Source organism: Persicobacter diffluens (assembly GCF_036244895.1).
Lineage (GTDB): Bacteria > Bacteroidota > Bacteroidia > Cytophagales > Cyclobacteriaceae > Persicobacter > Persicobacter diffluens.
The window spans coordinates 1-42,118 of the sequence record NZ_BQKE01000010.1 but is presented as its reverse complement, the minus strand read 5'-3'; the positions used below and the strand labels follow the sequence as shown (position 1 = coordinate 42,118).

Annotated in this window: 39 protein-coding genes and 1 pseudogene; 24 read left to right on the top strand and 16 right to left on the bottom strand. The window is 41.0% G+C overall.

Annotated elements, in window-relative coordinates; all coding sequences use genetic code 11:
- Nucleotides 1-249 precede the first annotated feature (249 nt).
- Together AAA970_RS27160 and AAA970_RS27155 are read right to left on the bottom strand one after the other, a co-directional pair.
- Nucleotides 250-795, bottom strand: a complete 546-nt coding sequence (locus tag AAA970_RS27160; protein WP_338240097.1) for a hypothetical protein — start codon at nt 793-795, stop codon at nt 250-252.
- Nucleotides 796-1,588: 793 nt separating this feature from the next.
- Complete coding sequence (locus tag AAA970_RS27155; protein WP_338240096.1) at nt 1,589-1,858, bottom strand: hypothetical protein; 270 nt, start codon at nt 1,856-1,858, stop codon at nt 1,589-1,591.
- 287 nt (nt 1,859-2,145) lie between these two features.
- Between AAA970_RS27155 and AAA970_RS27150 the strand changes: the two genes are divergently transcribed.
- Entirely contained in the window at nt 2,146-3,315 is a 1,170-nt protein-coding gene (locus AAA970_RS27150) for an ATP-binding protein (protein WP_338240095.1), read from the top strand.
- A 142-nt stretch (nt 3,316-3,457) separates the two neighbouring features.
- Here the strand turns inward: AAA970_RS27150 and AAA970_RS27145 are convergent, their stop codons facing one another.
- A complete protein-coding gene (locus AAA970_RS27145) occupies nt 3,458-4,639 on the bottom strand; it encodes an ATP-binding protein (protein WP_338240094.1) in 1,182 nt (393 codons plus the stop codon).
- A 324-nt stretch (nt 4,640-4,963) separates the two neighbouring features.
- Here AAA970_RS27145 and AAA970_RS27140 point away from each other — a divergent pair, with 324 nt between their 5' ends.
- The 11 genes and pseudogenes from AAA970_RS27140 (at nt 4,964) to AAA970_RS27095 (ending at nt 22,191) form a co-directional block, all read left to right on the top strand.
- Nucleotides 4,964-5,440, top strand: coding sequence for a recombinase family protein (locus tag AAA970_RS27140; protein ID WP_338240100.1), 477 nt, complete (start codon nt 4,964-4,966; stop codon nt 5,438-5,440).
- Between the two features lie 94 nt (nt 5,441-5,534).
- Nucleotides 5,535-6,050: an outer membrane beta-barrel protein gene (locus tag AAA970_RS27135; RefSeq protein ID WP_060690491.1), complete on the top strand. Its 516-nt coding sequence runs from the start codon at nt 5,535-5,537 to the stop codon at nt 6,048-6,050.
- Nucleotides 6,051-6,710: 660 nt separating this feature from the next.
- Complete coding sequence (locus AAA970_RS27130) at nt 6,711-8,642, top strand: DUF8202 domain-containing protein (RefSeq protein ID WP_338240093.1); 1,932 nt, start codon at nt 6,711-6,713, stop codon at nt 8,640-8,642.
- A 60-nt stretch (nt 8,643-8,702) separates the two neighbouring features.
- Nucleotides 8,703-18,221 (top strand): SpvB/TcaC N-terminal domain-containing protein, encoded by a 9,519-nt coding sequence (locus tag AAA970_RS27125; RefSeq protein ID WP_338240092.1) that lies wholly within the window; start codon nt 8,703-8,705, stop codon nt 18,219-18,221.
- Between the two features lie 3 nt (nt 18,222-18,224).
- Nucleotides 18,225-18,668 carry a hypothetical protein gene (locus AAA970_RS27120; protein WP_338240091.1) on the top strand — a complete coding sequence of 148 codons (444 nt, stop codon included), beginning with the start codon at nt 18,225-18,227 and terminating at the stop codon, nt 18,666-18,668.
- Nucleotides 18,669-18,891: 223 nt separating this feature from the next.
- Complete coding sequence (locus AAA970_RS27115; RefSeq protein ID WP_338240090.1) at nt 18,892-20,316, top strand: outer membrane protein assembly factor BamB family protein; 1,425 nt, start codon at nt 18,892-18,894, stop codon at nt 20,314-20,316.
- Nucleotides 20,317-20,563: 247 nt separating this feature from the next.
- Nucleotides 20,564-20,929 carry a hypothetical protein gene (locus AAA970_RS27110; protein WP_338240089.1) on the top strand — a complete coding sequence of 122 codons (366 nt, stop codon included), beginning with the start codon at nt 20,564-20,566 and terminating at the stop codon, nt 20,927-20,929.
- The gene (locus AAA970_RS27105; RefSeq protein WP_338240099.1) at nt 20,848-21,516 is read left to right on the top strand and encodes an RHS repeat-associated core domain-containing protein; all 669 of its coding nucleotides are present in this window, start codon (nt 20,848-20,850) and stop codon (nt 21,514-21,516) included. Before AAA970_RS27110 ends, AAA970_RS27105 begins: the two co-directional genes overlap by 82 nt.
- A 25-nt stretch (nt 21,517-21,541) precedes the next feature.
- Nucleotides 21,542-21,664, top strand: a complete 123-nt coding sequence (locus AAA970_RS27100) for a hypothetical protein (RefSeq protein WP_338240088.1) — start codon at nt 21,542-21,544, stop codon at nt 21,662-21,664.
- A 14-nt stretch (nt 21,665-21,678) separates the two neighbouring features.
- Nucleotides 21,679-21,798 (top strand): annotated as a pseudogene (locus tag AAA970_RS27920) (hypothetical protein); the annotation flags it as partial.
- A gap of 6 nt (nt 21,799-21,804) precedes the next feature.
- A complete protein-coding gene (locus AAA970_RS27095) occupies nt 21,805-22,191 on the top strand; it encodes a DUF2750 domain-containing protein (RefSeq protein ID WP_338240087.1) in 387 nt (128 codons plus the stop codon).
- A 74-nt stretch (nt 22,192-22,265) separates the two neighbouring features.
- Here the strand turns inward: AAA970_RS27095 and AAA970_RS27090 are convergent, their stop codons facing one another.
- Nucleotides 22,266-22,637, bottom strand: a complete 372-nt coding sequence (locus AAA970_RS27090; protein ID WP_338240086.1) for a hypothetical protein — start codon at nt 22,635-22,637, stop codon at nt 22,266-22,268.
- Here AAA970_RS27090 and AAA970_RS27085 point away from each other — a divergent pair.
- From AAA970_RS27085 to AAA970_RS27055, 7 genes are all read left to right on the top strand, one after another.
- Nucleotides 22,623-23,534: an RHS repeat domain-containing protein gene (locus AAA970_RS27085; RefSeq protein ID WP_338240085.1), complete on the top strand. Its 912-nt coding sequence runs from the start codon at nt 22,623-22,625 to the stop codon at nt 23,532-23,534. The two genes, AAA970_RS27090 and AAA970_RS27085, sit on opposite strands and share 15 nt — an antisense overlap.
- Nucleotides 23,535-23,538: 4 nt before the next feature.
- On the top strand, nt 23,539-23,967 hold the full coding sequence (locus AAA970_RS27080; protein WP_338240084.1) for a hypothetical protein: 429 nt from the start codon (nt 23,539-23,541) through the stop codon (nt 23,965-23,967).
- Nucleotides 23,968-23,990: 23 nt separating this feature from the next.
- Nucleotides 23,991-24,920, top strand: a complete 930-nt coding sequence (locus AAA970_RS27075) for an RHS repeat domain-containing protein (RefSeq protein WP_338240098.1) — start codon at nt 23,991-23,993, stop codon at nt 24,918-24,920.
- Nucleotides 24,917-25,282, top strand: coding sequence for a hypothetical protein (locus AAA970_RS27070; protein ID WP_338240083.1), 366 nt, complete (start codon nt 24,917-24,919; stop codon nt 25,280-25,282). The genes AAA970_RS27075 and AAA970_RS27070 overlap by 4 nt, the downstream gene beginning before the upstream one ends.
- A 109-nt stretch (nt 25,283-25,391) precedes the next feature.
- Entirely contained in the window at nt 25,392-26,687 is a 1,296-nt protein-coding gene (locus tag AAA970_RS27065; RefSeq protein WP_338240082.1) for an RHS repeat domain-containing protein, read from the top strand.
- Nucleotides 26,633-27,529, top strand: a complete 897-nt coding sequence (locus tag AAA970_RS27060) for an RHS repeat-associated core domain-containing protein (protein ID WP_479531376.1) — start codon at nt 26,633-26,635, stop codon at nt 27,527-27,529. Before AAA970_RS27065 ends, AAA970_RS27060 begins: the two co-directional genes overlap by 55 nt.
- Before the next feature lie 612 nt (nt 27,530-28,141).
- Nucleotides 28,142-28,546: a hypothetical protein gene (locus AAA970_RS27055; protein WP_338240080.1), complete on the top strand. Its 405-nt coding sequence runs from the start codon at nt 28,142-28,144 to the stop codon at nt 28,544-28,546.
- Nucleotides 28,547-29,167: 621 nt separating this feature from the next.
- Here the strand turns inward: AAA970_RS27055 and AAA970_RS27050 are convergent.
- The 4 genes from AAA970_RS27050 to AAA970_RS27915 form a co-directional block, all read right to left on the bottom strand.
- The gene (locus tag AAA970_RS27050; RefSeq protein ID WP_338240079.1) at nt 29,168-30,376 is read right to left on the bottom strand and encodes a type II toxin-antitoxin system HipA family toxin; all 1,209 of its coding nucleotides are present in this window, start codon (nt 30,374-30,376) and stop codon (nt 29,168-29,170) included.
- Between the two features lie 26 nt (nt 30,377-30,402).
- Nucleotides 30,403-30,687: a helix-turn-helix domain-containing protein gene (locus AAA970_RS27045; protein ID WP_338240078.1), complete on the bottom strand. Its 285-nt coding sequence runs from the start codon at nt 30,685-30,687 to the stop codon at nt 30,403-30,405.
- A 116-nt stretch (nt 30,688-30,803) separates the two neighbouring features.
- On the bottom strand, nt 30,804-30,983 hold the full coding sequence (locus AAA970_RS27040; RefSeq protein WP_338240077.1) for a hypothetical protein: 180 nt from the start codon (nt 30,981-30,983) through the stop codon (nt 30,804-30,806).
- A gap of 149 nt (nt 30,984-31,132) precedes the next feature.
- Entirely contained in the window at nt 31,133-31,297 is a 165-nt protein-coding gene (locus AAA970_RS27915; RefSeq protein ID WP_420916762.1) for an ATP-binding protein, read from the bottom strand.
- A 230-nt stretch (nt 31,298-31,527) separates the two neighbouring features.
- On the opposite strand from AAA970_RS27915, the gene AAA970_RS27035 reads away from it, so the two are divergent.
- The 3 genes from AAA970_RS27035 to AAA970_RS27025 all read left to right on the top strand — a co-directional run bounded on the left by AAA970_RS27035 (nt 31,528) and on the right by AAA970_RS27025 (nt 33,407).
- On the top strand, nt 31,528-31,926 hold the full coding sequence (locus AAA970_RS27035; RefSeq protein WP_338240076.1) for a hypothetical protein: 399 nt from the start codon (nt 31,528-31,530) through the stop codon (nt 31,924-31,926).
- Nucleotides 31,926-32,126, top strand: a complete 201-nt coding sequence (locus tag AAA970_RS27030) for a helix-turn-helix transcriptional regulator (RefSeq protein ID WP_338240075.1) — start codon at nt 31,926-31,928, stop codon at nt 32,124-32,126. Before AAA970_RS27035 ends, AAA970_RS27030 begins: the two co-directional genes overlap by 1 nt.
- Before the next feature lie 501 nt (nt 32,127-32,627).
- Nucleotides 32,628-33,407 carry a ParB N-terminal domain-containing protein gene (locus AAA970_RS27025; RefSeq protein WP_338240074.1) on the top strand — a complete coding sequence of 260 codons (780 nt, stop codon included), beginning with the start codon at nt 32,628-32,630 and terminating at the stop codon, nt 33,405-33,407.
- A gap of 9 nt (nt 33,408-33,416) precedes the next feature.
- Here AAA970_RS27025 and AAA970_RS27020 read toward each other — a convergent pair whose 3' ends face one another.
- The 8 genes from AAA970_RS27020 to AAA970_RS26985 form a co-directional block, all read right to left on the bottom strand.
- Nucleotides 33,417-33,743 (bottom strand): nucleotidyltransferase domain-containing protein, encoded by a 327-nt coding sequence (locus tag AAA970_RS27020; RefSeq protein ID WP_338240073.1) that lies wholly within the window; start codon nt 33,741-33,743, stop codon nt 33,417-33,419.
- On the bottom strand, nt 33,731-34,192 hold the full coding sequence (locus AAA970_RS27015; protein WP_338240072.1) for a nucleotidyltransferase substrate binding protein: 462 nt from the start codon (nt 34,190-34,192) through the stop codon (nt 33,731-33,733). The genes AAA970_RS27020 and AAA970_RS27015 overlap by 13 nt, the downstream gene beginning before the upstream one ends.
- Nucleotides 34,193-34,220: 28 nt before the next feature.
- The gene (locus AAA970_RS27010) at nt 34,221-35,093 is read right to left on the bottom strand and encodes a ParB/RepB/Spo0J family partition protein (protein ID WP_338240071.1); all 873 of its coding nucleotides are present in this window, start codon (nt 35,091-35,093) and stop codon (nt 34,221-34,223) included.
- Nucleotides 35,094-35,097: 4 nt separating this feature from the next.
- Nucleotides 35,098-36,168: an AAA family ATPase gene (locus AAA970_RS27005; RefSeq protein ID WP_060688780.1), complete on the bottom strand. Its 1,071-nt coding sequence runs from the start codon at nt 36,166-36,168 to the stop codon at nt 35,098-35,100.
- Nucleotides 36,169-36,850: 682 nt separating this feature from the next.
- On the bottom strand, nt 36,851-37,204 hold the full coding sequence (locus tag AAA970_RS27000; RefSeq protein WP_338240070.1) for a hypothetical protein: 354 nt from the start codon (nt 37,202-37,204) through the stop codon (nt 36,851-36,853).
- A gap of 21 nt (nt 37,205-37,225) precedes the next feature.
- Entirely contained in the window at nt 37,226-38,680 is a 1,455-nt protein-coding gene (locus tag AAA970_RS26995; protein ID WP_338240069.1) for a replication initiation protein, read from the bottom strand.
- Between the two features lie 894 nt (nt 38,681-39,574).
- Nucleotides 39,575-40,852, bottom strand: coding sequence for a replication initiation protein (locus AAA970_RS26990; RefSeq protein ID WP_338240068.1), 1,278 nt, complete (start codon nt 40,850-40,852; stop codon nt 39,575-39,577).
- A 149-nt stretch (nt 40,853-41,001) separates the two neighbouring features.
- Nucleotides 41,002-41,175 (bottom strand): hypothetical protein, encoded by a 174-nt coding sequence (locus AAA970_RS26985; protein WP_338240067.1) that lies wholly within the window; start codon nt 41,173-41,175, stop codon nt 41,002-41,004.
- A 487-nt stretch (nt 41,176-41,662) separates the two neighbouring features.
- Between AAA970_RS26985 and tnpA the strand changes: the two genes are divergently transcribed.
- Together tnpA and AAA970_RS26980 are read left to right on the top strand one after the other, a co-directional pair.
- The gene (tnpA, locus tag AAA970_RS27910; RefSeq protein WP_420916760.1) at nt 41,663-41,833 is read left to right on the top strand and encodes an IS66 family insertion sequence element accessory protein TnpA; all 171 of its coding nucleotides are present in this window, start codon (nt 41,663-41,665) and stop codon (nt 41,831-41,833) included.
- Nucleotides 41,776-42,118: hypothetical protein (locus tag AAA970_RS26980; protein ID WP_420916763.1), on the top strand; the 343-nt coding region annotated here is incomplete at its 3' end. The genes tnpA and AAA970_RS26980, both read left to right, overlap by 58 nt.

Genomic DNA, 42,118 nt, shown 5'->3' with positions numbered 1-42,118 from the left:
TGCCGCTAGATGAAAATTTGGCTGCTAACCCTCAATGGCTTTGATTTTTTTGAAAGTGTGGTTGGCTGAAGGTTTACGACGATACTGCAATACTAAATTCTGCGATCAGAATGATGAATGGCATTCACAACTCCTCATTTCTCAGCACCACACACCAGGATATTTCCATGCCCGATATTAAAATTTTAGTACTGCGTAAAGTAAGCTATTCCACCGAAATCGTAGTTATTGACTCTAATCTTACAATATCTATATTCTTCCTTCCTTATACACTTTGTGGGAAAGTTCCTGATCGTTTAGGCGTTCCAGTTCCTCTACCAATCCCGCCTTTACTAAATCTATTTCAGGAGGTAATGAACTCGATTGCTCAACTAAATCCTTTGAGGAGTACCATTGCTCACTATCGGCAAAAATCCATTCATGTCGATTTATACTCTCCTGAACCTCTTTAGATAGCGCATGATCAAAGCTAAAAATCTGTTTGTCGAATCTATTTGGCTTTATTATACAGCACTTCGATAAAATTTTATTCACATCACCCTCTGAAATATGGAGTCTATAAGAACCATTTTGGTCAGGAATAGGCCGTGAATGCTGGAATAAATGTCTAATTTTCTCCTTATCAAAAAGAATGGTCCCTGTCTTGACAAAATTCGTTTCGCATCTTTTTATGGACGTTTCAGGGTCAATCGACCATTGGCTTTCTTTGCGCTCCGCTTGAAACTTGACTTGGATATAATTCCAACCAAAAATAATGAGACACAAAATCGACAAATACAGAACAGCTATCATCATTTGATCAAATTTTTGAATTATTAGAATAAACTACTAATATCCTTCATCAACAACAAATTATTTCGCCGACAGTTCGTCATATTTATTCAAATTGAGTATTTACCCCTACACCTCCTTAATCTACACTTCTTCAGTCTCTTACAATGATTCATCCTTTAAAATCTTAGTCGCGGTGTAAGTCCCCCTGTTTCCCACAAAAGGAGGTGGCTTGGTTTTAATAATTGTACATTTTCCCAAAAAGAATAAACCATTCTATACAAATGGCTATATGTTTCCCGCATGAAAACGTGAGATGATCGCTCTTAATTTTCCCACATCAAAAGGTTTTACTAATGCATGACTGAACCCCTTTTCTATAGACTCCTCTTAAGCCGTTTTTAATTCCCCCATCAAAAAATGGCACAAAGCAAAACGAAATAGCCATCCCTTAATTTATGCCCAAACTTGAAAGGGGTGAATATCGACTGTAATCCGATGGATCATTAATTCACCAAGAGAATTTAATTTTGAAAGCGAAACCCCTCAACCATTTTTGGAGAGGGCTTTTCTACTTTACTTAATTTATTAGAATAATGCAATTCTTAGCAAGGATATAGTTACCTATATGTTAAATAGAGGGTGAAAGTGCCACTATAATCGAATTTCCAAAGGGTCTTTTTCGATTGTAATATTGGTAACCATTTGGTCAGAGATTACAAGCAACTCCATTATACAAAATTGCCAAGGCCATGAAATGGAAAGTACGATCTCCTTGCGTCCAGCTGGTGCCATCGACCATCAAAAAATCTCCACCTCAGCGCATATTCATCGCGGATAATTGCAATAGATCACTCCATAAATGGGTATCAGAATACTCCGTAAATATGCGGGTTAAGCGTTTGTAATGACCAAAGGCGGAAGTACTCTGATTTTCTAAAATGCTTCCGATCGAATCTTTCACTTTATTAAGACACACGGTTTCTTTTTGGATGATACCGAAACTTAAAGCGAGTACATTCTTCCAGCAAGCTTTACCCCATTTTGGAAATTCTTGTGTAAGTTTGTCGTGAAGCGAATCGAACATAGATCTTTGTTGGTGTAGGAACCCAAAGTTACTATAGTTGATTCGCTTTTTGCGTTTTTAGACAAAAATATCTAGCTGTATGACCAATGCTTTTAATCACTTCTCCCAAAGCATACAGATACTCCTCATCAGAGGCTACCACATTTAAATATAAATCAACTACAATTCGCACTAATGATTGATCACTTTTATCTAAATTTCGCACTGATAATTGTGCAACAATGTGTATTTATGCACAATTATCAGTGCATTTGGTTATATTTGTAGTGAAATTATAATTCAGTCTCATGAGAACCCTTTATCAGAAGTTTGAAATCCTATTACAAAATACTACTGTAGGCTTTAAAAGATACCTGTACGATACAGTAGCGTGGAATAGCAGGATGGTCGGGATAATTGGTCCGCGGGGTGTTGGAAAAACGACCATGATCCTCCAGTATATAAAGGAAAATCTGGATAATAAGCGTGCTTTATACGTAACGGCTGATGACCTGTATTTTGCAGACCATAAATTGGTAGACCTCGCAGATGATTTCTACAAAAATGCAGGAGAATACCTGTTTATTGACGAAATTCATAAATATGCGAACTGGTCCAGAGAGCTCAAAAATATCTATGATTCCTTTCCGGATTTGAAAGTCATTTTTACTGGATCCTCAGTGCTTGATATCCTTAAAGGCTCCTCAGATTTAAGTCGGAGAGCGATTATATATCATATGCAGGGCCTATCATTCCGGGAATATCTCCACCATTTCCATCAATATAAGATAGCACCTTATTCTTTGGATCAAATAATTGCCGGAGAGGTAAGTCTGAAGGATGTAAAACACCCCTTACCACTGTTTAATGATTACCTACAACGCGGATATTACCCTTTTGGTATTGAGAATGAAGTAAGCCTGCGACTTGGTCAAATCATGATCCAAACACTGGAAACAGATATTCCGCAATATGCCAATATGAGTGTATCTACAAGTCGGAAGCTAAAGCGGCTACTCGCTATTATCGCAGAAAGTGTCCCCTTCAAACCCAATTTCTCCAAGATTTCGGAATTATTGGGGGTAAGTCGAAATTCCCTGGATGATTATTTTTTATATATGGAAAAGGCAGGGCTTATTGGACAATTAAGAAATGAGACAAGTGGTATCCGTGAGTTAGGAAAAGTGGAAAAAGTTTACCTGGATAACAGTAATTTAGCCTATAGCCTATCCAAGGAAAATTACAATATTGGCAATATTAGAGAAACATTTTTCCTCAATCAAATGCGGGTTCATAATGAGGTGTTCGCTGCAAAAAAAGCAGATTTTATGATCAATGGCTACACCTTTGAAATTGGTGGTAAAGGAAAGCAACAAAAACAAATTGAAAAAGACGGAAAATCATTCGTCGTTAAAGATAATATTGAATTCGGCTATTTAAATGTAATTCCTCTTTGGGCTTTTGGTTTAAACTATTAAACCATAGGCTACCCCTATCCAAAATCAGAATACCATAACTTGCTGGTATTCTGATTTTTTTTGATCTTTACCGAGAATCACTACCCTACCCGTTCAAATTTTTTCAAAATGAAGGGAATTTCCATGCTTACTTACACCTTCATTAATACAACATTCCAAATGCCCAAAGGGGAATGACTCGGCCTTCCCCATATTCAATATCATCCTTGACCACGAATGCATGCTCTAGCCCTTGAATTTGCTTCTGTGTTTTATTTTTTCCACCAATCTCAAAAGTATATTGCCCATCTATCCAAAAGTCCGCATTGGAGGAGGCTTCTACCTGATGCTTGACCTGAAGCTGATTCATGAAGAAAGTTTCTCTGATGTTTCCAATATCTGGAGCATTCGATGCAATCACTGACATCAGACTGGCATTTTGCAAATAAAGCTTTTCTACCTTTCGAAGCGACTTGATCCCTTCTGCCGGATTCCGCAAACTCATGGTTAAGCCAGCTTTTTCTAAAAATACCATCAAATCAGCAAAAACAGGTCGGCTCACTCTGATCAACTCAGCCAACTTCGAAGCATTGGGTTTGAAAGGAACATTTTTGGAGAGCAGGTATAACAGGGTCTTCAATTTGATAATGGTACCCGCCTGTAGTCCTGCAAACTGTGGGATATCCACTTCCAATATCAGGTTGATCACGTTAGAAAGTCGATCGGGAAAACGAGGTTCCTGGAAAAATGGGTAATATCCATGTTCAATATAATGCTTAAAGTGCATCAATGGCCGTAAATCAGACTTCAACAACCATTCCTGATATTGATGATTCAGGACTTGCTCCAACGTAAAAACCGGCAATTCTTCCTTCCTAACCATCATCATATATTCCCGGAAAGAAAGTCCGTGCATATGATAGGTAACGACCCGCCGGCTCAAATCCGCATTACCCTTGTAAATATCCAGGATAGACGAACCTGTAAATACCACGGTCAGATTGGGGATATAATCATAAATATCCTTGAGCTCCTGAGACCAATTGGGGTATTTATGTACTTCGTCGATAAATAAATATTTGCCTCCGGTAGCCTCAAACTGAATGGCCAGGTCCAGCAGTTTATTTTCCGTAAAATACAAATCGTCCACCTTCACATACAATACTTCCTGCAATTGGTGGTGATTCAAAATCCGCTGCAAAATCAAAGTGGTTTTCCCCACTCCCCTCGCCCCGACGATGGCCGTCATCCGACTACTCCAGTCTATTTCCTGATCCAAATAGCGTGTAAATTGAGTATCTACGCTTTTGAGCAGGAGCATCATTTTATTCCTGAGTGTTTGCATCTTACCTATTTGCTAATTCCAAAAGGCAAATATAGTCTATTTTGTAAAATTTTATTTACATTTTTTTGTTTTATGATCAATTAATCTTGACAAACATCCTCAATTAAGGATTATATTATTGCTACCGCTCTATGATACAGCCCATCACTTTTTTATTTAGGTGTAGTTTGAACTGTTCGGCTGGATAGTCAAAAAGCTATTTGTTCGGGATAGCGTTAATTTTTGTTTGATGTTCATAAACGATGAACATGGCAAAAAAATGAACATTTATACCAAGGCGTTCTGCCTTACCGGCTATAATCCAACGATTAACACTCCGGCACCATCCCGTTTTTTGAGCGGCCGCCCGTTAAAAAATTAACCCGGGTCATTGAAGCGGGTAAGATCTCGCGGTTTGAAGTTACCCGCCTGGACCGTTTCGGTCGGAAGGCAGAGGATGTGAAACAAGCGATCAACTGGTTTGGTCGTAGGAAGGTCCAGGTGATTATTAAGAATCAGGGATTGGTATGTTTCAATGATCGCTGGTCTTTAACACCTGCTACCCGGATGATCATCGGGGTGCTGGCCGAATTTGCGGAATTTGAGCGGGAAGTAATTAAAGAGAAGACCCTTGCGGGTATCGCCCTGGCCAAGGTTGAAGGAAAATTCAAAGGCAGGAAGCCTGGCTCGAAAAACATCCGGAAGCACCATCAGTACGATAGTGTGATGGCGCATTTGGAATCAGGTAAGTCGGTTACGGAGATTCACCGACTCACTGGGGTGAGCCGGGTGAGTATTGCGAAATGGCGGGAGGAGTTATAAAAGCAATAACACTTCATTTTCTTTCTAAATACTTTTTCTTAAATTTCCATCATACTTTGATATATCATATTTTATCTTGTTAATATAACTACTTATGAAAAGATTTTTTTTAATGACCGTGTTGGCAATTGTCTGTCAAACATCTTTTGCTCAAGGGTTTGAGCTTGAAAAACTCCGTGCCGGCCTGGGGTTGGTTTATGCTTCTGAAATCAAAAGCGTAGGCATCAATCTTAATGGCGCCTATGCAATTACTGAAGAATGGGAAGCGGCGGTAGGATTTACCCATATATTTGAAAATAATGCGGTTAGATATAATGTACTTGACTTTGATGGACATTACAATTTCTATACCGATGGGGACAAGCTAAAGATTTACGGACTTGCTGGTTTAGGATTAACTTTCTGGAAAGTAACTATTCCTGCAATTGATATGGGCTTTGGTTTTTCCTCTCCGGAAACAACCTCTACAGGTACTGAAGTGGGCTTAAACCTCGGGATAGGAGCTAATTACGCCCTTTCAGACAAGCTGAATTTAGCCCCTGAAATCAGATTTACTGCCATGGATGGCTCTTACCTCAGAATTGGTGCCGCGATTCAATACCGGTTTTAAAAGCACGACTATCAGCAGAAAAAATCTTAGGACTTTCGGAGGAGAGTCCTTTTTTTATATCCGGGAAATAACAAACACTTCATCCGGAGGATGCATTAATCCTCGTTAAGATGCGAGAGCAAAAATGAGGGAAATTTTCCTATTCAGCGTTTTTCCAAAGGAAGGAGGTGAATGAGGGGGGCGCATGCCTGGACAAAGCAAGGCGATTAAAAAATCAGGAAAAATCAACCTAAGGAATAGAAATCAAACGCCCTAAGGGAAGCCGATAAATCCAGCGATGCATAATCCAGATTAATTCGATTACGCTCCCACCACCTTAACCTTTTACTCGACTTGGATTTTGACAAAAACCGTGTTCCCATATCGTAAAACTCATTTTTTCCTAATATTATTGTTGTAGTTTAATCAAAAATAACTTAAAAGATTAACAAAATAAAAATCATTATTGGTTTTAATCAAATGAATTATTGAGATTAAAATTTGTAAAATGTTTTCCTCAACTATTTGAACTTTACATGCTCAAGGGAGTAACATTTAGTCATTTATACCTATTAAATATACAGAAGATTGATGGTGGGCAGAGAGGAAAAAATAGAGCGGAATGGTAAATATTGGTATCTCTTGCGAATAAAGCACTTAAGAAGAATCTAATACTTACCTATGAAAAAAGGTCTACTTATTTTAACCCTGCTAATGCAGATGACTTCCTATTGCTATGCCCAGTGGCCTGTGGATTTGACTCCTACCGCCTGGTATGCTACAGATAGTTTGTCAGCGGATACCCTTTATGACAAAAGTGGCCACGCCTTTCACGGTCAATTGTTGGGACAATTTTCAAAAACAGATACCGCCGGATTCAATCAGCGCAGCGTCCTTAAATTTCACGGGGATGCAGCTATGATCATTCCTCATGATCTCCTAACCTCTTCTTCCTACACCATTTTCACCGTTTATCAGCTGCCGGACACCCTGCAGGAACGCCTCATCTGGAGTAATTCAGATCAGGAGACTCGTCCGGCCTATTTAAGCTCACATTTCGCATTAGGACCGGAAGATGCGCTGGATCGTTTTGGAGGGGAAAAACTTTTACCAGTGGTAAACACGGTCATTCAACATTGGGAAGATGCGGGTGAAACACCTGATGGGGAAGAAATTCCCGCTTTTTTCAGAATCGGAAGAGATGAAAAACTGGAAGAGATAAAGGCCTTTGAAGGGCATTTGGCCGAATTATTAATTTATAATCGTCCTTTAAGTTTTCTGGAAAAAATACAGGTGCAATCTCATTTGTCCATGAAATACGGGATTCCCATGTATGCCAATTACGTTAGCCTGAATCAGGAATTACTTTGGAATAACCAAACCGATAGCCTTTATGGCCACCAAATTATTGGAATTGCACAGGATACTTCATTTCAAATCGCTCAACCTTTGGTTCAATCCATTTATGAACCGGAATTGGAACTGTCTTTTAGTGATTCCCTCGCATTAGCCCCCCGATTGTATTACCTGCTCGGGCATAATGGGGAAGAGAATTTACTCATTACCGATGTTCAAAAGGACACGGCTCTACTATATGCTCAAAAAAGATTTTTAATGAGTAAAGTGCTTTTATCTGAGGGAAGCGATGCCTTGACAATGAAAATGAAAGCTCCTGAAGACTCCGTATTCCATCAGTTAGAAAAATTTGTCTTAGCCGCCGATTATTCAGCAAAAGGACAATTATCTCCATACCACGCAGATTTTTTCAAACCGGATTCTATTGATAATGAGGGTTTTTTATATTTCAAAGCATTAGCACTTGATCCCGATTTATCCGGTAAGGATGTACTAGCCCTGGCCTATGCCCGTAAATTTCTGGTCACCCATCGGGAGCTGCAAAAGGTGACTTGTGAAAATAATATTGATGGACAGGCGGATCTTAATATTTTGGGAGGTACTCCTCCCTATACCTACCAATTGACTAATTTATCCACAGGGGATTTCCAGGAAAGTCAACACCTGACGGAAGATGATCTATCCGGACTTTCTGCTGCAGATTATCACCTATCGGTAAAGGATCGGAATGGGCAGCAGGACGAGACTTTTTTCACTATCGAAAATCCGGATAAACTGCGCATTGACTTAGGAGAAGATCAGTCCTTTGAAAAAAATTATACCGTATTACTGGATGCTTCCACCTTCCTGCCAGACTCCATAGCAGTGAGTTACTCCTGGCACTCCAATTTTGGCCTGGAACATCAGGGCCCTCAGGTTGAGGTGAAGCAGCCCGGACTTTATACGGTAACGGTAACTGATAAAAACGGATGTAAATTTTCAGATGCCATTAATTTCCATCCGGAAGGCGGAAAGCAGTTTGTAGTCTATCCTAATATCAGTAAAGACCGGAAGTTCTTTGTAAGTATTCAGTTTGATAAGCCCTCCGATGCCAGCCTTCAGGTCATTGACAGTAAAGGATTGGTGGAACAAAGATTTGAGCTTAAAGGAAGCTATAGTTATGCTGTCGAGGGACAGGTCGCTGCTTCCGGTATGTACATCATCAACCTCAATACAGGCCAAAAGGAAGGGACTTCCCAAAAGCTTATTGTTTACTAATTTTTTTACACCACCTGTTATTTATAGCGCTTAAGCGCCTGATTTCAACCATTTTTCATCATGTTTCGAAATTTTTGTCTGCTGCTGTTCTGTATCATCTCTGCTTTTGCAACAGCCAACCCTGTCACTTATTCCGCCGGTATGCAGGAAGGAGTGATCGGCTGTACCCCTGAGCAGTTATTGGATAATCCTACAGATAATGTTTTTCATATTGCCATAGAGGAAGCTATTCCTACTGATGCCACGATTTATCTCACCTACGAACTATTTGGGGTGCGCCATCATACCGGTATTGCCAGAAGTATTAATGACCAGCAAGCCTTCGGCGGGCAGTTGGTGGAATTAAGCCCGCAATGGCATCCGCAGAAAGAAAAGATTTCCGCGGCCTGGCTTAAGCAGGGAGATAATGTCCTTCGCTTTTCCTTACCTAAAACCGCGAAGCATTATTATAAAGTCAGAAATATTGCAATAATTATTGATACCCAACCTATTGAAGCACCCGTTGTGATCAATCAGCAGGGCTTAATCAGCCCTCAGAATCACAGTATTTACTTCAATGGCTTTTTTGCAGATCAGTCCAAAACGGTTGCCCGCCTTTGGGTTGAGGGGCAACAGGTAGCCGTTCGGAATGGTGGGTTTGAATATTTGGGTCAGAATTTCAGCAACCGCCAGCATATCCATCTACAATGGCAGTATGCCGATGGGAGCAGCAATCAGCAACAGGTATTATTAGGCTTTAACCAGCTGAAATCGATGCTGACATTTGAGTTGCCTCAGGATTTTCAATCAGAAGCGAAAGCTTATCTTCCCGGGTATTCTGAAAGTCTGGAAATGGCAGGGGCGCAGTTTTCCAGTAAAAAAGGAAGTATCCGGCAGCAACAGGAAATTCAAATCCACAGCTTAAGAGATGTCGATATCCCTGCGCTTGATCCGGGCATGATCAATGTCACCGCCCTTTCGGAAGCTTACCGTTTCCTGCCTCATGGCGCTCATTTCGAAGAGGCTGCAGATATTCAACTGGCTTATGATGAAAAGCTGATTCCGGAAGGCTACACCCTGGAAGATATCAAAACTTATTATTTTGATGAAACCGTTCACCATTGGCTGCCCCTACCCAAAGACAGTTTGGCAAGCCTGGAAGCCAGGGCCATTGTTTCGAACACCACCCACTTCACCGACATGATCAATGCGATCATTCAGGTGCCGGAATCTCCGGAGGCAGCGGCTTATACCCCGACGAGCATGAAGGACATTCAGGCGGCCAATCCGACCGCTGCCGTTAATCTGATTGATATTCCCCAGGCCAATAGTCGTGGTGGGGCAGCAATGAGTTACCCGATTGAAATACCGGCGGGTCGTCAGGGAATGCAGCCGGGACTGGCCATTAACTACAACAGCGGAGGCGGGGCCGACTGGCTGGGTCTGGGCTGGAACATTGCCATCCCGGCCATCAATATCGATACCCGATGGGGAGTACCGCGTTTTGATGGAAATAAAGAAACCGAAACTTACCTGTTGAATGGAGAGCAACTATTTCCGGTGGCGCACCGCGGTGCATTACGAGCCCGTGAAAGCAGAAAACAGTTTTTCCCGCGTGTGGAAGGCGCTTTTAACAGAATTATCCGGGAAGGAAATGAAACCAGCGGCTACTGGTGGCGCGTGATGGACAAGTCCGGCAATCAGTATTTTTATGGAGGCCGCCCCGGAAATAACGTAATGGAAGAAGCGGTATTGCGGGATGCCAAGGGTAATATCGCCCACTGGGCCCTGGTGGAAATGCGTGACCTGAACAACAATTTTGTACGCTACCACTACAGCAAGGTGGAAGACACTGGCTTGGCCAATGGCCGTGTAATGGGACAAAATCTCTACTGCTCCCATATTACTTATACCGGTTCCGGCCAGCAGGAAGGAAAATATAAGGTCGAATTTATCCGCGACCGCCAACTGGGAGAAAGCAAACGAAAAGATATCAATATTGATGCACGATATGGATTCAAAAAAGTAACCGCTGACCTGTTAAGAAAAATCAATGTCTTTTATAATGGTAGTATGGTCCGCTCCTATGAGTTGTTGTATCAGGAAGGTGCTTTCCACAAAAGCCTGCTCACGGAGCTGAAGCAATTTGATGGCAAAGGCAATTTCTTTAACAGCCACCAGTTTGAGTATTTTGATGAGGTGACGACGGGCGACAATGGAAAATTGCGGCCGTTGGCTGCTGAGGCAAATTGGCTGGTTCCAAATGATAATGTAAACGGAAATCACATCAACCCATTACCGGGCTTTCATGATGATGCCAGTGCGCTATCAGGAACAAAATCAAATAATATTTCGGTATCAACCGGTATTACTTTTGGTGCCTCCGACATGCAGTTTTGGTGCAAATCCCTGACTTTTGGGGGGCATGTAAATTTCTCCAAAGGGAATAGCGAAGGAAGTGTTGCATTGGTGGATATTAATGGAGATGGTCTGCCCGATAAGGTATTTGTTGAAGGAGACAAGTTAAAGTACCATCCAAACCTGTCAAAAAGCGGGAAACTAGAATTTGGTGAGGAAGCCATTACGGTCAAAGGTGCTCACCAATTCTACAAAGAAACCAATACTTCGGCGGGAGGAGGCTTTCAGGCTAATCCAACCGGCAATACATTTGCCGGAGCTGATTTAAGTTACAGCCGATCTAAAACGACTATCTATTTTACTGAAGCAAATGGGGATCAGTTAATTGATATTGTTGCCAATGGTCGTGTTTATTTCAATCGATTGGATGAAAATGGTCACCCGAGTTTTTCCACAAGTAGTGCAGGAACTCCTAGTCCAATAAGTAGTCTTGGAGGGGCTTCCATTGAACTTGACCCAATCGATCCTGCCGAAATTGAAAAAGCAATTGATCGTTCACCATTGCATGACGTAGTCAAAGTTTGGGTGGCGCCTTATGACGGAACAGTGGCAATAAACGCTCCGGTCAACTTGATACAAAGCAATTCAAAGGACCGGGAGGGGGCAAAAGCTGACGGGGTACGCGTAGCGATTCAATTTAAAGATGAAGAAAAATGGTCCACTAAGATTGATCCCGATGATTATAATGTGAAACCGGTTTCTATCCCTTCCCTATCTGTACAAAAAGGAGATCGAATCTATTTCCGAACACAATCTTTGGTGAATGGTGAATTTGATCAGGTATTTTGGCCTCAGCAAATCACCTATTCCAATAGAACTGAAGTGTTAACTGCCAATAATCGTCAGAAATACCATTTTGATGCCCAAAAAGATTTCATTTTAGCTGCAGATCAAACGATTAGCGTCCCAATTGATGGCCAAATTAACATTCAGGGAAATATTTCACTTCCCGTAACTTCTGATAGCCTTCTGTTTCAAATCATAAAAGGAGAAGATGAAATAGTTTTAGAATACCATAGTGATGGTCGCTCCAAACGAGATACGACCTTCAGTATTTCCCAAACAGTTTATAATGGAGATGAATTTCGCTTTTTAGTCAGTGCAGAAACAAATATAAAATGGGAGCAAATTGAATTTGACGCAGTCATGTATTATACTGCTTCCAATAGTGCAGAAGTTCCTAATGTATATGCAAGTAATGGCGATCCGCTGATAAAAATATTCCCGGTTCCCCATTTTACCATGTTCCCTGTAAACCTGGTGAACGAAGAGATGATCACAGCAAAGCAGACAGGGCAAATAGCTATTGCTCCCCTGTTCGCAGAAGAAATGGATATTCATGGTAATGTAACGCTGTCAATAAAGAAACCGGATACTTTGGTGACCAAAAAGACCTTCCTCTTTGACAGAGGAGAATTAATTGGGGACTCTTTATTAACTGTAAAATTGGATAGTGGGATCTCCTATTTTATTGAATACCATATCAAGGACCGGGAATTAGCTAATAAGATTGCGCAACAATCTGAGGTGAAAATAATGGATGCTGCCGACACGAGTATTGTAACCATCCCCCTGTTCACTACAGAAGAGTCCTATATTTTCGGCCCCATGTATAGAGGTTGGGGACAATTTGCCTATAATGGAAACCGGGAAAGAGCTAATCAGGCAATCAATGAGAGGGAATTAAAACTGGATGACAGGATTGAAAATGGGAATCATGACATCGATGTACCGGAAATTCCTGAAGAAGGTGCCGATGCGGAAGAAATAAATCAGGAGTATAATGCGAATGGAGGTTATAATCCTGCTGACGATTTATTCATTATGATGGTACCTGTTGGAGAATTTAAAAGATGGCAGGGCTATGATGATTTAACTTATGTAACATCTGATATCATCAGTGCTTCCCGCCTCGGGGAGGATGATATTACCGTGGATCCAGTTGAAGCTCAAAGCCCGACAGCGGAAGGAATGAGCGCTATTGACCGGATCTCCAACTCATACAGCGGATCTGTTTCGGGAGGAGCTAGTTTTGGTGCCTCTATAGGAGCCTCTGCCAGTTATGGCTGGAATAACAGTACCTCCGATTTTATGGATATGAACGGTGATGGCTTCCCGGATATTGTCACCAAAGATAAAATCCAATACACCTACCCTACCGGTGCCTTGAGTGAGGAAAAATTAGTGCATAAAAAAGGACAAAATATGCAGTCTACTAACAACTCAGTGGGTGCGACCGCAAACGGCTCCTTTCTCCATGCAAAACCTACCTCCAAATTTTCCAAATGGGTATCGGGACCCGGCGTAGAAGCTAAGGATGCCCAAAGCTCTGCCGGTGCAGGGGTCGGGCTTACTGTAGCCAATAGTGATACAGAAAGTGCCTGGATGGATGTTAATGGCGATGGCTTACCGGACAGGGTTTATAAAAACGGAGATGTCGAACTAAATTTAGGATATGCCTTCGCGACAAAAGAACCATGGGGATTTACAGCTCTTAACTCAGGAAAAAGCATCAGTAAAAATGGCGGATTGAGTGTTAATATTTGTAATGGAAGTATTCGGGCTGGTGTTGGTGTAAATAAAAGTACAAGTGAAACAGAATACACCCTACAAGACCTGAATGGAGATGGTTTACTCGATATCCTGAGTGTTAACAATGGTAAATTACTGGTAAGTATAAATACAGGTGCTGGTTTTGCATCTGCTGTTGAATGGCAGGGGGCGGAACTTATCAACCAAAATGAGTCTGTTGGAGAGTCGGTCAATGTAGGTTTCACAGCCTGTATTCCTCTTATTCCTCCAATAATTGTGAGTAAACTCTGCATTAACCCAACAGTAAGTACTGGCCGGAATATGAACCGCGAAACCATCCGCTTTGCTGATATCGATGGCGACGGCTTCCCGGATTATCTGGTTTCTGATAAAAACAACGAGCTGAAAGTAAGGCGATCCACCATTGGCCGTACCAATATGCTGAAAACCGTTCACCGCCCAATGGGTGCGGTGGTAGCGCTGGACTATGAGCGCTACGGCAACAGTTATGATATGCCACGCGATGTTTGGGCGTTGAAAGAGGTGAGTGTTTTTGATGGGCATGTGGGGGACGGCGCGGATACCACCCGCACGCGCTTCCGCTATGCAGCACCGAAATTTGACCGACATGAGCGGGAGTTTTATGGTTTTGCGGAGGTAATCACCGAGACCATTGATACCGAAAATGGCAATGCGCCTTATGCCCGTATCACGCAAGCGTTCCATAACGATAATTACTATCAAAAGGGAATGCTGAAGCAGCAGGAGATGGCCGATGCCAAAGGCAATAAGTACACGGTGAATCAGCAGACCTACGAAGTGCGCGACCTGACAGGTAAAGCCCTGAAGGCGACCGATCTGGAAAGCACAACGGAGGCAAAGGTGGTATTTCCGGCCATGGTGAAAAAATCAGATTACTATTTTGAGGGCCAGTCCGAAGCTGGAAAATCGAGTCGCATCGAGATGGACTACGACTTGCTGGGCAATATGACCACCATTGCAGACTATGGAGACGAGGGCGAGGCCGATGACCTCTTTGCACAGGTGCAATACCACCATTACAGCAATGATGACCTTTACCTGGTGGGAGCTCCCAAATCCATTGAAGTGAATGACGCTGATGGAAATCTGTTACGTCATCGATCTACCACAATCGATCAAAACACCGGGAACCTGACCCAAATTCGCCAGCTGTTAAGTGAGTCGGAGGACGATGGAAAGGAAGAGGCGGTTTATGACTTTGAATATTTTGACAATGGAAACCTGAAAAGTGTGAGGCGTCCTGAAAACCATCAGGGCCAGCGCATGAAACTGGAATATACTTATGATGAAGCCGTGGCCACTTACACCACTAAGGTGAGCAATAGCTATGGCTACAGCAGCAGCGCCCAGTACGACTATCGTTTCGGACAGCTGAAAAACAGCACCTCCATTAATGGACACAAAACCACCTATCAGTACGATGAGTTGGGCCGACTGACGCAGGTAAAAGGGCCCAATGAAAAGCAGTATACCCTGAAATTTGAATACCATCCAGAGGCGAAAACGCCCTGGGCGCTCACCAAACATTATGATCCGCAACATGCGGGTAACGATATGGAGACGGCCACTTTTGTGGATGGGATCGGTCGCGTATTGCAGACCAAAAAAGATGCTGCCATCTTCAACGGCGGAGGCGATCAGGAGCAGATGATCGTCAGCGGGCATATGGTATTTGATGCCTTTGGTCGCGCCGTGGAAGCCTACTACCCGACCACCCAAAAGCTGGGCAAGGCCGGGGAGTTCGTGACGACCATCGACAGCGAGCAGCCGACCGTCACCACTTATGATGTGATGAACCGCAGCCTGAGCGTAACTTTGCCCGACGACAGCAAAACCACCACCACTTACGGTTTTGGCAAAGACCGCGAAGGCAAGCCGCAATTCAAAACCACCGTAACCGATGCCAATGGCGTCAGCAGTGTGCAGTTTACCGATGTGCGCGGACGGGTGACCGCCATGCACAATGCCATGGACACCTGGACCAGCTTCCGCTATAATGCCATTGGCGAGCAGGTGGCCAGCATCAACCCGATTGGTGCCGTCACCAGCAGCGTCTATGATATGATAGGCCGCCGCACCGAGCGCCACCATCCGGATGCAGGACTGACGCAATACCACTATGATGCCGCCGGCAATATGACCGAACTGATCACCGCCAACCTGGCCGAACAGGGCGCAGGCATCCTTTATAAATATGACCATGAACGCCTGACCGACATTGAATATCCGATCAATCCGGAGAACAACACCCATTTTGAATATGGGGCCGCCAATGCGCAGGAGAACCGGGTGGGACGCATCCACTGGCAATCCGACGCCACCGGAGCACAGGAGTTCAGCTATGGCAAACTGGGCGAGGTCACCAAAACCGTCCGCACTATAGTGCTACCGGATTTTGAACCCCTCACCTACACCACCGAGACGACTTACGACACCTGGAACCGCCTGACGGAGATGACTTACCCCGACGGGGAAAAGGTGACTTATGAATACAATACCGGTGGCTTACTGAAGCAAATGTATGGCCAAAAAGACGGTAACAAATATGCCTATGTGGACCAGCTGGGCTACGACAAATTTGAGCAGCGCACCTTCCTGAAATACGGCAATGGTACGGTGACCAACTACAGCTACGAGCCCAAACGTCGTCGCCTGGCCAATATGCAAGCCTATACGGCCAAAGGCAGGGCGATGATGGACAACCACTACGGCTATGATGCAGTAAACAACATCCTCAGCCTGCAAAACCGCGCCGAAAAACCGGAGAGCAACCTGATGGGCGGCGGAAGTGTCTATAATTATGAATATGACGAGCTTTACCGCCTTACCCATGCCGAAGGCCAGCATTTTGGCAGTAACCACGAGCACCGTTACCAGATGGATATGGCTTACAATAAGGCCGGCGCCATCACCCATAAGGCGCAGGAGCATACCCGCAAAGGCTATGACGACAGTGAATGGAGTCCGCGTAACAAGACCACCTATGCGCAGGACTATACCTATGGCAAGGACCAGCCACACGCCCCGATCCATATCGGTAGAAAGACCTACGCCTACGACCCCAACGGTAACCTCAGCGGCTGGACAGACGACCTCAGCGGTCAGCGCAGAAACCTCGCCTGGGATGAAGAAAACCGTATTCGCGCCATCGCCGACAATGGCAATACCTTCAACTACGTCTATGATGCCAGCGGCACCCGCGTGATTAAAGGTAAAAACATCGGCCAGAGCATCGACATCAACGGCAGTCGTAAAGGTGGAAAAGGAAGCATCGGCAACAACACCGTTTATGTGAATCCCTATCTGGTGCTTACCAGCGGTGGCTACACCAAGCACTTCTACATCGAAGGGCAGCGCATCGTCTCCAAGATCGGCAACAGCAAGCTGGATGCTGATCTGAAGAAGACCGCAGGGAACGGAAAAGTCAATTACCATCAAAAGAAAGAACTCGTATTTGAGGGCTTTGTGAAAAACCTGAAATTCCTTGGTGAAGATGGTTCCTTCCTCACTCCGGGCAACTCCGGTAAAATTCCTCCGGGACAAATTAAGCCGGGCAGTGGAAATGACAATGGAAACGGCAACGGCGGAGGAAATGGTGGTGGTTCTACCGAAAAATTTGCATATTACTTCCACCCGGATCATCTGGGGTCTTCTTCTTTCATCACCGATGCGAGTGGAGAGGTTTATCAGCATTTAGAATATTTTGCCTATGGAGAAACCTTTGTAGAGGAACATAGCAACACGCATCGCACGCCATTTTTATTTAATGGAAAGGAATTGGATGATGAAACAGGGCTGTATTATTATGGCGCGAGGTATTATGATCCGAGGGGGAGTGTGTGGTTGAGTGTGGATCCTAAGGCAGAAAAACTTTTAGATCAAAGTCCATATAATTATGCATTAAATAACCCTGTAATTTATCAGGACCCTAATGGCGAATTCCCATGGCTAACTGGTTTTATTGGAGCAGGTGTTAATATTACAGTAGGTTACGCCTCTGCAAAAATAAAAGGAGAAAAGTACTCAGGTATGGATGCTCTTAGAGATGGAGCTATCGGCTTTGCTGTTGGTTCAGGAGCAGCTTTACTCGCCCCGGCATTGGGATTGACATCAGCCACAACATTAGGAGGGAAAATTATTTCAGGTGCTATTGTTGGCTCAAGTACCGGAATGACTAGTAATGCTTTGACTCAAAAATGGAATATTTCAGCAGGGAAGCAAGAGGAGTGGAATAATTCACAGTTTGTTACCTCTGGTATTGTGGGCGTTTTCTCAGGTTCTGCTTCTGCGGGAATGGGAGCTGCTGCAAATAAGTTTATGAGTAAAGTGGGCAATAAAATGTTTAAGGAATTTACAGAGAAAGAACTAAAGCAATACACCAACATACAAGCGAAATACTTAAAGAAAAATTTCGAAAGACTATATGGAAGAAAATTTAAAAAATCAATTTTTGAAAGGGCACTTAAAGAAAAAGTAGATGTCTGGAGTGAGCTTAAAACGACTGAAATAGATGCTTTTAAGTTTACAGTTGAAGAAGGTGGTTCCAAAGGTGCAGAAATAGTTATTTCAATCGGAGCCGCAAAAATTGTGAATGAAATTGAGAATTAAAAAATGAAAACATCGGATAAATTGGGATATTTGTTAGTCATTGTGGGGTTTATTGTCTATTGCTCTACTCATATGGTTTTGTCTTTATATGAAACAGATTATCTCGTTTTTGGAGAAAAAGGAACTGTTATTATAAAAAATATTGAATATAATAATGGTGATTTTGTTTACTGGTGTAAAGAAAAAGAAGGTAATAATATACTTTATACCTCATTACCTACGGACAAAAGTTACTCTATAGGGCAAGAAATAAATGTTTTGATAGTCCCTCATTTTAAAAAGGTTATCCTGGGAAGGTTTATTTTACCTTTGTATATCTTTTCATGGGTAGTGTTTTTTTTCCTTCTTTCTGTTTCCGTCATTTCTTTATTGAAAATTAAGGGATTGGAATCAGTTCAATTTTTTGGAAAAAATATCGATTTGACAAAGTTTGGCCAAGGTTTATAAAATATCTGCCGCCTCTCTGGCCTAAGTGTTACACGACTTTTCGAGTATGGCTTAGGCCACTCCCTAAAAAAAATTGACTTCTCGGTAAATAGAAACCGAGCGGTCAGCACCCGTGTAATTAAAGATAAAAACATCGGCTCTTAGCACAGGTATTGGAAAAATCATTCCAAATAAAAATTACATAAGCCAAAATCTCAAATAACACAATAAAATCAATTAACCTATGAACTTTTTAAACCATCGTTTAGCCCTGCGATTACTGGGCTTTACCTTCATTTTTTTTGCTTGCTCCAAAGAAGGAGATCCATTGAATGATGATTCCGGAAATGATAAGGAGGAAGTTATCAGCATAAATGCCTCTATTGAGGGTGCTATGTTATATGGCCAATACCATGTCGGACAGCCACTAGGGCCTGAACAGTATATTGAAACCCACTTCTATTTTAAAGAACCAGGTAAATATAACATTGTACTTAACTCAGGCAATGGCTATCAATTCAGTGCTTCTGGAGAGATCCTGAGTGTTCCCACACTGGCTAAAATCCCGCTTATGGGATCCGGCACACCCTTAAACGACCAGTTAGATAATTTCACTATAGGCAATGAAGAAAAATCGAAAAGCATTAACATCCAGGTGATGCCGGATATTTCGGATAGATTAATTCTAATCAAAGAAGAATCACATGCCTTCAACAACCACACAATCACTTTGGTTGATCTCCTGAATGAGACCAAAGTTTGGGAAATAGCCTCAGGAAATAATCTTGACGGTAGCTACAAATATGGAGTTTTACATGATGCTTCCCTTATTTTATCTACGGGAAATGGCGTAAAGGCTGTTAATGCTTATACAGGAAATGTAGAATGGGAACGTTCCGATATTAATCCTCAGAAGGACTTCCATCTAAATGAGGGAGTACTGTATGTTTTCAATGATGATGGTTCCTTTATGGCGGTCAATCCCGAAAATGGAAATGAAATATGGACTTATAAAAGTCTCACCTCTTATATTAGGGAGACCGAACCATGCTTTCATAATGATAAAATTTACCTTGTGGACACTGATGATAGCATTTATTCCATTACTACCGGGGGTGCTTATGTTGAGAAAATTACCGATGGGAAACATATTGCCGGAATATCTGATCAGGTACTGATTCATTACGAGAATAGCAAAATATTTGGTTTCGATCTAACTACACATAAAGAGCTTTGGCATATAGACACTGAGGGGCATAAGGTAGCAATATATGAAGGTGATCTTTTTGCTATGGAAGGATTGACATATAAGAAAATTTTAAGGTGCTATAATATTCATAATGGTACTATAAAATGGGAACATTCTTTCGAGAAAGAACTTCAGCAGCACTTTCTGTTTGATGGGGATGTGCTGTACCTGCAAATGGGTAAAATTCATGCAGAAAAGATTGCTCTAAATATTATTGATGGAAGTCATATTTGGAAGAATAGCTATGACTTTTATGGTATTGCTGCTACGCCTTTAATTAAAGATGGGGAAACCATGTACTACGGAACTAGCAATGGAATAGTCGGTCTATCCGCAAAAAATGGCATCAGAGGGTATTTTTATCCCAAAGCAGACTTTTTCTCTGTTAAGAATTTGTACGGGGTATTGCCTAAACTGTAATAACTATAAACCTTAACCATACATCAGATCAGATTGTAATTATTATTAATATGAGGAGTTGTTACCCGTGAGGTAGCCAAAACTTGAAGATATGAATACTCAAACCTTCAGTATAGAGACCTTCACAGGAAGCAAAATTTCAACTATCCCTCCCCTTATTGAGGGGGCTAATCTTAAATAAGGGGGGGAATCATCGCAATACTTCATCGAAGGGCAGCGTATTGTCTCCAAGATTGGTAACAGCAAGTTGGATGCCGATCTGAAGAAGACCGCAGGGAACGGAAAAGTCAATTACAATCAAAAGAAAGAACTCGTATTTGAGGGCTTTGTCAAAAACCTGAAATTCCTCGGTGAAGATGGTTCCTTCCTCACCCCGGGGAACTCCGGTAAAATTCCTCCGGGACCAACCGACGAAGGAGGTTCGCCGACACCTTTAAAAATTCAAAAAATTGGAGGCAAATTAAGCCGGGCAGTGGAAATGACAATGGAAACGGCAACGGCGGAGGAAATGGTGGTGGTTCTACCGAAAAAATTGCATATTACTTCCACCCGGATCATCTGGGTTCTTCTTCCTTCATCACTGATGCGAGCGGAGAGGTTTACCAACACTTAGAGTATTTTGCCTATGGAGAAACGTTTGTAGAGGAGCATTCAAATACCCACAGAACACCTTTCTTGTTCAATGGAAAGGAACTGGATGATGAGACCGGCTTGTATTATTATGGCGCGAGGTATTATGATCCGAGGAGTAGTGTGTGGTTGAGTGTGGATCCGTTGGGAGAAGAAAGAAGTTGGCTTTCTCCATTTAATTATTGTCAAAACAATCCAATCATTCGTATAGATCCGGATGGAATGCTTGATAATATTGAAATTAAAGGGGAAAATAATTCAAGTATTACCTTAAAAACTGATTTAATTGATGTCTCTGTAGATGCGAGTAAATTTGTTGGAGATTTTGGTGGAAATTATGTTTTTGAGGGAGAAGACTTGCTGGTTGCTGCTTTAGACATAGTTGGGACAGTAGATCCAACTCCAACAGCAGATGTGTTAAGCGCTAGCATAGAAGCAAAAAATGGTAACTATGGCAGTGCAGCACTTAGTGGTTTAGGTGTTATTCCTTACATTGGTAACGTTGGTAAGCTAGGTAAGATTAGTAAACATACTAAATCATTTAAAAAAAGCGATCAATGGAATCAATAAGGGGAGAAAAGGAAAACAGGCCAAATTGAGAAAGTTGGCTTCTGACCCTAAATTAGGTAAGGCGGATAAGGGATGGCTTAAGCAAGATATTAATCAAATTAAAGAGGCAAAAGGAAAAATAAAAGAAATCCACCAGGAAAAGATTTAGCGCACGAAAGAGGCCGTGAGGCAGCCAAAGGTTATGGATATGAACACTCAAACCTTCAAGGTAGAGACCTTCACAGGAAGCAACATAAGTTTGATAATTGGGGAAGGAAAAACAAAGAAAGACCAATAAAGTAAAATGTAATGACATTAAGTAAAAAAGAAGTAGAATCAGTATTAAAGCTTAGTCCATTTGAGAGGTATCAATATTTCATAAAAAAAGTAGCTGATTATGAGGAACTATGGACCATTGTGGATGATAAAAATGAATTAGCCCTATCAGAAATAGATAATAATCAAATGATATCTTTATGGAGTGCATCTGAATATATACAGAGTAATTTAGGTGATGGTTGGGAAAATTGTCGTTCTCTTAAATTAGATTTAGATTCATTTGAGCAAGATATTATGCCTGTAATAATTGAAAATGAGTATTTACTCAATGTTTTTTCTGTCAATAATAAATCAGGTTTTGTGGTTAGTATTTCTGAGTTTATAAGAGATTTGAATGAGGAGTTAAATAATTATTAACTAAAAATCGGACATGTAAAATTTCAACTAACCTTCCCCTTATTGAGGGGGCTAGTCTTAAATAAGGGGGGGAATCACCTAACTTCTACATCGAAGGGCAGCGCATCGTCTCCAAAATTGGTAACAGCAAGCTGGATGCCGACCTGAAGAAGACCGCAGGGAATGGAAAAGTCAATTACCATCAAAAGAAAGAACTCGTTTTTGAGGGCTTTGTCAAAAATCTGAAATTCCTCGGCGAAGACGGTTCCTTCCTCACCCCAGGGAATTCTGGGAAGATCCCACCAGGACAAATTAAGCCGGGCGGTGGAAATGACAATGGAAACGGCAACGGCAACGGCGGAGGAAATGGTGGTGGTTCTACCGAAAAATTTGCATATTACTTCCACCCGGATCATCTGGGTTCTTCTTCCTTCATCACCGATGCGAGCGGAGTGGTTTATCAGCATTTAGAATATTTTGCCTATGGAGAAACCTTTGTAGAGGAACATAGCAACACGCATCGCACGCCATTTTTATTTAATGGAAAGGAATTGGATGATGAAACAGGGCTGTATTATTATGGCGCGAGGTATTATGATCCGAGGAGTAGTGTGTGGTTGAGTGTGGATGCACTCTCAGAACATGAAAACCAAGTTGATAAATCTCCATACATTTATGGATGGAGTAATCCAGTCAAGTATGTAGACCCTGATGGGAATTGCCCGGATTGTCCTACGGAATATCAACCTATCGCTGAAGATCAATTAATTTCATATCTAGCCTTACATACTTGGGCTTCAATAAAAAATGTTTCAAGTGTATCTGCAGGAGCCCTTCTATCGGGTGGAAATACATTTTTGCTAAGGCGCCAGTATACTGTAGCGGCAGATAAAAATGGACAAGTATTCTTACATGAAAGCGATATTTATGCAGAGAGCAAAGGCCAATCCGCAATTTCCGTATTAATCGATGCACTTTCTATATATCCAGGCGGAAAAGGAGGAGGATTAATGGCAAAAACAGGTTCTAAAGCAGCCTTTAGTAGCATTGCCAAATCTAGTATTAATTCTATTGGAGATATAATCAAAAGTGCATCTCGAATTCAGAAAGGAAAAACATCTCGAGGAGTACAAGCATTAAGTAAAAAAATAGGTAGAGGTGATGAACCTTATAGAGGGCTTAAAGCAACACAAGAAAATGTTACATCAATCATAGAAAATGTAATGAATGCTAATAATAAAGTAATTAAACCAGGGAGGAATCAACAAGGAAAAGAAATAATCGACTTTTTTAACCCTGACTCTCGACAAGGAATCAGGTTAATCAAAGAAACTGGTGAATTTGATACTCTCGTAAATTTTTAATTATATGAGAAAAAACATTCTTAATTTATGCAAAACCCCTACTATGTTAAAGGGAAAAAGTATAACAAATATTTGGATATATTTATATGAACCTTTTGATAATACTAATTTTTCAAAATTTGAGGAATTAGATGGGGATTTATATTTAGAGATAAACAGAGAGCTAATTATTGCATTTTACCCTAAAACTGAGGATTGTAGTATTGAATACGAAATTGTTAGTTTGGAAACATTACCAGTCCCATTGATTAATGTATTGAGCTCTTCATACTGGGAGCAAAGGACTAATATTCAAATAGTCAAAGTAGAATGCATATTAGAGTATTTGCCTATCCCTGCAGGAATTAGAATATTCTTTGAAAATGGAATTAAAACAGAAATTAAATATATATCTGATGACGGAAATGTATTTGACTCATTGCAGATTTGTTAAGCCTTAGTTTTTTAAATTAAAAAATTTCATGCCACCCGGATCATCTGGGTTCTTCTTCCTTCATCACTGATGCGAGTGGAGAGGTATATCAGCATTTAGAATATTTTGCCTATGGAGAAACGTTCGTAGAGGAACATTCAAATACCCACAGAACACCTTTCTTGTTCAATGGAAAGGAACTGGATGATGAAACAGGGCTGTATTATTATGGCGCGAGGTATTATGATCCGAGGAGTAGTGTGTTTTTGGGGGTGGATCCGTTGGCGGAGAAGTATTTAACTACTTCAGGTTATGCATATACATTGAGTAATCCTATCTTATATTCAGATCCAGATGGCCGTGATGCACGAGTATCTGTCAAGGGAAATACTATTAATGTTTCGACTACTATTTATATTTATGGTTCAGGAGCGAATCAAGAAGTGGCTGAAATGATGCAGGCAAATATTATGGGTGATTGGAGCAAAGATAATAAAGGACAAAATTGGATCTACAAAGATGGTGATTCTTCATATGAAATAATAATCGATGTAAAAGTTAAAGTTCTAAAAGGAGATCCTCGATTTATAAGAAAAAAAGGGGGCGATAATTATATTGAGGTTTCCAAAGAGCATCGTGGTTCATCTTATGTCTTGGGACTTGGGGGGAATAGTGGTAAATGGAGAGGAAAAGGGCGATCTAATTTACCACTATCTAAAGACGATCCATCTTCACATGAAACAGGTCATCTATTTGGAATAAAAGATTATTACGAAAATAATTTACCAATTGAAGGATGGGAAGGGAATATTATGGCCGAACCTGCAATGAAGGGGAAAGTAGATCAAAGGAATATTAATGAAATGGTATCACCCGTTGTTGATAAATTCAATGATTCTTTCACGAAAATGTTTAATGATATTTTTGGTTCTGACATTGAATATAAGTCAACAATAAAAGAAGATTTAAGATGATTAAAAATATAGCATTAAGCATTGTAATTATTTTAATTTGCTGCTACTGTTCTTTATCAAGTAATGAAAAATGCAATTTTGTAAAGGCTGATATTTCATTAAATAATTTAACTGAAAAGGAAATATTGAAAGAACTAGGTAGTCCCTCAAATATTTCGAAAATAATTATCACTAAGAATTATACAGGATTCGAGTATCAAGATTTTTCTATGATCACTAACGACTTGGGTGAAAATGATACGGTCGAAGTCATGGAATTGAAATGGACGAATGAAGTGAATAGAGTTATTTGGTTGAAGAAAGAAGAGAAAGTATGGACTTCTTTTGATAATCTGACTTGGAGGGGGGATATTTTATTTTGATATCATATTTGCCCTTCAGATCTTCAAGGTTGATTCCTCCCTCTGATCGAAGACCCCAATTTTCGACCAGAGGAAAACCACCTACGACACCTGGAACCGACTGACGGAGATGATTTACCCCGACGAGGAAAAGGTGACTTATGAATACAATACCGGTGGCTTGCTGAAGCAGATGTATGGTCAAAAAGACGGTAACAAATATGCCTATGTGGACCAGCTGGGCTACGACAAATTTGAGCAGCGCACCTTCCTGAAATACGGCAACGGTACGGTGACCAACTACAGCTACGAGCCCAAACGCCGTCGCCTGGCCAATATGCAAGCCTATACGGCCAAAGGCAGGGCGATGATGGACAACCACTACGGCTATGATGCAGTGAACAACATCCTCAGCCTGCAAAACCGCGCCGAAAAACCGGAGAGCAACCTGATGGGCGGAGGAAGTGTCTATAATTATGAATATGACGAGCTTTACCGCCTCACCCATGCCGAAGGCCAGCATTTTGGCAGTAACCACGAGCACCGTTACCAGATGGACATGGCTTACAATAAGGCCGGCGCCATCACCCATAAAGCGCAGGAGCATACCCGCAAAGGCTATGACGAAACGGACTGGAGTCCGCGTAACAAGACCACCTATGCGCAGGACTATACCTATGGCAAGGACCAGCCACACGCTCCGATCCATATCGGTAGAAAGACCTACGCCTACGACCCCAACGGTAACCTCAGCGGCTGGACGGATGATCTTAGCGGTCAGCGCAGAAACCTCGCATGGGATGAAGAAAACCGCATTCGCGCCATCGCCGACAATGGCAATACCTTCAACTACGTCTATGATGCCAGCGGCACCCGCGTGATTAAAGGGAAAACCATCGGCCAGAGCATCGACGTCAACGGCAGCCGTAAAGGTGGAAAAGGAAGCATGGGCAACAACACCGTTTATGTGAATCCCTATCTGGTGCTTACCAGCGGTGGCTACACCAAGCACTTCTACATCGAAGGGCAGCGCATCGTCTCCAAGATCGGTAACAGCAAGCTGGATGCCGACCTGAAGAAGGCCGCAGGGAACGGAAAAGTCAATTACAATCAAAAGAAAGAACTCGTTTTTGAGGGCTTTGTCAAAAACCTGAAATTCCTCGGTGAAGATGGTTCCTTCCTCACTCCGGGCAACTCCGGTAAAATTCCTCCGGGACCAACCGACGAAGGAGGTTCGCCGACACCTTTAAAAATTCAAAAAATTGGAGGCAAATTAAGCCGGGCGGTGGAAATGACAATGGAAACGGCAACGGCGGAGGAAATGGTGGTGGTTCTACCGAAAAATTTGCATATTACTTCCACCCGGATCATCTGGGTTCTTCTTCCTTCATCACCGATGCGAGTGGAGAGGTTTACCAACACTTAGAATATTTTGCCTATGGAGAGACGTTCGTAGAGGAACATTCAAATACCCACAGAACACCTTTCTTGTTCAATGGAAAGGAACTGGATGATGAAACAGGGCTGTATTATTATGGCGCGAGGTATTATGATCCGAGGAGTAGTGTGTGGTTGAGTGTGGATCCTTTGGCGGAGAAGTATCCCCGTTTGAGTAGTATGGCATATTGTGCTAATAACCCCGTTAATTTTATTGATCCAGATGGTAGAGAAATACTTTTTCCCCGAGCACAATGGTGGGGTAATTCAAAATTTTCGTGGAACTTTCAAGAAGACATAAATGATATCTATTCCAGTAGTTTTGGGAAAGCGCTAGTTAGGGATTTACACTCATCAGAAGTAAAAATTCAAGTTACAAATGCTGCCACATTTATTGGTAATGATATGAGTGATTTAAAAAATTCTATTACTGAGGGATCGCCTGAAGGAGGCCCTAGAATATTCACTAATGGTACGAAAAATGTAGGAATAAGATATGCGAGTGTAGCAAATTTGTATATCGATGATGTTTTAGTGAAAAGTTCATGGGAAATTCTTGCTCATGAAATGGTTCATGCTAGAGATTTTGCAAATTCATATTTTAAAAACATAAAAAAAGAGCATAATCTTAATGAAAAACAAATTCACGAAATAGGTGAAATTCGCTCCATGATTTTCACCAATTCAATGAGGTTGGAAAAATATGGAAAGGAGACTCAGTTAAGAACCAAATATAGAGGGGGAAAATTATTAAATGATGATGGAATCACGCCAATCAAAGATTATGGTTTTGATATTACAGAGGGATTGTTAAAAACTATTGAAGAATAATAATGCATATGAAAAGTTATAATAAAAACAATATCCAAACACACTTATTATTACCAATAGGTATTATTGTAATATGGTTTTTGATAATGAAATTTAATTGCTTAACGAAATATGAAGAATTATTTGGTTGTTTAAAACAAGGAGAGTTTGGGTATCCTAAACCTTATACATATCATTTACTTTTATTCATCGGCGCTATTATTTATTTCTTATTTTATATTTTATTTTTATTAAATATAAGCAAAGTGCCTTCGGTTTTTTTCAAGGCAATTTCGTTTATATTGTTAATTATTTTCATCACAAAGGCTATTACTTCGGATTTCATAATCTTAGAATTCAATTATTTCCTAATGGAAAATATATTTTTATTTTTACTAAGTATCAATTCCCTACTATGGGCTTATGAATATTGTATTTCACGAGAACCAAAAAATAAATGATTACTTCTCATGGCCTTGGTATTACATTAGTTTGTGAGTATCAATAAGCCACCCAAACAAATATTCACCTCAAGCGTACAGAAACCTCGCCTGGGATGAAGAAAACCGTATTCGCGCCATCGCCGACAATGGCAATACCTTCAACTACGTCTATGATGCCAGCGGCACCCGTGTGATTAAAGGTAAAAATATCGGCCAGAGCATCGACATCAACGGCAGTCGTAAAGGTGGAAAAGGAAGCATCTGCAACAACACCGTTTATGTGAATCCCTATCTGGTGCTTACCAGCGGTGGCTACACCAAGCACTTCTACATCGAAGGGCAGCGCATCGTCTCCAAAATTGGTAACAGCAAGCTGGATGCCGACCTGAAGAAGACCGCAGGGAACGGAAAAGTCAATTACCATCAAAAGAAAGAACTCGTTTTCGAGGGCTTTGTCAAAAACCTGAAATTCCTCGGTGAAGATGGCTCCTTCCTCACTCCGGGGAACTCCGGTAAAATTCCTCCGGGGCAAATTAACCCGAATTATTCATACAAACCACACAAAAAAAGATATAAATCGCTACTTTATAGCTAGTTAAGACAAAAATATAGCATCGATTGTAATCTCCAACCAAATGGGTACCACCCTTCCAATCGAAAGGATCCCTATTAAAAGTGGATTTGATGGACTAAAATGGCATTCACAAAAGTTATAGGATTCAACTGGATACTAAAATAGCATTAGAGAATATGGCAAAAGTACTTTTGAAGCACAGTTATTAATGGATTTAGTTATATAAGCTTACACTCTTGTTATTAGCATTATACATTACTATATAATAAAAGTGATTTTAGAATTTTTCAAGCAAGGAACATAATTCCTTATATGTTAACCACTTATATGCACCCTACCAGAAAACGATCTAGAGAAAATAAAAAAAATACCCCCACATTTACTGAAGGGGCTCCCGAAAATAGATTTTTAGATAAAATTTGTGTAACTACCAAATAAAAGAATATCACCCTCTACTTGAAAATGATTCCACTTCACAAATCTAATTCAAATTTGAATAGGAAATAAACTACCAAAATCTATTTAGATATAAAGGCTATGAATAATTCGGGTTAATAATGAGCTAAATATTAACAAGTTACACAACTCTGTAGACTTATATTAGCTCATTTCACTTTTACTTATTGACCTTTCCTGGAACCACTACCACCTCTCAACCAACAAACCATTGATCGTCTTTGCTATGGCTTTCTTTGAAGCCTCCGTAACTCCGGCCTGATTGGCAAACTGCGGCCAGTTAGACAAAGTATCCTTAACCTGCTCAATAATTTGGTTCACGTTATTAACACTAAAATATTTTGCTAATTCTTTGATATGCTTGGAGCCTGGATTTTGGCTTTCACCGGCAACCATGGTAGAATGAAATCCATGACCTGAATTGGAAAAGGTCAAATCATAAGCCGGCGCCATGGTCCACGTTCCTTTTTGATCCATCAAAAAGGAAAAATTCTTGCTATGGTCATCACGATTATGCCCAAAAATATTGAAAGTGGCCAGTCGCAAAACATCCTCATAACAGCGCACATCTTTTTGAAGCTGGAAAGCTCCATCCATCAAATGACCGTAATCCATATTACTCAATCGAAAGTTATCATGCATCAGTCCGCTGGCTGAATGCATGTGTAAACGATGATTCCCTATCCGGTCAAATCGTTTCGTTCCAAAATACGGTTTTCCACTTTCCCCAAAGAAAAGGCGGCACGGGCTCATGAAAATACCCGCCTCTTGCGCCATCAAGTAGTAGGCATATTCGACATTGGAAATATCAGACATATCCAATGAAGAGGGAAACTTGATCAACCAGTGCTCCTCTCCTTCTTCTGCTACATTTCCCTTGCGAAGTGTATCGGATTTGGGTTTGTATAGTAAATTCACTTTTGGGCGGGCTCCACCAGAAGAACCTCCAGCCTGAAACAAGCTTTCCAACAGGTCCGAGCTCGCCCCATCATAGATCTCATTACACTCATGCTCCCACTGCTCCAGCAAAACTTGTGTGGTGGTACTCTCCTGTTCCATCTCAGGATAATAAACCAAAGCCCCGGGTCCATTTTGCCCTACATAAGTCAGTCGATCCAATGGAGTCAATTGCTGAAAAGGCAGCCCCATCGCAGTCAGCTTCCGATCAAGCAACAGGCGCCCCCAACCATCAGGCAGGGAGTCATTAAAAACACCTGCCAAACCATCAAAAGAAAAAGCAGACATATCCACCACCTCTTTGGTTAGCGGTAACTTAATCGGCGATAATGATAAATTACGATCAAGAATTTCAGGATGATACTTGAACAATATCCGGCGATCATATTGTACCAACTCACCGACAGGCAACTGCTGGTCCTCGCTCCAGCGCAACATCACTTTTATCGTTTTCACATGCTCCATCACCAGTCCTCGCTAAATAGTTGATCCAGATTTTTTCCGCCCTCTTTCTCCTTCTTTTGAAACAACTTTTCAAAATCATCCAAGCAGTTCAGTACATGCGCTAATTTCAGCAAAGACAACAAAGCGATTTCACCTTGTTGCTCAAATCGCTTCAAACTACTCAAAGACACCCCCGACCGGTCAGCCAATTGTGCCTGGGTAAATCCTTGTTGCTTACGAATGATTTTAAAACGTTCGGCCAAAGCATCGGCTTGCCGCTGGGGAGTATTTCCAAATGAAATCATAGCCTAAATATAAGCTATTTTGGAATTAAAACTAACTAAATAGCCCATATATTAGCTATTTCAATTAATAACGTAATGCTCAATTCAGAAACGACCAACAAAGCAACCATGTAACATCATGCACTCAACCGCTCCTTCACCCACTGAATAGTCAATATCAGACTATCAAGTTTTTCAAAGATCTCGTCAGAACATTCCAGGTCAGCCAGTATTTTTGAAAAATCAAGAATGAGCTTAGATATCTTTCGGAACCAATAAGCCTCATCATCAAATTCAGAGTTCATGATTTTTTGCATGAAACTTCCAATATGTGTATCGTGGATATTCCGGTTCGATTTGTGCCACCCTGTAATCTCCAACCAAATGGGGACCACCCTTCCCACCGAAAAGGGTACCATTAAAAGTAAAATTAATAGGCTAAAAGCCCATGGTTGTTTTCAATAAATTATGCCTGTAGTGTAAGATTCATTGTTTCTCTTAATCGATAAGACTCCCCATCCCTATTGATCAAATGAGCTTTGTGAGTCAACCGGTCAATCAGGGCTGCTGTTAGTACCGGGTCAAGGAATATCTCATGCCACATCTCAAAGTCCAGATTGGTGGTGATGATCGTTGATTTCCTTAGCAGGATTTCTTGTTTTGCGAGGTGGTATCATTTTCAATTAGAAAGTGGTATCATTTTCGGTGGTGGTTACACAATGAAGTAGAAGTGATTTCAGAACATTATTTATTCTTTCTTATTCTTAGTTAAATTTTTCACCAAGATATTTGCTTACTATTTTAATGTAAAGTATATTTTACTTTTTGTAACCTATTCTTTACTTATAAACCATTACCATTATGCAAAAGGAACTTAAGCTACTGCCTAATCAATTCGTTAAAATATCAATTGGATTGATAATTATAGGGTTAGCAATCCTAATCTTACCTCTATTCTCTTCAGGTGAGTTATTGTTAAGTCGTCATACCTGGGTTATTTTATCTAAAAGTATTATTGTGACTGCAATGCTATTAATAGCGATATCTAAAAGTAAGGTAGAAGATGAGCGTACTTTGAGAATTAGACTTTATGCATTTACTGCTACGTTTTTATGGGGAACATCGGTGGCAGTTTTAGATGCAATCACCGGTGTTGTATCTGGGGAAGGTTTCCTTGCTTCAACCAGTGTATTGGATCATTCTTTTAGTTTGTTTTTCTTTTATTTTATATACTTGAATTTTCTTAAACTTTCAAAATAGTGAAGAATTCAATTAAAATTCAAAGAGCCATTAAGAATCTCACTCAGAAGGATTTGGCAAAAAAAATAGGAGTATCAAGACAAACCATTAATGCAATAGAAAAACAGCGATACACTCCTTCAACCATTTTAGCCTTAAAAATTTCCAAGGTTTTCGGATTGAGCGTGAATGAAATTTTTGAGTTGGAGAATGAAGATTAGCATTAGAGCGTCATGATCTTTTTGGTTCACTGAGTTAAAATATACTTGAAAGCATTACCTAAATGGGGGCACAATGAATATCTATGATTTTACGTAAAGCTATGTAATACTTAAAAAGTACAAACTGACAGTATTTTTTTGATTCTTCACATCGGATTAAAACCCGAAGATTTTATAAAATATGCTGTAAACACCATTTTATGGCATATCTCATACCCGCATTATTTTTTGATTATGGCTTCAGGATAATGGGCTACACAGTGTGTAGCTTTTGTGTAAAGTGTCAGTATCATAAAAAAGGTGAAATTGTCTAAGGTTTTTGATATTGGTTACAGGAAAACCTTAGACAAACTCATCAGTCAATTGTTTGGATAATTCTTTAAATTTATGACAATGCACTTTTTTGCACCATAATGCACCGACTACCTTCTTCAATAATTCACTCCCGTAAAAACTCATAATCGTGTAGAACGAACTGCACGAAACCAAACCTTTCATACTATGAGTTTAATGTCCAATGTTATCCGAGAAATGCGGGAGCAGGAAGAACAGCAAAAAAGAAAAGACCGCCATCCGCCGATTATTTCTGTGCTTAATGAATTACGGGACTTGATCCGTCCACTTACAGAAGAAGAAAAAAACAAGCTTTACGACAGCATCAAAAAGGACGGCGTTCGGGATCCTATTATATTTTGGAAGCACGATGATCAGCATATCATCATCGATGGCCACAACCGCTACGAAGCTATTTGCAAATTAGGCATCAAAACTTTCCCTTGGGTAGAAAAGCATTTCAATTCCCTGGAAGAAGCCAAGGACTGGATGATCATGAACCAGTTCAGTCGGCGGAATTTGAATTCCAAACAGATGAAGTATTATCGGGGACTACTGTATAATAGAATGAAATCCAATAATGGAGGAATTCGAAAGGGAAAAAATTTCAGTGGGAAAAATTTACCCACTGATACCCGAACATCCGCTGTACTCGCCCAAAGTCAGGGTATTTCTGAAAAAACCATCCGAAATGACGGACTCTTCCAAATCGGTCTGGACCTGCTGGATTCCCAAGAGCCTGGCACCAAACAAGCCGTCCTGAACGGTACCAAGAAAATTTCGGACAAGAGGATTCAGGAATTGGCTTTAGGGAAAATCGAACTATCCCTGACGGAGAGAAAGCCGCAGATTACTCCGAAAAAACTAGAGGCTGCGGTTGAGCTCATTTTACGGGCTAAAGAAGAAAATTTGATTCAACCGGAATTGTGGGAAAAGATTAGAAGCTAATTATTACCATTACTCTCCCCTGTCTGCCACATAGAAAACCCGACCACACCTTTCGATATGATCTTTTAAATCCGGGTTATCAATTTGGTGAAATACCGACAGATCAATGGTATAAGGAAGGAGTAGATCATCCAACTCATTTTCGATTTGGAAACATTGTAAGGTGTCTACCCCTTCCCCGACTATTGTCAAATCAATATCCGAATTAGGACGATAATTTCCCTTTGCTCTGGATCCATATAAAATCACTTTTTCTATTTCAGTATGAGTCGAGAATACCAACCGAATATTATTGATTTCCTGATCTGACAAACCGATTTCTCCTATTCCTGCCATGGTAGATCCTCTTCCGATTTCTTAGCTTCCATCATTGATTCAAACGCCTCAAATAAGGGAAAATAGGTGGCTACCACCTGAGAAAATATAGCTTCGGCAGTGCTTTCATTATAGGTATGAGAGCTTTGATTTCGACTATTAATAGTTTCCATCCAAAGTTTTCCATCAGTAATCAAGTTTAGTTTAAAGGCTTGCCTGATGGCATCCCTTGAACCTCCAACTGTGGTATTTCCCTGGTAAATGGCATAGTCCTTCATTACATTCCAAGCCAACTCGTGCGTATATTCAAATCTCTGGATAATACCTTCTTTGATGATTTCTGATTCAAAATCATTATCAAAATCAGGTTTTTGCTCCAAATATTGAATAGCCTCACGAAGTTTAGATAATGCTTTCTGAAAATTACTAAAGCGTTGTTTCCAACGAATATCTTCTTGATTAGCGCTCATACCTCAATATACAATTAAAAATATTATCTTAACCTACCACCTTCTCCTCTACCCGCTTCAGTGTCTCCTCTAACAACTCCTTCAGCTTTTGTAATTCCTCCTGCTCCATTTTCTCGGCAGATTTCAACCAGCGGTCCGCCTGCTTCCGGTACTTATCCAAATTGCTCAATGGAAGCTTTGGGGCTTTTTCTTCCGCTTTCAATCCCAGCCAAACCGGAATTTCAATCTGTTCTCCCTTATTCAACAGCACACCCAACTTTTCCAAATCGCCTTTTTTCACCCGGCTCAGGGCAGCCTGTTCCTGTTCTGAGATTGCCGCTTCTTCCAGGGAAGTCAGGATGAGATAATCCTTCCAGTGAGCATTTTCTTTACCAATGGCTTCCAGCGCAAGGAATACATTGCGGTCATTCTCCAGTGTACGTTTACTCACTCCCAATTTCTGAGCAATCTCTTGAGTCGTCTCCTCATCCGATGATTTCTGCAACTGTATGCCTCTCAAAAAAGAAGTCATCATCGGGGTGATGTTCCGGCGGCTCAACTGGTTTTTCGCCATCCATTCCAGTGCATCATCACGAGTCTCCAACGCTTTGATGGAACGGAAAGGGACCTGATCAAAACCCAAAGATTTGGCGATTTTCAATCGATGGTGACCATCAATCACAAACTTCTCAGATCCGGTATCCCACACTTTAATCGGATCGAAAATTTCTCCGTCCTTTTCAATGGACGCTTTCAAATTCGAAAACTCCGATTTCGACAAAGGATGAATGAACTGCTCAAACAATGGCAGCACCTCCAAAGCGGTAGGAGGGGTTTTATGAATATCAATACTGATGCCGTTCCCTACGATCGATCGCTTCTGATCAGGATTTGGTTTATTCTTTCTGACTAATTTCGCCATTGCATTACATGGTTTGGGTTAATTCCTGATACAGGCTCATAAAATCATCATGAGCGTTGATACAAGTTGCTTTCTCGCCTTTCATCTCCGGATGTTTACCCGCCTTCAGCTCAAATCCAAAACTTACCGGATCCATATCATATTTCATGGCTTTTTTGATACCGGAAAGGTCACGCACCAGATTTTCAAACACATAAATTTTCAACTCATCCAGACGTTCAGAAATATCCGCAATGGCTTCTTTATCTTCTTTCTTGGCTAAGGTGATGCGATTGAAAAAGGCGCCGGAAATTTTCAATTTCGGATTGTCTTTGTGGATCTGACTGATGTAATTGTACGAATCCACCAATCCTTGAATGGAAAATCGGGAAGCATCCAATGGCAAATACACATGCTCCGCACCCAACAGTGGGGCGTAAGAAAAGATCGTATCCAGATCTGGGCGCATATCAATAATGATGATGTCATAATCCCGATTAATGGACTTGATCAAAGTATCAAAACACTTCGATTTTTGAAGAGGGGAGAGGCCAATACCTTCTTTCAAAAGACTGGTCAATTCACCATAATTAGGCAACAAGTGGTAGTTATCCAGGGCTTCCATCGGCTGCACCAGGGCTTCTTCAAATTTGGAATTGTCCACCAATACATCCATTAAAGATGGAACACTTTCGCCATCTTCCTCCAAATCATACCGGCTGATCCCATAAGCCGCTAAAGCATTGTTCTGATAATCCGCATCAATCAACAATACCTTTTTACCTTCATTGGCAAATGCACTGGCAATGGAAATAGAAGTAGTGGTTTTGCCCACGCCCCCTTTTTGATTCCAGAATGCGATCACCTTGGCAGGAGGATTAATCAGGTCCAACAGTTTTTCCTCTGTCAAACCATAATTCGCCTCAAAGTAGGGCAGGAGCTGCTGCGTCAGTTTTGGGGACAGTACCTGCTGGTGATTGATCACCTGGCTCAGCGTGGTCCGGCTGACTTCCGTCTGCTCATTTATTTCGGAAAGGTTCAGAATTTTCTTCTTCTCCGCTATCCATTTACTTAAGGCAATGTTTAAGTCTTTCATGGCGATTACTTAATGGGGGAGTGCGCAGATTCTGCGCATTACTGTATGATTTTGTTCAAAAATACAAAGTAACTTAACCAAAACCTATCATAATTGAACAAAAATGTAAAATAAAAAGAGGCGAGTGCGCAGATTCTGCGCAACGACCTCGATTGATGCTAATTTTTTTACAAAAGTCATCAAATTGAAGCAATTAGAAGAAATATATTATTTTGTATAAAAATAATTACTTCAATGGTTAAATGGACCGCCTTCAACATAGTAGTTCAAGTACCAATTAATCTTTATCAACGATGGAATGGAGCATATTTTCCTGGCAACTTTTTCTAACCCTAATTCTGGCTATTGCTATTTTCGGAGTATTCAGATTCGTAATTCTAAAAAGAAAAAGATAAGGGGTTTTTGAAGCCCATAAAAATCACAAATCCTCAAATCCGGTAAACAGGGGAGATTGCGCCTTATTTTCAATCGGCTCTCTTACCGGAGTATTTTGAGGCTCAATGTTGTAGGGCTAACTTCTATCTACTCGTTTCTTTAGGAAAGATTCAAAATTTGCTTCTTCACCATCCACTTATGCTCAAGGCTTTCATTTGATTGTAAAAAGGGTGTACACAGATTCTGCGCAAGTCTGAATACTAAATTCAAAAAAATGCAGGAGGGAAGTATTCACCACCTTACATCATCATTGATCGACAAAGAAAAGCCCGACTAAATTTAAGGCAATGAACCCCTTTCGCGCGCCGGAAATAATCAATGGGTGACCTATATAACCTTTGGGTAACACTACTGCATCATCTACTGGCTCCAAATCAAGTTCGTAACATTGCCCCTCCATTAATTTTTTCCCGGCAGGGGGAATTTTAATGTCTGAATACACCACAATATCTTTCCCTTCTTCATCCTTAAAAGATAAGACATAATACCCATTATCGGATGAGGGGTAATAACTTTCAAAAGTAAAGCAATCATCTGGAGATATTTGAGGGTTTACTCCGATACTTAAAAAATGTAGCCATAAGATGTTAAAAAATACCATTATCGATTAATCTAAAATCTGTCACAAATCCTCAAATCCGGTAAACAGGGGAGATTGCGCCTGATTTTCAATCGGCTCTTTTACCGGAGTATTTTGCTGCTCCGCCCTCCAGGCCTCACGTCGAGCCTCTACATATTTTCTTGGATCAGCAGACAAATACCAGGTTTTCTCCTCCGCCGTACCAATAGTGGCGATCATATAAGTCCCGAACTTCAGCCAGTCACCACTCTCCAGCTTGCGATTAGCTATCCGTTCCAGTACTTCCCGCTTTCCGGTACTGGAACCATTTTCCATATACCACTCCCGAAAGCTGTCAATCAATTCCGGCTTCTGATTCACCATCTGACAGTAAGGAACCCGGACTTTCTTATAGTTTTCACCATATTCCTGTGCCCATTTTTCCTCCAGCTCTGTCAGCTCTTGCGCCCGCTGTTTTTCCTGTGCGACTCTTTCCGCCTCGGCTTCCTGCACTTTTTGGGTTTCGGTATCCTGCACAAACTGACGATGAAAAGCATCATCTCCCATCAGTTTCATTTTATAAGCCTCCGGATTTTTAACGCCTTTTTGGTTAGCTATATATTGTTCCGCATAAATTTCCTTCTCCGTCTTCTCTGCTTTCTCCACTTCTTCGAAAGGAATATCCAAAGTTCGCTGCTCAGACTTAGCGGCTGGTTTCACTTTCGGAAGCTTCAATTTTACCTGTTTATTCTCTGCAACATAATCCGGGTTCCGCTCAATTTTAAAAACGATATACTCAATGGCCCGGCCACTTCGCACCTTTTCATAATCAATCAGAATATCACTGGTGGTATTGATTTCCTCCTGAGCTACTTTCAGTACTTTAGTCTCAAAATCATTAAAACGAGGGTACCTGGTTTTCAGCTTCTTCAGATCTGCATCTTCCAGAATTTCATTGTTCCGGTTTTTCTTTCCCACCGGATGAATAATCAACCCCAAACGCTCGCGGAGAAATACCACTGACACTTTCCGCTTCCCCAAGCTAAGATATTGTTTACACAATTCATAAATCCGGAAGGTATGGGAACTTTTGAACGACCAAACATGCCCCAGTAAATAGGAGGTATAGCCTTCTGCCGTATCAATATCAATCAGCAAATCGCGGGCATTTTCAATAAATCGAACCCTGACCACCCGACGGTCTTCATCTCCCTCCGCTTCCAGCAATGGAACGCTTCGCCAGTACTTCCCATTTTTCGCAGACACATCCATGGTCAAGGTGGTCATTTCCTTAAGTGCATTCGACACCAATTCATATTGCCTCAATCCCACGCGGGAAGTAAACAAGGCCTGCATCGGTATTTCCATCCAGTCGAAACGCTCCTGCTGAGGTTTCAATCTGGAAAAGGCGACGGCCAAAATCCGCTGCTGCAGAACAGATAGGTGATTTCTGGTCTCCACCAATTTGTTCGACTTCACTATGGACAGCTCTAAATCCGGAATTTGGTTATCAATCATTTTCGTTTAATTACCGACAAAAGTACGAATACTCGCTTTTCAATTACCACCAAAAGTACGCAGACGAAAATCAACCCACATCAGCGCGCTCTTTAAAACCACCAAAAGTACGATTGGCTATACGGCTTTCTCCAAAACTAACCACGAATAATACAGAAAACAAGCTTATCATCGTACTTTTGTCGGTATTAATTCGTACTTTTTTCGGCTTTTAAGATTCAGTCCTTTAAAGGTTGCGTACTTTTGTCGGTAGTTCGCGTACAATTGGTGGTTTTATTGCGTACTTCTTTCGGTAGTTCGCGTACTTTTGTCGGTAGTTTGCGTACTTCTTTCGGCTTTTAAGCTTGTAACTTATTCTATATCATAGACTTATAGCACCCGAAAACACTTAAAACATATAAAACAAAAAACAAACAGTTATGGTCGTTGCAATTTTTGTCGTAAAAAGAACTTGATATTTAGTTTATAGAAGTAGAAATAACAAATACTACTCATAATCAGGTAGTTACATTTATTTTTTTAAATCAGCTATTTGTCACGAATATTCACGCCTTTGTCAAGGAATTTCATAAAACTATCCTAACCAATCATTTAACTGTTTAAATCAGAATCAAAAAAAGGCTCACAGAGCCCATAAAGGCGGATTTTGAGCCGTTTTTTTCGCTGAAAACAATTATAAATACTATAAAACTTAACAAACAACAGGTTGTTGTTTCTTCTAAAATTTTATGGTGGAGTCGAAAGTTGGAGCGATGAAGATTTTTAGAAGAAATTAGTTCAGTGGATTAGGGAAATAACCTACCACCAATGCATTATGTTAAATAATAGGATTAAAGTTATCCACTGTACGATACGGAAGATTTAAAAAATAAATATGAGGAAAGGGAGGAGTTATTAACGCTCCATAAACAACTGGTAGTAGGCGCTGTTTTTCATCTCTGTAGCAAAGAATTTTTGATCATAATCCCCTCGTTCGCCATAGGTTTTAACTAACCAGCCTTTATAAGCGATTTTAGACTGCTCCGGGAGCACATCAAACATTAACTGGCACTTCATCCACTCCTGATAGTATCGGCGATTGTGGGGCAAATTACGACCTTTCTGGAGGTGGCGGAGATAAACCTCTACCGTTTGACGATTATGATGCTGTTCAAAAAATTGCTGACGACAAGCATTATTACGTTCACTGAACAGCTGATAGACGTGCGCCTCCCATTCGGCTTCCTTTGCTGCAGTCTTTTGCAGCGCGATGGCCTGCTGTTTTTTTGCTAATTCTGATACATGAGCCCTAAACTCTTTTTGGAAGTCTTCCCTCGGAAGCAGGCTGCGAAAATATCCCATCGGATTTTCAACATTATCCTTCTGCTCCACCACCTGAACGGCATACATCAAATAATCCTCCGGATACTCCTGTCTCAGCTTTTCCAGTGTTCTCGCATTCATCCAAGGCGGAAGCCCAGGAATCGTATTGCATGCCGGCATGGGTGGTTTAGCAGAAGTAGGAGGGACGACCGCTTTCTTTACTTTTTTAACCGCGCCCTTGATTTTAACCACCAGTTTATCAATCTGCCGACCCAAAAATCTGATTTCCTGCTCCACATCCAATAGACCGAACTTCTTGATGTCCGAATAAGCCGGCTGTAATACACGTCTGTCGAAATCTTTGAATCGGGGATAAGCCTTCGGTAAATAGCCCAACATGGCTTTGATTTTCTTAAAGTCAAAATGACGATTCTTCAGCGTCAAATGCTGTCGAAGAAACAAATAGATCCGAATCCTCACGCCAGAGCCCATCTTTTGAACATCCTCAAAGTCTACAGGTGTAAAATTTTGTTTGAGGCCCAAAAAAAACGGTTTAAGTGCTTTTGCAAATCGCAATCGAATATACCCCATATACTTGGGGCATTCCACGAACTCCAGCACCTGATAGGTGCGCTTGCCAATTCGAAGCCGAAGCCCTTTCAAAAACTTACAGGCTTCTCGACAATCTTCATACAAATTCCCAATGGCCTGCCCTTTTTTCAAGCCCACAAATTCCGACAAAGTAAAAGACTCTGTACGAAAATCTGTATCCCCTTGCCTGATACGTTCAGCGAGCCTGAAAATAATCATAAACTGCATTTTGGAAAGGCGGTATGTTCCATTTATAAAATCATTGGACAATACAATCATTCGGCTCAGGCTTAATAGGGTTATTGATTCAGTAAATATAATTATTATACTAATTAATTTAGTTCATCTACTAAATTTTTTCCGAATTTAACACCAAATACCCGTCGTCTTTAACGACAAACTAAAATAATATACATCCATTTTTATACCTAATACATTCCTATAGCTTGGAATATCCGCTTCACTTCTCCTACTGATAACCGCCGGTGCTTAATTTCTATTCCATGCATTTTCATATAGGCCCGTAGCGTGTTAGGATGAATATTCATCATTTGGGCCACTTCCAGTCGTGTGTACATTCCACTTAAGTTCTCAGTATTCATCCGAATTAATGTTGGTTTACTTTATTAAACCCAGATTGAGTAAAGTTATCTAAATTATAACCTACAAAAACGCACAATTTCCCACACTTATAGTGGTTTATCTATATAATTCACTAATAACTTACTATTCACTTTAGCAAAATTAGTTAGAGTGAATATGATTCAAGCTGGATTACTCATATCGGCAATTATTGGTGCAGGGATGATTTATAAACAGTTCACCGCCATTTAGGATCAGGTGAAGCTGGATTTAAAAGCCGTTCGACTACATGCCTTTGACTTCCGAGTAGAGCAATCTGTTACCACCTCGCTCCCTCACAGCCCCATATGAGCAGATTTTCCGCATACGGTTCTTCCCAAATTGGGTTCGTTTTCTGAAAGCGGGGATAGATTTTTGGCATAAGGAGTGGTATCCATTCTGTAACGTTTCCCTTTAGCTAATCACTGTTTCCTTCAATTCCTCCGCCGCATCCCTTTGCTCCAAAAAATGAGGAAAACAAAAACCGATAAAGAAGCTCCAATCAGAAAATGGGAGAGGAGTGGGTTGAGTCAGGCAGATTACTGTAGAAAAAATGGGATTCCTTCAGGGTCTTTCAGAGGGTGGCTAGCCGTCTGGATCAGAGAACAAGAGGGCGATCAACGGAATTTGGCTTCGTAGAGATCAAAACCGATATGATTTCGGAAGAAACCGCTCATAGCCAGACTTCAGAAGGGATAGTAATCAGGTTGAAGGCTGGTAATACTATTATGATTCGAGTCTCCACCCAGTCACATGTTATTGAATTAGTCCTTTCGGCGGACTCACATGCTGTCGCCCAAAATATTGCGATGTATTATTCCTTCTTCGGTACCTGTAGAGCTAATGAAATCAATCTATCTAAATGGCGGGAGGATGTGCTTCAAAGAACAAACAACCTTCCGTTTTCTAAAATCAGGGAGCTAC

Excerpts from the sequence above, each read along its gene's own strand:
- AAA970_RS27020 (WP_338240073.1), bottom strand. The coding sequence starts at position 33,743 with ATGGCAGGAATAGGAGAAATCGGTTTGTCAGATCAGGAAATCAATAAT.
- AAA970_RS27120 (WP_338240091.1), top strand. The coding sequence starts at position 18,225 with ATGAAAACATCGGATAAATTGGGATATTTGTTAGTCATTGTGGGGTTT.
- AAA970_RS27040 (WP_338240077.1), bottom strand. The coding sequence starts at position 30,983 with ATGCAAAAAATCATGAACTCTGAATTTGATGATGAGGCTTATTGGTTC.
- AAA970_RS26990 (WP_338240068.1), bottom strand. The coding sequence starts at position 40,852 with ATGATTGTATTGTCCAATGATTTTATAAATGGAACATACCGCCTTTCC.
- AAA970_RS27015 (WP_338240072.1), bottom strand. The coding sequence starts at position 34,192 with ATGAGCGCTAATCAAGAAGATATTCGTTGGAAACAACGCTTTAGTAAT.
- AAA970_RS27010 (WP_338240071.1), bottom strand. The coding sequence starts at position 35,093 with ATGGCGAAATTAGTCAGAAAGAATAAACCAAATCCTGATCAGAAGCGA.
- AAA970_RS27090 (WP_338240086.1), bottom strand. The coding sequence starts at position 22,637 with ATGCTGATAAACCACTCCGCTCGCATCGGTGATGAAGGAAGAAGAACC.
- AAA970_RS27000 (WP_338240070.1), bottom strand. The coding sequence starts at position 37,204 with ATGGTATTTTTTAACATCTTATGGCTACATTTTTTAAGTATCGGAGTA.
- AAA970_RS27115 (WP_338240090.1), top strand. The coding sequence starts at position 18,892 with ATGAACTTTTTAAACCATCGTTTAGCCCTGCGATTACTGGGCTTTACC.
- AAA970_RS27135 (WP_060690491.1), top strand. The coding sequence starts at position 5,535 with ATGAAAAGATTTTTTTTAATGACCGTGTTGGCAATTGTCTGTCAAACA.
- tnpA (WP_420916760.1), top strand. The coding sequence starts at position 41,663 with ATGAGGAAAACAAAAACCGATAAAGAAGCTCCAATCAGAAAATGGGAG.
- AAA970_RS27070 (WP_338240083.1), top strand. The coding sequence starts at position 24,917 with ATGATTAAAAATATAGCATTAAGCATTGTAATTATTTTAATTTGCTGC.
- AAA970_RS27005 (WP_060688780.1), bottom strand. The coding sequence starts at position 36,168 with ATGAAAGACTTAAACATTGCCTTAAGTAAATGGATAGCGGAGAAGAAG.
- AAA970_RS27130 (WP_338240093.1), top strand. The coding sequence starts at position 6,711 with ATGAAAAAAGGTCTACTTATTTTAACCCTGCTAATGCAGATGACTTCC.
- AAA970_RS26995 (WP_338240069.1), bottom strand. The coding sequence starts at position 38,680 with ATGATTGATAACCAAATTCCGGATTTAGAGCTGTCCATAGTGAAGTCG.
- AAA970_RS27095 (WP_338240087.1), top strand. The coding sequence starts at position 21,805 with ATGACATTAAGTAAAAAAGAAGTAGAATCAGTATTAAAGCTTAGTCCA.
- AAA970_RS27160 (WP_338240097.1), bottom strand. The coding sequence starts at position 795 with ATGATGATAGCTGTTCTGTATTTGTCGATTTTGTGTCTCATTATTTTT.
- AAA970_RS27035 (WP_338240076.1), top strand. The coding sequence starts at position 31,528 with ATGCAAAAGGAACTTAAGCTACTGCCTAATCAATTCGTTAAAATATCA.
- AAA970_RS27025 (WP_338240074.1), top strand. The coding sequence starts at position 32,628 with ATGAGTTTAATGTCCAATGTTATCCGAGAAATGCGGGAGCAGGAAGAA.
- AAA970_RS26985 (WP_338240067.1), bottom strand. The coding sequence starts at position 41,175 with ATGAATACTGAGAACTTAAGTGGAATGTACACACGACTGGAAGTGGCC.
- AAA970_RS27045 (WP_338240078.1), bottom strand. The coding sequence starts at position 30,687 with ATGATTTCATTTGGAAATACTCCCCAGCGGCAAGCCGATGCTTTGGCC.
- AAA970_RS27065 (WP_338240082.1), top strand. The coding sequence starts at position 25,392 with ATGATTTACCCCGACGAGGAAAAGGTGACTTATGAATACAATACCGGT.
- AAA970_RS27050 (WP_338240079.1), bottom strand. The coding sequence starts at position 30,376 with ATGTTGCGCTGGAGCGAGGACCAGCAGTTGCCTGTCGGTGAGTTGGTA.
- AAA970_RS27150 (WP_338240095.1), top strand. The coding sequence starts at position 2,146 with ATGAGAACCCTTTATCAGAAGTTTGAAATCCTATTACAAAATACTACT.
- AAA970_RS27125 (WP_338240092.1), top strand. The coding sequence starts at position 8,703 with ATGTTTCGAAATTTTTGTCTGCTGCTGTTCTGTATCATCTCTGCTTTT.
- AAA970_RS27155 (WP_338240096.1), bottom strand. The coding sequence starts at position 1,858 with ATGTTCGATTCGCTTCACGACAAACTTACACAAGAATTTCCAAAATGG.
- AAA970_RS27145 (WP_338240094.1), bottom strand. The coding sequence starts at position 4,639 with ATGCAAACACTCAGGAATAAAATGATGCTCCTGCTCAAAAGCGTAGAT.
- AAA970_RS27080 (WP_338240084.1), top strand. The coding sequence starts at position 23,539 with ATGAGAAAAAACATTCTTAATTTATGCAAAACCCCTACTATGTTAAAG.